Source organism: Brevibacillus sp. SKDU10 (assembly GCF_001645205.1).
In the GTDB taxonomy this organism is placed as follows: domain Bacteria; phylum Bacillota; class Bacilli; order Brevibacillales; family Brevibacillaceae; genus Brevibacillus_B; species Brevibacillus_B halotolerans.
The window spans coordinates 1-57,671 of record NZ_LSSO01000160.1 but is presented as its reverse complement, the minus strand read 5'-3'; the positions used below and the strand labels follow the sequence as shown (position 1 = coordinate 57,671).

Annotated in this window: 54 protein-coding genes (1 of these 54 running past the window's edge); 41 read left to right on the top strand and 13 right to left on the bottom strand. The window is 41.0% G+C overall.

From position 1 onward, the window contains the following. The 8 genes from AYJ08_RS13035 to AYJ08_RS13000 all read left to right on the top strand — a co-directional run. Positions 1–939: the 3' portion of a DEAD/DEAH box helicase gene (locus AYJ08_RS13035; protein ID WP_064018083.1), read on the top strand. It extends 651 nt beyond the left edge of the window; the window shows 939 of its 1,590 coding nt (coding positions 652–1,590); its start codon lies beyond the left edge, outside the window; the stop codon is at positions 937–939. A gap of 174 nt (positions 940–1,113) precedes the next feature. Then, on the top strand, positions 1,114–2,172 hold the full coding sequence (gene recA, locus AYJ08_RS13030; protein ID WP_031413767.1) for a recombinase RecA: 1,059 nt from the start codon (positions 1,114–1,116) through the stop codon (positions 2,170–2,172). Between the two features lie 81 nt (positions 2,173–2,253). Then, positions 2,254–2,913 carry a RecX family transcriptional regulator gene (locus tag AYJ08_RS13025; protein WP_064018082.1) on the top strand — a complete coding sequence of 220 codons (660 nt, stop codon included), beginning with the start codon at positions 2,254–2,256 and terminating at the stop codon, positions 2,911–2,913. A 361-nt stretch (positions 2,914–3,274) separates the two neighbouring features. Continuing rightward, positions 3,275–4,825, top strand: a complete 1,551-nt coding sequence (rny, locus tag AYJ08_RS13020; protein WP_003337009.1) for a ribonuclease Y — start codon at positions 3,275–3,277, stop codon at positions 4,823–4,825. A 148-nt stretch (positions 4,826–4,973) separates the two neighbouring features. Next, the gene (locus AYJ08_RS13015) at positions 4,974–5,768 is read left to right on the top strand and encodes a TIGR00282 family metallophosphoesterase (RefSeq protein WP_064018081.1); all 795 of its coding nucleotides are present in this window, start codon (positions 4,974–4,976) and stop codon (positions 5,766–5,768) included. Positions 5,769–5,884: 116 nt separating this feature from the next. Beyond that, positions 5,885–6,145, top strand: a complete 261-nt coding sequence (gene spoVS, locus AYJ08_RS13010) for a stage V sporulation protein SpoVS (protein WP_003337012.1) — start codon at positions 5,885–5,887, stop codon at positions 6,143–6,145. A 577-nt stretch (positions 6,146–6,722) separates the two neighbouring features. Beyond that, a complete protein-coding gene (locus AYJ08_RS13005) occupies positions 6,723–8,501 on the top strand; it encodes a 2-oxoacid:acceptor oxidoreductase subunit alpha (RefSeq protein WP_031413772.1) in 1,779 nt (592 codons plus the stop codon). Next, positions 8,473–9,339 carry a 2-oxoacid:ferredoxin oxidoreductase subunit beta gene (locus AYJ08_RS13000; RefSeq protein WP_003341270.1) on the top strand — a complete coding sequence of 289 codons (867 nt, stop codon included), beginning with the start codon at positions 8,473–8,475 and terminating at the stop codon, positions 9,337–9,339. The genes AYJ08_RS13005 and AYJ08_RS13000 overlap by 29 nt, the downstream gene beginning before the upstream one ends. 199 nt (positions 9,340–9,538) lie before the next feature. Here AYJ08_RS13000 and AYJ08_RS12995 read toward each other — a convergent pair whose 3' ends face one another. Beyond that, positions 9,539–10,597 (bottom strand): YkvI family membrane protein, encoded by a 1,059-nt coding sequence (locus tag AYJ08_RS12995; protein WP_064018080.1) that lies wholly within the window; start codon positions 10,595–10,597, stop codon positions 9,539–9,541. Between the two features lie 51 nt (positions 10,598–10,648). On the opposite strand from AYJ08_RS12995, the gene AYJ08_RS12990 reads away from it, so the two are divergent. From AYJ08_RS12990 to AYJ08_RS12980, 3 genes are all read left to right on the top strand, one after another. Next, positions 10,649–11,386 carry an MBL fold metallo-hydrolase gene (locus AYJ08_RS12990; RefSeq protein WP_064018079.1) on the top strand — a complete coding sequence of 246 codons (738 nt, stop codon included), beginning with the start codon at positions 10,649–10,651 and terminating at the stop codon, positions 11,384–11,386. 16 nt (positions 11,387–11,402) lie between these two features. Further along, on the top strand, positions 11,403–11,957 hold the full coding sequence (gene mnmM, locus AYJ08_RS12985; RefSeq protein ID WP_031413776.1) for a tRNA 5-(aminomethyl)-2-thiouridylate-methyltransferase MnmM: 555 nt from the start codon (positions 11,403–11,405) through the stop codon (positions 11,955–11,957). A 168-nt stretch (positions 11,958–12,125) separates the two neighbouring features. Further along, the gene (locus AYJ08_RS12980) at positions 12,126–13,187 is read left to right on the top strand and encodes a YheC/YheD family endospore coat-associated protein (protein ID WP_064018078.1); all 1,062 of its coding nucleotides are present in this window, start codon (positions 12,126–12,128) and stop codon (positions 13,185–13,187) included. A 164-nt stretch (positions 13,188–13,351) separates the two neighbouring features. Here the strand turns inward: AYJ08_RS12980 and cbpB are convergent, their stop codons facing one another. Then, positions 13,352–13,792 carry a cyclic-di-AMP-binding protein CbpB gene (gene cbpB, locus AYJ08_RS12975; RefSeq protein ID WP_064018077.1) on the bottom strand — a complete coding sequence of 147 codons (441 nt, stop codon included), beginning with the start codon at positions 13,790–13,792 and terminating at the stop codon, positions 13,352–13,354. Positions 13,793–14,080: 288 nt separating this feature from the next. Next, on the bottom strand, positions 14,081–14,953 hold the full coding sequence (locus AYJ08_RS12970; RefSeq protein ID WP_031413782.1) for a lipoate--protein ligase family protein: 873 nt from the start codon (positions 14,951–14,953) through the stop codon (positions 14,081–14,083). A 158-nt stretch (positions 14,954–15,111) separates the two neighbouring features. Here AYJ08_RS12970 and AYJ08_RS12965 point away from each other — a divergent pair, with 158 nt between their 5' ends. After that, positions 15,112–15,582, top strand: coding sequence for a GNAT family N-acetyltransferase (locus AYJ08_RS12965; protein ID WP_064018076.1), 471 nt, complete (start codon positions 15,112–15,114; stop codon positions 15,580–15,582). Positions 15,583–15,689: 107 nt separating this feature from the next. On the opposite strand, the gene AYJ08_RS12960 is transcribed toward AYJ08_RS12965, so the two are convergent. Then, entirely contained in the window at positions 15,690–16,940 is a 1,251-nt protein-coding gene (locus tag AYJ08_RS12960; protein WP_064018075.1) for an S-layer homology domain-containing protein, read from the bottom strand. Between the two features lie 336 nt (positions 16,941–17,276). Between AYJ08_RS12960 and AYJ08_RS12955 the strand changes: the two genes are divergently transcribed. From AYJ08_RS12955 to AYJ08_RS12920, 8 genes are all read left to right on the top strand, one after another. Beyond that, positions 17,277–19,403, top strand: coding sequence for an AMP-binding protein (locus tag AYJ08_RS12955; protein ID WP_064018074.1), 2,127 nt, complete (start codon positions 17,277–17,279; stop codon positions 19,401–19,403). Between the two features lie 19 nt (positions 19,404–19,422). Next, complete coding sequence (gene lplT, locus AYJ08_RS12950) at positions 19,423–20,625, top strand: lysophospholipid transporter LplT (protein WP_031413788.1); 1,203 nt, start codon at positions 19,423–19,425, stop codon at positions 20,623–20,625. Positions 20,626–20,734: 109 nt separating this feature from the next. After that, a complete protein-coding gene (locus AYJ08_RS12945) occupies positions 20,735–23,548 on the top strand; it encodes a sigma-54-dependent transcriptional regulator (RefSeq protein ID WP_064018073.1) in 2,814 nt (937 codons plus the stop codon). Positions 23,549–23,734: 186 nt separating this feature from the next. Further along, a complete protein-coding gene (locus tag AYJ08_RS12940; RefSeq protein WP_064018072.1) occupies positions 23,735–24,037 on the top strand; it encodes a PTS sugar transporter subunit IIB in 303 nt (100 codons plus the stop codon). 15 nt (positions 24,038–24,052) lie between these two features. After that, positions 24,053–25,402 (top strand): PTS cellobiose transporter subunit IIC, encoded by a 1,350-nt coding sequence (gene celB, locus AYJ08_RS12935; protein ID WP_064018071.1) that lies wholly within the window; start codon positions 24,053–24,055, stop codon positions 25,400–25,402. Between the two features lie 19 nt (positions 25,403–25,421). Further along, on the top strand, positions 25,422–26,195 hold the full coding sequence (gene chbG / locus AYJ08_RS12930) for a chitin disaccharide deacetylase (protein ID WP_064018070.1): 774 nt from the start codon (positions 25,422–25,424) through the stop codon (positions 26,193–26,195). Positions 26,196–26,219: 24 nt separating this feature from the next. Further along, positions 26,220–26,555: a PTS sugar transporter subunit IIA gene (locus AYJ08_RS12925; RefSeq protein ID WP_031413794.1), complete on the top strand. Its 336-nt coding sequence runs from the start codon at positions 26,220–26,222 to the stop codon at positions 26,553–26,555. Next, a complete protein-coding gene (locus AYJ08_RS12920; RefSeq protein WP_064018069.1) occupies positions 26,542–27,897 on the top strand; it encodes a 6-phospho-beta-glucosidase in 1,356 nt (451 codons plus the stop codon). Before AYJ08_RS12925 ends, AYJ08_RS12920 begins: the two co-directional genes overlap by 14 nt. Before the next feature lie 131 nt (positions 27,898–28,028). Here the strand turns inward: AYJ08_RS12920 and AYJ08_RS12915 are convergent, their stop codons facing one another. Genes AYJ08_RS12915 through AYJ08_RS12905 form a run of 3 tightly spaced genes read right to left on the bottom strand, consistent with a single transcriptional unit; the run spans position 28,029 to position 29,313 of the window. Continuing rightward, positions 28,029–28,343, bottom strand: coding sequence for a DMT family transporter (locus AYJ08_RS12915; protein WP_064018068.1), 315 nt, complete (start codon positions 28,341–28,343; stop codon positions 28,029–28,031). A 3-nt stretch (positions 28,344–28,346) separates the two neighbouring features. Continuing rightward, positions 28,347–28,703, bottom strand: coding sequence for a DMT family transporter (locus AYJ08_RS12910; protein ID WP_197490658.1), 357 nt, complete (start codon positions 28,701–28,703; stop codon positions 28,347–28,349). Between the two features lie 7 nt (positions 28,704–28,710). Then, on the bottom strand, positions 28,711–29,313 hold the full coding sequence (locus AYJ08_RS12905) for a TetR/AcrR family transcriptional regulator (protein ID WP_064018066.1): 603 nt from the start codon (positions 29,311–29,313) through the stop codon (positions 28,711–28,713). Positions 29,314–29,574: 261 nt separating this feature from the next. Here AYJ08_RS12905 and AYJ08_RS12900 point away from each other — a divergent pair, with 261 nt between their 5' ends. Then, a complete protein-coding gene (locus tag AYJ08_RS12900; protein WP_064018087.1) occupies positions 29,575–30,216 on the top strand; it encodes an FMN-dependent NADH-azoreductase in 642 nt (213 codons plus the stop codon). 122 nt (positions 30,217–30,338) lie between these two features. Here the strand turns inward: AYJ08_RS12900 and AYJ08_RS12895 are convergent, their stop codons facing one another. The 4 genes from AYJ08_RS12895 to AYJ08_RS12880 form a co-directional block, all read right to left on the bottom strand. Next, positions 30,339–31,484 (bottom strand): Ger(x)C family spore germination protein, encoded by a 1,146-nt coding sequence (locus AYJ08_RS12895; RefSeq protein ID WP_064018065.1) that lies wholly within the window; start codon positions 31,482–31,484, stop codon positions 30,339–30,341. Beyond that, positions 31,465–32,589 carry a GerAB/ArcD/ProY family transporter gene (locus AYJ08_RS12890; protein ID WP_064018064.1) on the bottom strand — a complete coding sequence of 375 codons (1,125 nt, stop codon included), beginning with the start codon at positions 32,587–32,589 and terminating at the stop codon, positions 31,465–31,467. The genes AYJ08_RS12895 and AYJ08_RS12890 overlap by 20 nt, the downstream gene beginning before the upstream one ends. Before the next feature lie 23 nt (positions 32,590–32,612). Beyond that, positions 32,613–34,121 carry a spore germination protein gene (locus tag AYJ08_RS12885; RefSeq protein WP_064018063.1) on the bottom strand — a complete coding sequence of 503 codons (1,509 nt, stop codon included), beginning with the start codon at positions 34,119–34,121 and terminating at the stop codon, positions 32,613–32,615. An 82-nt stretch (positions 34,122–34,203) separates the two neighbouring features. Continuing rightward, on the bottom strand, positions 34,204–35,412 hold the full coding sequence (locus AYJ08_RS12880) for an NAD(P)/FAD-dependent oxidoreductase (RefSeq protein ID WP_064018062.1): 1,209 nt from the start codon (positions 35,410–35,412) through the stop codon (positions 34,204–34,206). Positions 35,413–36,021: 609 nt separating this feature from the next. On the opposite strand from AYJ08_RS12880, the gene AYJ08_RS12875 reads away from it, so the two are divergent. From AYJ08_RS12875 to AYJ08_RS24005, 5 genes are all read left to right on the top strand, one after another. Beyond that, on the top strand, positions 36,022–36,693 hold the full coding sequence (locus AYJ08_RS12875) for a hypothetical protein (protein ID WP_064018061.1): 672 nt from the start codon (positions 36,022–36,024) through the stop codon (positions 36,691–36,693). Beyond that, positions 36,686–37,207 (top strand): accessory gene regulator B family protein, encoded by a 522-nt coding sequence (locus AYJ08_RS12870; protein WP_064018060.1) that lies wholly within the window; start codon positions 36,686–36,688, stop codon positions 37,205–37,207. The genes AYJ08_RS12875 and AYJ08_RS12870 overlap by 8 nt, the downstream gene beginning before the upstream one ends. Continuing rightward, positions 37,204–37,338, top strand: a complete 135-nt coding sequence (locus AYJ08_RS24760; RefSeq protein ID WP_255365465.1) for a hypothetical protein — start codon at positions 37,204–37,206, stop codon at positions 37,336–37,338. Before AYJ08_RS12870 ends, AYJ08_RS24760 begins: the two co-directional genes overlap by 4 nt. After that, positions 37,335–37,709 (top strand): LytTR family transcriptional regulator DNA-binding domain-containing protein, encoded by a 375-nt coding sequence (locus AYJ08_RS12865; RefSeq protein ID WP_064018059.1) that lies wholly within the window; start codon positions 37,335–37,337, stop codon positions 37,707–37,709. Before AYJ08_RS24760 ends, AYJ08_RS12865 begins: the two co-directional genes overlap by 4 nt. Positions 37,710–37,879: 170 nt before the next feature. Beyond that, a complete protein-coding gene (locus AYJ08_RS24005) occupies positions 37,880–38,047 on the top strand; it encodes a hypothetical protein (protein WP_022584449.1) in 168 nt (55 codons plus the stop codon). Here AYJ08_RS24005 and AYJ08_RS12860 read toward each other — a convergent pair. After that, positions 38,044–38,433, bottom strand: a complete 390-nt coding sequence (locus AYJ08_RS12860; RefSeq protein WP_064018058.1) for a helix-turn-helix domain-containing protein — start codon at positions 38,431–38,433, stop codon at positions 38,044–38,046. The genes AYJ08_RS24005 and AYJ08_RS12860 overlap by 4 nt on opposite strands. A 505-nt stretch (positions 38,434–38,938) precedes the next feature. Here AYJ08_RS12860 and AYJ08_RS12855 point away from each other — a divergent pair. From AYJ08_RS12855 to AYJ08_RS12805, 11 genes are all read left to right on the top strand, one after another. Beyond that, positions 38,939–39,754 carry a (2Fe-2S)-binding protein gene (locus AYJ08_RS12855; protein WP_064018057.1) on the top strand — a complete coding sequence of 272 codons (816 nt, stop codon included), beginning with the start codon at positions 38,939–38,941 and terminating at the stop codon, positions 39,752–39,754. Between the two features lie 379 nt (positions 39,755–40,133). Continuing rightward, entirely contained in the window at positions 40,134–41,645 is a 1,512-nt protein-coding gene (gene miaB, locus AYJ08_RS12850) for a tRNA (N6-isopentenyl adenosine(37)-C2)-methylthiotransferase MiaB (protein ID WP_064018056.1), read from the top strand. Positions 41,646–41,651: 6 nt separating this feature from the next. Further along, entirely contained in the window at positions 41,652–42,104 is a 453-nt protein-coding gene (locus AYJ08_RS12845) for a YlbF/YmcA family competence regulator (RefSeq protein WP_031413810.1), read from the top strand. Positions 42,105–42,209: 105 nt separating this feature from the next. After that, positions 42,210–42,764: an outer spore coat protein CotE gene (gene cotE, locus AYJ08_RS12840; protein WP_031413812.1), complete on the top strand. Its 555-nt coding sequence runs from the start codon at positions 42,210–42,212 to the stop codon at positions 42,762–42,764. Positions 42,765–42,925: 161 nt separating this feature from the next. Further along, entirely contained in the window at positions 42,926–44,233 is a 1,308-nt protein-coding gene (locus AYJ08_RS12835) for a putative amidoligase domain-containing protein (protein ID WP_064018055.1), read from the top strand. Between the two features lie 49 nt (positions 44,234–44,282). Further along, positions 44,283–47,027, top strand: coding sequence for a DNA mismatch repair protein MutS (gene mutS / locus AYJ08_RS12830; protein ID WP_064018054.1), 2,745 nt, complete (start codon positions 44,283–44,285; stop codon positions 47,025–47,027). A gap of 29 nt (positions 47,028–47,056) precedes the next feature. Continuing rightward, a complete protein-coding gene (mutL, locus tag AYJ08_RS12825; RefSeq protein WP_064018053.1) occupies positions 47,057–49,315 on the top strand; it encodes a DNA mismatch repair endonuclease MutL in 2,259 nt (752 codons plus the stop codon). Between the two features lie 279 nt (positions 49,316–49,594). Next, positions 49,595–50,386: a class I SAM-dependent methyltransferase gene (locus AYJ08_RS12820; protein WP_064018052.1), complete on the top strand. Its 792-nt coding sequence runs from the start codon at positions 49,595–49,597 to the stop codon at positions 50,384–50,386. After that, positions 50,383–51,336, top strand: a complete 954-nt coding sequence (gene miaA / locus AYJ08_RS12815) for a tRNA (adenosine(37)-N6)-dimethylallyltransferase MiaA (RefSeq protein WP_064018051.1) — start codon at positions 50,383–50,385, stop codon at positions 51,334–51,336. Before AYJ08_RS12820 ends, miaA begins: the two co-directional genes overlap by 4 nt. A 29-nt stretch (positions 51,337–51,365) precedes the next feature. Further along, positions 51,366–51,608 (top strand): RNA chaperone Hfq, encoded by a 243-nt coding sequence (gene hfq, locus AYJ08_RS12810; RefSeq protein ID WP_003337168.1) that lies wholly within the window; start codon positions 51,366–51,368, stop codon positions 51,606–51,608. Between the two features lie 128 nt (positions 51,609–51,736). Beyond that, positions 51,737–52,552, top strand: coding sequence for a DeoR/GlpR family DNA-binding transcription regulator (locus tag AYJ08_RS12805; protein WP_231929102.1), 816 nt, complete (start codon positions 51,737–51,739; stop codon positions 52,550–52,552). 4 nt (positions 52,553–52,556) lie between these two features. Here the strand turns inward: AYJ08_RS12805 and AYJ08_RS12800 are convergent, their stop codons facing one another. Next, entirely contained in the window at positions 52,557–53,483 is a 927-nt protein-coding gene (locus AYJ08_RS12800; RefSeq protein ID WP_064018049.1) for a GNAT family N-acetyltransferase, read from the bottom strand. Positions 53,484–53,860: 377 nt separating this feature from the next. Between AYJ08_RS12800 and AYJ08_RS24480 the strand changes: the two genes are divergently transcribed. From AYJ08_RS24480 to AYJ08_RS12780, 4 genes are all read left to right on the top strand, one after another. Beyond that, positions 53,861–54,121, top strand: a complete 261-nt coding sequence (locus AYJ08_RS24480; protein WP_064018048.1) for a hypothetical protein — start codon at positions 53,861–53,863, stop codon at positions 54,119–54,121. A gap of 112 nt (positions 54,122–54,233) precedes the next feature. Next, positions 54,234–55,055 carry an AraC family transcriptional regulator gene (locus tag AYJ08_RS12790; protein ID WP_064018047.1) on the top strand — a complete coding sequence of 274 codons (822 nt, stop codon included), beginning with the start codon at positions 54,234–54,236 and terminating at the stop codon, positions 55,053–55,055. Between the two features lie 357 nt (positions 55,056–55,412). Then, a complete protein-coding gene (locus tag AYJ08_RS25050) occupies positions 55,413–56,114 on the top strand; it encodes a sigma factor (RefSeq protein ID WP_483295073.1) in 702 nt (233 codons plus the stop codon). A gap of 20 nt (positions 56,115–56,134) precedes the next feature. Then, positions 56,135–57,616: a YcdB/YcdC domain-containing protein gene (locus tag AYJ08_RS12780; RefSeq protein ID WP_231929104.1), complete on the top strand. Its 1,482-nt coding sequence runs from the start codon at positions 56,135–56,137 to the stop codon at positions 57,614–57,616. The last annotated feature ends 55 nt before the right edge of the window (positions 57,617–57,671 follow it).

Sequence of the window (57,671 nt, the reverse complement as noted above, 5' to 3'; positions counted from 1 at the left end):
GTGTATTATAAAGTTTTCGAACGTAATAAACGGGAGAGCTTATGCCGCATTCTCGATAGCCAGGATGTAGAGCTTGGCATCATTTTCTGTAGAACGAAGCGCGGGGTAGACGAATTGAGTGAGGCCTTACAAGCACGAGGCTATTTGGCAGATGGCTTGCATGGCGACCTATCTCAAGCACAGCGCGACAAAGTAATGAAGGCCTTCCGGGAAGGGACGATTGAGTTTTTGATTGCTACAGATGTAGCAGCCCGTGGGATTGATGTAGGCAACGTCTCACATGTTATTAATTACGATATTCCACAGGACCCAGAAAGCTACGTGCATCGGATCGGCCGTACTGGACGTGCTGGGCGTAAAGGGGTAGCTATGACGCTAGTCACTCCTCGAGAGATGCGTCAGTTAATGGTGATTCAAAAACAGACGAAAGCATCTTTGGTTACTCGCACCGTGCCTACCTTGGAGGAGATTGCGGAGCGCAAACGTACTCAATTACGTGAACAGCTACGTTCGCTGATTGAAAGCGAGTCTGCGAATGGTATGTATCAAGAAATCGTGAATGAGCTAATGCAGGAGCATGACCCAGCTAAAGTTGCAGCCGCTGCTCTACATCTCGCGTTTCATACTGATCCAAGTGGAAATGATGAAGAAGAAGGGTACAATTTTGGTGAGACGGGCGCAGCAAGAGGAATGGTTCGTTTCTTCTTAAATGTAGGACGAAATGTGAACATGAAGCCTCAGGATCTTGTACGGGAGATCTCCGAATCGGTGGGCATTCCGGGCAAATCAGTAGGGCGAATTGATATTTTTGAAAACTTCACTTTTGTAGAAGTTCCAGAAGATGTTGCTCCGTTTGTTTATGAGGCGTTAAGACAGACGCGCATCAATGGTAAACGTATTAATCTAGAGCCTGCTAAACCGCGGACACGTAAATCATAATTAGGCTGTACAGAAGGTTTTTTCACATGGAGGTTAAGTGAAAATGCCTTCTTTTTTCTATATAATTCCTATACGAATATTTGTTCGCAAAAAATACTTGGCAAACCCCTCTGTCTCGATGTATGATACATACATAAGAAAAAGTTGAGTGGAACGAGAAAGGGAGTGTCACTATTGTCAGATCGTCGCGCTGCGCTAGAGAGTGCTTTAAGACAAATAGAAAAACAGTTCGGGAAAGGCTCCATCATGAAGATGGGAGAAATGGCACATTCACAGGTTTCTACTGTTTCAACAGGAGCCTTAGCTCTTGATATCGCACTTGGTGTCGGCGGTTTCCCACGTGGTCGTATTATTGAGATTTACGGGCCAGAATCCTCTGGTAAAACAACAGTTGCGCTTCATGCCATTGCAGAAGTACAGAAGCAAGGTGGACAAGCAGCCTTTATTGATGCAGAGCATGCTCTAGACCCTGTTTATGCTGCTAAATTGGGTGTTAACATAGAAGAATTACTTTTATCCCAACCAGACACAGGAGAACAAGCTTTAGAAATTGCGGAAGCTCTCGTACGCTCTGGCGCTGTAGATATTATCGTAGTAGACTCCGTAGCGGCTTTGGTTCCAAAAGCTGAGATTGAAGGAGAAATGGGTGACTCTCACGTTGGTCTACAAGCTCGTTTGATGTCTCAAGCTTTACGTAAGCTTTCTGGAGCTATCAATAAATCCAAAACAATTGCGATCTTTATTAACCAGTTGCGTGAAAAAGTGGGCGTTATGTTTGGAAACCCAGAAACTACTCCTGGTGGACGTGCTTTGAAATTCTATGCTAGTGTACGTCTTGATGTGCGTAAAGCAGAGGGAATTAAACAAGGCAATGATGTAGTAGGTACAAAGACTAAAATTAAAGTTGTAAAAAATAAAGTAGCTCCTCCGTTCAAAGTAGCCGAAGTCGATATTATGTATGGAGAAGGTATTTCTAAAGAAGGAAGTATTCTGGATATTGGAGCTGAGCTGGACATTGTTGCTAAAAGCGGCGCTTGGTATGCATTTAATGAGGAACGTTTAGGTCAAGGCCGTGAAAATGCAAAACAATTCTTGAAAGAGAACCCAGCTATTGCAGCTCAGATTGACCAAAAAATTCGAGAATATTACAGCTTGAATCCTAATTCCATCCCAGAGGGAGAAGCGGTTCTCGATCCAGAGCAGGATGAAGAGCCAACTTTTGATTTAGAGTAGAAGAGATGTAAGCCTGTCGTATTCTGTGCGGCAGGCTTTTTATGTGAAGACAAAGCAGTCTCGATTAGAGTGGGAGGAAACATGAAAACCTCAGGGGTAATCACGGCCGTTCATAGGGATTTGAAAAGAAAACAAGTGTATTTAATTGATTTGGACTATGAATTTGCATTTGAAGTGCATGAGGAAGTCTTTATTAAGTACCATTTGATGAAGGGGACAGAGATAGATAGTAATTTTTTCGCAGAGGTTTTACGAGCGGATCATGAGAATAAAGCCTATTTGGCTGCTATTAATTATCTTAGCTATCGTCCACGGAGTTCTAGAGAAGTAGAAAGATATTTAATAGGGAAAGAGTTTTCACTAGAACTGGCGGAGCGAATAGTAGAGAAGTGTACGCGAGAAGGATATATAAACGATGAGCTATTTGCTAAAAAATGGGTAGAAGAGAGATTGCGTTTGAAACCTCGGGGAGCCTATATGCTTAAGATGGAATTGAAGCAGAAGGGAATTGCCTCGAGTTTGATAGAGAAAGTATTGGGAAGAATAGAATATGAACAGGAGCTAGATGCAGCGCGTGGTTTGTTACGAGGAAAAGTAGCAAGAATAACAGCTCCCATTGATCAAAAAACAGAGCAAAAGCTCTTACAATTTTTATTACGGAAAGGATTTTCACATTCCATTGTTCAACAGCTAAGAAATGAATGGAGAACAAAAAACTGGATGGAGGAAGATGACGAGTAGTGAGGGCGCATACTGTATAATCCTTCCCTAGCGAAGCAATCCTACTCCCCACAAGGTCTACTCCTTGACAAGGCTTGTTCGCAAATAATAAAATAGGTTTGTATTACTTGGTGTTTGATAACTTTTTGCGATTAGCAATCCATAACTGAACATCCATGAGGCCTATGTCTATCATGATTGCAGTCGACCGAGTCGCATCGGTCTTGTTTTTTAGGCTATGGATGCCAAATGTTTCCTTCTTCGCTCTTACTTGTTTTTCATTTTATGTACGAGATACGAAGATGATAGGAATCACCAAGAAAAAAATGATTTGTATGAGAAATGTAAAAGTCATAGACAAAGGAGGTGTAAGAGAACACGTATGGATCTATCTAACCCACTATTGTTAGTTTTGCTATTGTTGGTAGCACTAGCAATTGGTTTTGGGGTCGGATACTTCTTACGTAAATCCATTGCAGAAGCCAAAATTTCAAGCGCAGAAGAAGCGGCGAAGCAAATCGTCGAAGAAGCGAAACGCGATGCGGAGGCAGTGAAAAAGGAAAAAGTCTTAGAAGCCAAAGACGAAGTGTTTAAGCTGCGTACAGATGCTGATCACGAAATCAAAGAGCGTCGTAACGAAATTCAGCGTCAAGAGAGACGTATCCTTCAGAAAGAGGAGTCTCTTGACCGAAAGCTGGACCAATTGGAACGTAAAGAAGTAGAACAAAGCGACCGTGAAAAATCAATTACTGAGTTGCAAGCCAAGGTTGAGCAATTATATAAAGATCAAGTTGCTGAACTCGAACGCATTTCAGGACTAACTCAAGATGAAGCAAAGACAATTATTCTAACAAACGTAGAAAACGAAGTGCGCCATGACATGGCAATTATGATCAAGGATATTGAAACGCAAGCAAAAGAGGACGCTGATAAAAAAGCTCGTGAGATTATCACAACAGCAATCCAACGCTGCGCGGCTGATCATGTGGCAGAGACGACCGTTTCAGTTGTTACTCTTCCCAATGATGAAATGAAAGGTCGAATTATCGGTCGAGAAGGTCGTAACATTCGAGCACTAGAGACACTAACTGGTATTGATCTTATTATTGATGATACTCCTGAGGCAGTTATTCTTTCAGGCTTTGACCCGATTCGACGTGAAATTGCTAAAACGGCCCTCGATAAGCTGGTGGCAGACGGACGTATTCACCCAGCTCGTATTGAGGAAATGGTAGAGAAATCAAGACGTGAAGTAGATGAACGTATTCGTGAGTACGGGGAACAAGCAACATTTGAGACAGATGTACACGGATTGCATCCTGATTTAATAAAGATTTTAGGACGTTTGCGCTACCGTACAAGTTACGGACAAAATGTCTTGAAACACTCAATGGAAGTAGCTCATCTTGCCGGTCTAATGGCTGCGGAATTAAAAGAAGACGTGAAACTGGCAAAAAGATCAGGTTTGCTGCATGATATCGGTAAAGCAATTGATCATGAGGTAGAAGGCTCTCACGTAGAGATTGGTGTGGAACTAGCGAAGAAGTACAATGAACACCCTGTTGTTATCAACAGTATTGCTTCTCACCATGGTGATACAGAACCTACTTCTGTCATTGCGATGTTAGTAGCTGCAGCTGACGCCCTTTCTGCTGCACGTCCGGGTGCTCGCCGTGAAACCTTGGAAACATATATTAAACGCTTGGAGAAACTCGAGGAAATCTCTGAGTCCTTCGATGGCGTAGAAAAATCATATGCAATCCAAGCAGGCCGAGAAGTACGCGTGATGGTACAGCCAGAAAAAATTGATGATGCTGAGTCAATGAGGCTAGCTCGAGAAATTACGAAACGTATTGAAAATGAGCTGGATTATCCAGGACATATACGCGTAACGGTGATTCGGGAAACCCGCGCTGTTGAATACGCGAAGTAAAAATAAAGTGGCGAGATGCCACTTTATTTTTTTGACGGATAGAAATGTATCTACATTCTCATCTCTATACGTACAACCAAGTCCTGCTGGGGGCAGTGGATTGGTCATCGCCCATTTTTAGAATGAATGAATAGTAGAGGTGATTAGAATGAAATTATTGTTCATTGGAGATATTGTAGGGTCTCCCGGAAGAGAAATTGTAAAAGAGTATGTACCACGTCTGAAACGAAAATATGCACCTGATCTGATTGTAGTTAATGGTGAAAATTCGGCACATGGCCGTGGAATTACACGAAAAATTGCTAATGAACTTTTTCAGGTGGGTGTTCAGGCGATTACGATGGGGAATCATACGTGGGATAACCGAGAAGTTTTTGATTTTATAGATGAGGATTCACGTATTGTTCGCCCAGCGAACTTTCCGGAGGGGACCCCAGGCAGAGGTCTTACCTATGTCCAAACACATGTGGGAGAGGTAGCCATCATTAACGTGCAAGGAAGAACATTTTTACCACCATTGATGTGTCCATTTGAAACGGCAGAGCGGCTAGTAGAAGAAGCAAGAAAACGCACCAAATTTATTTTTGTAGATGTGCATGCTGAGGCTACTTCAGAAAAACAGGCACTAGGCTGGTATCTGGATGGGAAAATTAGTGCCATGGTTGGAACACATACACATGTACAAACAGGAGACGAACGAATCTTACCAAATGGGACCGGCTATATTACCGATGCAGGAATGTGCGGTCCAACAGATGGGATTCTGGGTATGGAGCGGAGCGTAGTTATAAAGAAATTCTTAACTCAATTACCTGTTAGATTTGAAGTGGCAGAAGGGCCGACACAATTAAACGGTGTTCTCTTTACCCTCGATAATTCCACGGGAAAAACGAAAAAGATAGATCGAATTCGAATTGACGCCGCTTGTCCTTTTATGGAATAATACAAGGTAGATTCGAATTTTGCGAATATTAATCGTAAAAGGCAGGAATTTTTAGGGGTTATGCGAATATCATTCTAGAGATAAGAGTTATTTCTATCTGACGGGAGGTACAAAGGATGGACGTATTAAAAGTTTCAGCAAAGTCTAACCCCAACTCTGTTGCTGGTGCTCTTGCAGGCGTACTCCGTGAGCGCGGGGCCGCTGAGATTCAAGCCATTGGAGCGGGGGCGCTCAATCAAGCTGTGAAGGCAGTAGCTATCGCACGTGGGTTCGTAGCGCCTAGTGGTGTCGATTTGATTTGTATCCCAGCCTTTACAGACATAATAATTGATGGAGAAGAACGTACAGCCATAAAATTAATTGTAGAACCCAGATGATAGAGAACTAAACTACCTATTCACCTGTTTGTCCTCTTGGAATAAACAGGTTTTTTATTTGCCGAATAGCAAACAAGCCTGCTAAAGCATAGAGAGTTAGATGCCAAGCCTCTCAGTCGATTGGCTTGGCTTTCTTATCGTTTTTACATATAATGATTTCAAAAATACATCGTAAAAAAGCTGGACAAGCAGTCAAAAAAACAAATAAATAATCATGACTTGCTTTCAGCACGAAAATCAACGAAGATATAAAGAATAGCTAATGAATCAACTTCAACAGAAGGACAAAACCTTCTAAATTTTTAGTAAAAATAGTTGCGACTTTATGGGAACATGTTACAATTACTTCAGAAGATCATTAATATACTGAGTACATTTATTAACACAATGCAACCATCTTTAGTAAAAGCACTTGCAATTTGAATAAGCTAGGTCTAAAATTGGTCTTGCTTATACACAAATTCTTCACAATTTGTCTACTATATTACATAGACAAATACTGATTGAACAGATGTGTGCAGTTCGGATTGAATGATGATTGTAGATTTTCTCACAGTCGCTGAAGGGGTGGAATTTCATGATTAGTCAACTTTCTTGGAAAGTTGGAGGACAACAAGGGGAAGGTATTGAAAGTACAGGTGAAATCTTCTCTATTGCCATGAACCGCATGGGTTATTATCTGTATGGTTACCGTCATTTCTCCTCGCGTATTAAAGGAGGACACACCAATAACAAGATTCGTGTAAGCACGAAGCCTGTTCAGGCCATTTCGGATGTCCTAGATATGTTGGTAGCGTTTGATCAGGAAACCATTGATGTAAATGCTCCAGAGTTACGTGAAGGCGGAGTCATTATAGCAGATGCTAAATTCAACCCAGTGTTGCCAGAAGGAATACAGTCTGTCCGCCTATTAGCTGTTCCACTAACTCAAATTGCTGATGAATTGGGTACTTCCTTAATGAAGAACATGGTATCCATTGGGGCAACCAGCGCAATTTTGGGTATTCCAGTTGAGGGATACCGAAACATTGTAGAGGACATGTTCTTGCGTAAAGGTGAAAAAGTAGTCGAATTAAACATGCAAGCGATTACTCGTGGAGCACAATTTGTAAATGAATTAACAGGTGGACAACTTCCAGAGTTCCAACTAGAACCGGCAGATGGAAATAAACGTCTTTTCATGATCGGCAATGATGCGATAGCTCTAGGCTGTTTGACGGCTGGAGTCCGCTTTATGCCAGCATACCCAATCACACCAGCGTCTGAGATCATGGAATATCTTATTAAAAAACTACCGAAATTTGGCGGTACAGTTATACAAACAGAGGATGAGATTGCCGCTATTACGATGGCAATTGGAGCTAGCTACGGTGGTGTGCGTGCCTTGACAGCATCAGCCGGTCCAGGGCTGTCTCTGATGATGGAGGCAATCGGTTTAGCAGGAATGACCGAGATGCCTGTCGTGATTGTAGATACGCAACGTGGCGGCCCTTCTACAGGTTTACCTACAAAACAAGAGCAATCAGATGTTAATGCCATGATCAATGGTACACATGGTGAAATTCCTAAGGTAGTAATGGCGCCTACATCGGTCGAAGAGTGCTTCTATGATGCAGTAGAGGCTTTTAATATTGCGGAAGAATATCAAGTCCCTGTTATTTTGATTACGGATTTGGCATTGTCACTTGGGAAGCAAACTGTTGAACCGCTTGATTATAAACGTGTTGAAATTCGTCGAGGAAAGCTGCTTGCGGGTCAGGAGCTTCCAGAAACAGAAGCTGGAGCGATGTTCCAGCGTTATCAAGTAACAGAGGATGGTGTATCTCCACGCGTCATTCCAGGACAAAAGTATGGTCTTCACCACGTTACAGGGGTAGAGCATGACCAAACAGGTAAACCATCGGAAAGCCCAACTAACCGTAAGGCGCAAATGGATAAACGTTTACGAAAATTAGACGTGCTTCCTTCTAAGTTCCCTACACCGGTTCGCATTAATGGTGAGGGCGTAGAATCTGATGTACTGTTGGTGTCGATCAACTCTGTCGGAGGTACAGTGGAAGAAGCGCGTACACGCTTGGAAGCGGACGGGTTAAAGGTAAATCATGCTCAAATTCGATTGCTTCATCCGTTCCCAGTAGAAGCAATTAAGCCATACGTAGATCAAGCTAAAAAAATTATTGTGGTTGAAAATAACGCGACTGGTCAAATCGCCAACCTAGTGAAATTGAATGTGGGCTGTGCTGACAGACTGGAGAACATGGTAAAATACGATGGGAATCCGTTCTTGCCGAACGAAATTTATACACAAGTCAAGGGGCTGATAAAAGATGGCGACGTTCAAAGAGTTTCGCAATAGTACCAAGCCAAACTGGTGTCCAGGGTGTGGTGACTTCTCCGTACAGGCTGCGATTCAGCGGGCAGCAGCAAACGTGGGATTAGAACCAGAAAACTTGGCCGTCGTGTCTGGTATTGGTTGTTCAGGACGTATTTCAGGCTATATTAATTGCTACGGCTTCCACGGTGTGCATGGCCGAGCTTTACCAATCGCCCAAGGTTTAAAAATGGCAAACCGTGAATTAACAGTCATTGCTTCTGGTGGAGACGGAGATGGTTTCGCTATTGGTATGGGGCATACTGTACATGCGATTCGTCGCAATATGGATATTACGTATATTGTGATGGATAACCAGATTTATGGACTTACTAAAGGTCAAACATCGCCACGCTCTGCGGCAGGTTTTGTGACTAAATCTACCCCTGCTGGCGCGATTGAACAAGCTATTTCTCCTATCGAATTAGCTCTGTCAGCGGGAGCTACTTTTGTGGCTCAGTCCGTATCCAGTGATTTAAAAGGTTTGACAGATGTTATTGAAAAGGGAATACAGCATAAGGGCTTCTCGTTAATTAACGTATTTAGCCCCTGTGTAACCTTTAATAAAGTAAACACATATGACTGGTTCAAGCAAAATATTGTTCCAGTTGATAGCATTGAAGGCTATGACAAGCATAATAAAATTATGGCAATGTCCCATTCGATGGCGAACAATGGCTTACTAACAGGTATTATATATCAGAATACAGAGCAACAGCGCTACGAGGACTTGGTTAAAGGATTTGATCAAGAAGCCCTTGTGAAAAAGGATTTGCATCTTGGTGAAGAGCTCTTTAATCAATTACAAGCGGAATTTGCGTAAGGTAAATGCAAGTATAACTATGCTTATCTTATAAAAACATCCCTTCATCTACACTTGGCAGCAAAACGGATTTCTTTTGCTACAATAGTGTTTATGAGGGGATGATTTTTTTTTGGAGAATGGGCGGGGAACTTTGACAAGATAACACAAACAAGCTGATTCTAGTAACATTCAGAATCAGCTTATGCGCCTGCAAATATCAATTCAATTGCTTTGATCGATCCATCATTTGGCGATAAAATAGCATCACCAAAAAGAACACGACAATCTGTCCAAAAAGCGGGTACAATATAGTAAGCAAAGAACTAAATCCTACGAAACTAACCCCATAGCAGATTAGCAGTATGATCAATAGGATTAGTGAAAAATGAACGTTAATATAGCTTTTCACTTGTTCAACTAATCCAAACAGATTGGCAACGAGCGAGGAGAAAACCTCCGCATAGACCAATAATGCAAAAAGAAAGGTAATCGTTTTGCCTAGGCCAGACAAAATGAAAATAGTAGGCGTATCTACAAATTGAACGTGGGGCATATTGTCCAATAATGACGCATATGCAAGAAAAAGAAGGAAGCCAATGCCCAGACCGCCAACTAAACCTCCGTAAATGATAGGACGCCTAGAGGGGCACTCTCGTCCAATAGGGATGAGGACTGCTTGTGCTAATGCAACATTAAGCGATACATAATAGATGGGAGATTGGAGCCATCCGTCAGCTTCTAGTTCATCAAGAGGCAAGCCGGCTACGGAGGCAGTGCTATCCCATGGCTTCGTGTAGAAGAAGACAAGCAGCGTAAATCCAATAAGGATTGGAACAAAAATACTATTTACCATATGAATAGCACCCATACCTCTAGCTGTTACCAGGAAAATAAATATCATACTTGCCCAAATTCCAAGCTGAGCTGGTAAATGGAACGATTCTTTAAAAAGTGAACCAGTAAAAGCAAGCATGACGGAAGTTGTCCCGATGAGAACTAGGAGTAACGTTGTATTAAAAAAAGTGCCGATCGTTTTTCCAAATAGGTAGAAGCTAACTTCCTGATAGGATTTGGCCTGTATACGCTGTGCTACCAGCATTACCTGTATAGCAGACCAGACAAATAATAGACTAGCAATGCCAATGCCAACTAAGCCATAGGGTCCAAACCGTACAAAAAATTCGAGAATCTCTCGACCTGAAGCAAATCCAGCGCCTACAACCGTTCCGATATAAGTAAAGGCGATCTGCAAAATAGTTTTCCATGAATTTTGCATTGAGTACCTCCTGTCCACCATACTACATCCTATGAAATGGAGAGTGAAAACATGCGTATCACTGTGTTAGGCTTTCAATCACCGTATCCAGGACCTGGAGGAGCTACCCCTGGTTATTTATTACAAACAGAATCAAAGAATATATTAATTGATTGTGGGAGCGGGGTAATCAGTCAGGTAACAAAATACATACCAATTCATAAGCTAGATGCGGTTTTCTTATCACATTATCATCAAGATCATATTGCTGATGTTGGAGTTTTGCAGTATGGTTTGAATGTGCATCAAAGAGTAGAAGGGATTCGTGCCAATCAACCTGTACCCATTTATGCTCCGATAGAGCCAGTCGAATTTAGCAGTCAAATGGCCTATAAAGAAGCAACAGTTTTTAAGCCTATAATTGAGCAGACAGAAGTAATTGTAGGAGACATCACTGTTGGTTTTGTCAAAACAGATCACCCCATTTTATGTTATGCCATGATGTTTACGTATAATGGAAAAACAATCCTCTATGGTGCAGATACAGGGATGCAAACGGACTGGGAGAGGGTTATGGAGCCTGATTTATTTATATGTGAAGGAACGTATCTTGACGGCTTTGAACCTAATAAGCCGACTGGCCATTTATCAGTGCGGCAAGCTGCTCAGATTGCCAATGATATAAAAGCAAAAGCATTATTAATTACACATCTATTTCATAATACAAAAGACGAGGATGTATACGAGCAAGCAAGCTCATATGGGGAATCATGCTATGTTGCAAGGATAGGATTACAGATAGAGATATAAAAAGGAGAGAGCTAACGTGTTTCCAAATGTTTTAGAAGTTGTACGTCAATATATTAGAGAACGAGTAGAAGAGGGAGAGACGGTAGTGGACGCCACTATGGGCAATGGAAATGACACATTATTTCTTGCTCAGCTAGTTGGGGAAAGAGGAAAAGTGTACGCTTATGATGTTCAATCAGAAGCGATTGAGAAAACCCGAGCACGTTTAGAACGCGAACAGGTAGTAGAGCGGGTGAATTTATTATTAACCAGCCACGAGCAAATTAAAGAGATTCCGGTAGCAATCGGAGCTGTTATGTTTAATTTAGGGTATTTACCAGGTGGAAATAAGGATATTACGACACAGGCTAATACCACCATTCGTGCTATTGAAGCCGGATTGGATAAGCTTCGGACTGGCGGAATCATGACGATCATTATTTATTGGGGACACGAAGCAGGGGCTATTGAAAAGGAGGCAGTTGTTGAATATTGTGAAAAACTGCCGCAGACAGAATACCTTGTGCTTCGTTATCAATATATGAATCAACAAAACCAAGCTCCTTTTATCATTGCAATTGAAAAAAGATAAGAACAAAACAGATATCGTCAGCCCTAGCCGAGTAATGGACCTATTCATTACTCGGTTTTTTCAGTTGAAATCGAGCAGATAAAAAATAGGCAACCCATCTGTCTGCGCCCTACATAGAGTAATAAAAAAGAAAAATGTACTGAAGAAATGATGTAGGAAGGGATGAATGTGGAAAAAATCGGAATCATGCTTGATAAGAAAGTTATTTCCTCGAACAGACGGCGACGACACACCTATGAGCGGCTGGCTTTTTATGTAGAGATTGGGGCTAGACTTGGACTAGAGACTGTGTTTTTTCATGCTGATCAAATTAACTTTGCCACGAATAAAATTAAAGGCTATGTATGGAGAGATAAGAAGCTGGTACCATCCACTTTTATAATCCCAAAAGTCATTCACAATCGATTACTTTCTGGTAAGAAAGCTACGATTTTTCGGATAAAAAAATTAGAAAAAATAAGCCAAGTGTATAACGGGATTGTCACACGCAATAAATGGAGGGTGCACAAGAGACTGTGGGGACAGGATAATTTACGTCATTACATTCCAGAAACCAAGCTATTTCGAAAACAAGCCTTTACCGACATGCTGAATAAATATTCTTTTATATACATCAAACCGGTAGTCGGATCAGTAGGGATCGGAGTTGCTCGAATAGAACGTAAGGCAGAGGGATATTTTTTCTACTCGTCACGAACAAAGGAAAGCTTTCAGCATGTAGAAGAGCTTGTACAGTTTGTAGAAAACTGGATCAAGAACAAAACCTACATTATTCAACAAGGTATTCCGCTTTGCAAGTATCAGGATCGAACTTTTGATGTGCGTGTTTCTATTCAAAAAAATCAATTGCATGAATGGAAGATATCAGGGATGGTAGCGAAATTGGCAAATCCTACCAATAAATTAAGTAACTTAGCACAAGGTGGCAGGGCAGTACAATTGGAAACAGTTCTGGGCTCGCTGTTTGCTACTCAAAGTATTCCCATCATTGTGAGTCGTTTAAAGGCTGCATGCTTTGCCATTGTAGAGGAACTGGAACAACATGAGCCGTCACTAGCTGATCTGGGCTTAGATATGGGGATTGACCGGTCTGGATTACCATATTTTATTGAGGCGAACGTTAGGGATCAAAGATACTCATTTTTCAAAGCAGGTGAGAAAGCCATGTTTTATCAATCTTATAAAACCCCACTTGAATATGGAGCTACTCTGTACAAAAAGAAAAAATGATGATTAGTAGAAGACTGCTAGACAGCCAGACATCATGCTATTAGTTACGGGAAAATAGAAAACAAAAAGGAAAAGCGCATGTGTAATAAAAGGCCTGCTCCAAGTTGGATGCGGGCCTTTCCTTCAGTTCTACCATCACCATGGGGCGTGGGTCTGAGACTGTATTATTCGACGTTGCGGAAATGGTGGTACACGAGGGCAAGAACTGCTTTGCGAGTCAAAATTCCTTCAAAAACACCTTGCTCATCCTCGACACACACAAAGGGATGATTAATGGATAATTCTAGAGCGCGTTGAAAAGAGTCAGTAGGGCGTAAACGAGGGATGTTACGTTCCATGACCTCTTCTACATGATGCTCGTGTAATGTTTCATACTCCACACGCTCTAAACCTAGAATGGATTCCAGTATCATTGTTTTACTAATTTGTCCCATCACTTTATAGGAAGAGTCCAATACAGGAATGGCCGAATATCTGCTTTTCACCAATACTAATAAAGCGTGTTCCAAAGAATTGCCCAATTGAACATGAGCTACTTTTGAGGCGGGTAGTATTAAATCCATAATCGGGTAATTGAAAATATGCTTAGCTTGAGGATTAATCAATGCAAGATCCTCCTTACCTTTCATTGTTAATGGACATTCTTCTTGTATTGTATAAAAAATTAAGCAAAAATGCATTTTTTTCTCTATTTGAAATGAGTTGAAAAACAGCGTAGAAGTAACTTGAGCAAATTTTTACTAGTCCTGACTATCCTAAATCTTTTATGTATGCTGCTCATTTAGTCTCAAAATAGATGAAAAAGAAAAAACCTGAGCGGATCAATCCTCAGGTTTTTTAAATGAGAAGATGTCTTTTTTATAGATATGCAAAAGACCCCATTGATTATGAATTTATTTTAGTAACCGCCAATCAGATTGTTGAATCTCTGCTGCGGTATAAGAGAAGAGGCCAAGGCGTCCCGTTAAATGCTGGATTGCGACTTCTTTATCTGCTTCTGTCAAAGGCAATTCTCCCTTGGGAGCTGTCCATTTGTTTGAAATAGCAGAATAAAGCTGTTCTTTTACTTCATCTACGGAGATGGCACGTCCCATATGCTCGGAGATACTGCCGATAGTCTCCTTTCGGACGGCAGGAACAGGGCGCTGGGCTACTTCCATTTCATAAAGTCCAGCTTGATGATAGAAGTCTTCCATCAGGGCTCCGCGTTCTATTCCACTACCCTCAATATTGATACAGAGCTGCAAAATGGAACCATAGCGGGTACGGCGTTGAGCCATTCCACCAATTTTTTTACCAGCAAGCGCAAAATCATAGTCACCTACACAATAGGAATCTACGACTTCTCCTAGTTCAATCTTCCCGTAGTCAGCAAGCCCGACTGATAGAATTTCAGCAGCTAGCTTATAAAAATCATCAATTGCCAGATTGCATTGTGGGAATAAAATAGCCATATTTAAAACACCGCTGTCCAGTGGAACACATGCGCCGCCCGAGGAACGGAGGAGAGCCGAGTACCCTTCATAACTGTATGCCTTCAAGGCTTGCTCTAAGTGCGGAAGCTTGGCGTCACGTCGTCCCAACCAAAAAGCTTTATCATAAATCCATAAATGGATAATTGGTTTCGCATTAGGCTCTTTCATAGCAGTAGCTAATGCTTCATCCAATGCGATCGGTTCTACCGGAGATTGTCGGTAGATGCCCGAGTCAATCCAGGTAAATGGAGAGTGCAGTAGTTCAGAATACACAGTAAAACCCCTTCCCAAATACCCTCCTGTAAGAGAGGTGTCTTTCTCCATTATACACATGTCATGAAAATCTCTGCTAGGAAAAAGGAGTATTCAGAAAAGATGGATTTTTCGGTGTGATTTGTTTAATATATGAGGAGAAAGTCAAGAAGTCCATGTAAGAGAGGAAGAGCGATTTGTCAGAGGAGGTAACTGTAGTCCTTGTACCCATGGAAGAGCGGGATAAGGGTGAATATGATCGATTGCTGTTAGAGGCTGATGAATCAGAAGAGATGATTGCACGCTATAAGCATCGTGGAGATATGTACGCTGCTTATACGGAGGAGCGTTTGCTTGGTATCGCCATTTTGCTTCCGTGTACCGAGGAAATGGTCGAAATTAAAAATATTGCGGTATGTAGAGGAGAGCAGGGAAAGGGCTACGGCAAACAATTCATTTCGTGTTTGGAAGAGAAGGCTAAAGAAGCCAACTATAAGGTGATGGTTGTAGGAACAGCGAATTCTAGCTTGGATCATCTAGCGTTTTATCAAAAGGTAGGGTTTCGAATTACAGGAATCAAAGTTGATTTCTTTTTGCAATACCCCTATCCAATTTGGGAAAATGGAATTCGTGCTTTAGATATGGTGATTTTAAAAAAAAATCTGTAAAACAGCAAAACAAAAGCTGGCTTCCTAGAACATTTCGCTTAAAGGTACCAAACAATAAAAAATTGTACCTTTATCATATAACGAAATGTTCAGGAGACCAGCTTTTTTTATTTTTTCGTAGCGGTAAATGTGAAATTGTCAAACCAGGTAGTCTTTGATGGAATTTGCTTAAAAGCATCCTTACTCATATATAATCCTATTTCGGAATGATCCCATTTCACATTTTGGAGCGTATAGATGTTGGTGCCGTTTAGGTAAACGGATAATGTATCATCGTTAGCTTTTATTTTTAGGCTATTGTTTGTTGTTAGCTTGGTGGCAATGCTTGCGATAGCTTTTGTCTCTTTCTTTTCAGGATCAGGAAGGTGGCGAATCTGTAGAGAATCCTTTGTTAGATAAACGATATCAGCTTCTCCATCGTTACCATTAATAAATATACCGGCTTCCGCATCGGTTTTGACAGGAATAATATCTACTGATATTTCCCATTCTGTATCATCCCTATTTACCTTATCTTTTAGGGGCAGGAGGTAATGCTTTAGAGCTCTGTCATTGCTATAAGCTGTTACACGTTTATCGTAAACCACCCACGATCCAGTTCCTCGTGCACTGTTCCATTTTTTCAATTGATTATCCGAAAAATCATCAACCACTTCTCTTGTTTTTTGATCAGGCTTTGGTTGCGGGACGGGAGAAGCAGGATCAGTTGGGAAAACCACTTTTTGCTCATCTAGTTTAGCACGATACAATAGAGAGGCGGCTTCCGCGCGCGTAATGGCATCTTGTGGTCGGAAGGTACCATCGTTGAAGCCTTTAATCAGATCATTATCTAAGGCGATTGCGATAAAGGTGCGAAGATTGTAGGAAATTCTTTCTTTATCTCTGAATTGATTTAATAAAGATACTTTTGCTGATTTTGATTGATCATAGCCTAGCAGGCGCACCAAAGCTACGGCAATGTCTTCACGTACGGCATTCTGATCAGGCTTGTAGCTGTAGGTTGAGCCTGACTTGTAGCCAGTCAGGTAAGGCTTTGCATACTCGACATACGTAAATGCCCAGTGGCTGCGCGGTACATCTTTAAAGGTCTGAGAAATCCCCCATTTATCCCCCAATTGGACTCCTGCTGCTGCAATCATAATTTTAGCAAACTCGGCACGGGTAACTTTTGAGTTTGGACGAAACGAACCGTCACTGTAACCATCAATAATTCCCTTGGTGGCCATGTCAGTGATTGCCTCATAAGCCCAATGATCTCGCGAGACATCCCAGAAATTTGTGTTTTTAGCTTGTGCTAGCAGGGGCATCATGGAAAACAGCAATAGGAACGACAGCAATAAAGCAGATATCTTTTTCATGGTTTCCTCCTCATGTTCTTTTTCACAAATATGTGATGTTTTGTCAAAATCCTTGACGCGGAAAACGACGAGTTAGTTTCGTGTTTTATCAGAAAAAATAAAAAATAGGGCTGATTGAGTAGGGCTAATCTCCTGAGGGGGTATTATTAACTGGCTAAATAGACTTGTTTTGAGCAACGGGAAGCAGAATATGCTAAGAAAAAAGATAGAAAAAGCAAAACCTACATAAGATGTATGGTTGGGATTAGAGAGAGGAAAGTATATATTAGTTGACAAGTCTGTTATGATTTTTTGAGAATACAAGTTAAAGAGATAAAGGGAGAAAGGTGGAATGGTGTGGGTATTGTAGATAGTTTGTTAAAAACGGTGGTTAATACGAGTTATCGAGTTGAGATTGAGGGACTCTCAAAACTCGATTTTTCCAAGCCGGTTATTTTAGCGCCAAATCACGTTTCAATTTTAGATGCCGTATTACTGGCCTGCAATCTTCCGAAAGAAGTATGCTATGTGGTGAATACGGATATTGCCAAAAAATATGCCAGCTTTTTATCACAACGAAAATTTATAACGGTTGATCCTTTTAATTCTTATTCCATCCGCAAAATAGTGCGTGAGGTTAAGGCTGGAGTACCTTTGGTGTTGTTTCCTGAAGGTAGAATTACAACGACTGGCGGAATCATGAAAATATATAGTGGGCTCGGTTATATTGCTCTTCGCACAGGGGCCACTATTTATCCCGTTACATTGGTGGGTCCTGAACGAACACCATTTTCTTACATTACTGATAAGTGGAAAACGCATTTATTCCCCAAGGTGCGTATCCGTATTGGTGAGGCCTATACGATTCCAGCAAAAGAGGGAGTATCTAAACGAATTCAAAAGGAAAAGGCTGGAAGTAAAGTCTTGAGAACGATGCAAGCAGAATTATTTTATGCGAAAGAGAAGCATCATGTGCAATTATTTAATGAAATGCTAGATGCCTGTCGTCTTAATGGACCAAACCGGATGATTGGGGAAGAATTAATGCAGTCCATAACTTATAAAAAGCTGGTCATAAGCGCATACGCGTTAGGGAATAAATTACAGGCTCTTGTTCACCAAGAGCAACGCATCGGCACATTATTACCTACATCACTTGGGCATACCGCAGCTTTATTTTCGTTATTTTATTTAGACAAAACGGTCGCTCTCCTCAACTTTAGTATGGGGGTTCAGACGGTATTGGATGCTTGTGAAACAGCGAGTATTTCCACCATTTTAACCTCCAGAGAGTTTATTCAGAAGGCTAATTTACAGGCGATGGCTGATGCGCTTGCCAAACATATTCGGGTTATTTACCTAGAAGACGTAAAAGCATCGATTAGCACAACTGATAAAGGAAAAGCGATGTTTGCTTATTTGGGCAAACAGCGTGCTTTAAAGGTGAATCCATTCCAGGAAAGTGAACTTATTTTATTTACATCGGGAAGCGAGAGCAAACCAAAAGGAGTGGTGCTTACACACAGTAATATCTATAACAATATTCAGCAGGTCTTGGCCATGATGGATATGACATCGAAAGACAAGTTTTTAAATACCTTACCCATGTTTCACAGCTTTGGGTTAACAGTAGGTACGATTTTACCGATTGTGACAGGAATCCCTGTGTTTTTTTACCCCTCGCCGCTTCATTACAAGGTGATTCCTGAGATAGCTTATGATCGCAATTGTACCGTGTTATTTGGAACCTCTACATTCCTTGCAGGATATGCTCGGACTGCCAAACCATACGATTTTTACGCTATGCGTCATGTAGTGGCGGGAGCAGAAAAATTAAAGGATGAGGTTCGGCAGCTTTGGATGGATAAATTCGGCATTAGGGTAATGGAGGGATATGGTACTACAGAGGCTTCTCCAATCCTGTCACTGAACACTCCGCTCCAGCATAAAAAGGGAACAGTCGGTCAATTTTTGCCAGGTATTCGTTATGAATTAGAGAAGATTGAAGGCATAGCTGAAGGCGGCAACCTTTGGGTGGATGGAGCAAATGTCATGAAGGGCTATTTATTTCATGGAAAAGGCTTCGAGCCAAGAGAAGGGTGCTACGATTGTGGAGATATCGTAACAGTGGATGACGAAGGGTATATTTCCATTGTAGCTCGGAAAAAACGTTTTGCAAAAATTGCAGGTGAAATGGTCTCACTAAATTTAGTTGAGCAACTGGTTACGGAGGTAGTGCAAGATACGAGGCTCGCTGCTGTTACCACAGGTGATCCGCGAAAAGGAGAGCGCATTTATCTATTTACCTCTATTCCCATTACAATGCGTGAGATTAAGGAATACGTGCTAGCTAAAGGCTTCTCAGCACTATTGGTTCCTTCTAAAATTGTGGAGATCGAGGAACTCCCTTTATTAGGAAGCGGTAAGGTGGACTATGTAACATTAAAACAATGGGCGGAACAAGAGACCCCATCTAATCGATAGGGAGAGGAGAGCGGCATTCGTGAAAAATAAAGCCTTGAAGTATTTATATATCACTCAGTTTTTATCTGCGTTTGCTGATAACATGGCATTATTTGTGATTGCCAATCTGTTAAGACAAAATGGCTTTTCTCCTGTCGCGCTTGCCTTAGTTTCCATGGCATTTTTCGTGCCGTTTATTGTAATGGCACCTGTGGTGGGGCCCATAGCAGATAAGTATTCGAAAACAGCAGTTTTACTTGTAGGTAATTTTTTGAAGCTGCTAGGCATCGTATTATTAATGTCGGTAGACCACCAAAGCATTATAGCGTTGATGGCTAGTTACTTTACTGTAGGAATAGGAGCGGTTGTCTACTCACCTGCCAAGTACGGCATATTAGTAGAGCTTACTGAAAATGAAATGGAGTTATTTGAAGCTAATTCGCGGATTGAGGCCTATACGATACTGGCCATTTTGCTAGGAATCGGAGGAGGAGGGGCAATTGCGGCCGTTACTAGTGTCATGGTTTCTTCGAGCATCTGCTTGCTTCTCTTTGCGGCTTCGATTGCGATGACCTTTTACATACCAATGCAGCGAGGCAATCGCCATATTAAAATCAGGAAAGAAATCCGCTTATTTTTTGAAAATTTTCGATTGCTGTACCATCATCCGACTACACACTACGCACTGATAGGAACAGGAGCATTCTGGATGAGTTCGGCGGTGCTCCGGATTGCTGTGCTTGCTTGGATTCCGCTTGCCTTGGGTTTTGCAGAGAATGACTTTCGTGTATCACTTATACTCGCGACTACCTCCATTGGCATTATTGGAGGAGCCTTCTTTGCTCCGAAGGTGATTCCTTTATCTAGATTTACGAAAGCCATTCTCTATGGATTTCTTATGACTGGCTGTATTATGCTGTTTCCTTGGATACATTCAACATTCATTGCTATCCTGATGTTGCTTGCTGTTGGCTTTATGGGCGGGGTATTTATCGTTCCGATGAACACTGTCATTCAGGAGCAAGGACTTCAAATCATCGGATCAGGTAAAACGATTGCGGTCCAAAATTTTGTAGAGAATAGCTTAATGCTAGGTGGAACGGTTATTTACTATGCCGTATCCTATATGGGTGGCTCTGTTTCCTTTGCTATTTTATTTCAGGGTATTCTTCTTGTCGTCTTTCTTGGTTATCTAGTAATCAAAATTCCAGAGGTAGATCGAGCTCGAACCAAGCGAATCTAACTTTCACAAAAATGATGCATGGATGAATGAATATAAATATGAGATGATGGATCATGAAAGAGTTTTCATAGTGAAGGCTGTCAGTTAAAAATCGGCACAAGGTGATGAAATGAAACGCATAGAGCTGATTATGCAACAGATTGTATCCAGATCGCGTGAAGGACAAGCAAGCAGTGCCCAAGAGCTGGCTGAGCTTCTCTCGTTAAGTCGAGCCAATGTCAGCTCTGATTTAAACCAGCTTTGGAGAGAAGGTCGTATAGAGAAAAGTACAACTAGGCCTGTACGCTTCTCCTTGCCTGGGACTCAACCTAAAGCTCTGATGAATGCAGGTTTGTCTGAACAAAGGAAAACGGAAGGGAAGCAGACTTGGGAACGTAAGAGAGCGGGTTCTTTTCCGCCGGAGCTTAAGAGGAATATACATCATAGCGAAAATCAGCTACAAGCTAGTGTAATGGACCAGTTGGCTAGAGATTGCCAGAGCTTAACAGCACTTATTGAACAAGCTAAGGCTGCGTTGCTCTATCCGCCCCATGGCATGCATACGCTACTTTTTGGTGAAACGGGTGTTGGGAAAACCATGTTTGCTGGGCTTATGTACGAATATGCTTTGGAAAAAGGAATCTTAGCAGCTACTGCTCCGTTTATCACATTTAACTGTGCAGACTATGCTCACAATGCTCAATTATTGGTAGGTCAATTATTTGGTGTGAAAAAGGGTGCCTATACTGGCGCTGATCATGATCGACCAGGATTGATGGAAGCTGCTGACACCGGCATTCTGTTCTTAGATGAGGTTCACCGCTTACCGTCTGAAGGGCAGGAAATGTTATTTACTTTCATCGATAAAGGCTTCTTCAGACGTGTAGGTGAAACAGATGGAGTGCGTCAGGCAAATGTAAGATTAATTGCGGCGACAACAGAGAATCCTACCTCTGCATTGCTCGCGACTTTTACCAGACGAATTCCTATGATGATTTCTCTGCCTTCCTTAAAAGAAAGAGGACTCGAGGAGCGGCTACAGCTAATCAAACAATTTTTTCAAGAAGAGTCTTATCGTTTAGGGAAGGATATTCATGTCTCAGGTAATTCTATCCGTGCTCTTCTCCTGTACGACTGTCCAAACAACATTGGTCAATTGAAAACGGATATTCGCCTATCCTGCGCAAAGGCATATGCCGATTTTATTTCTTTGCGGAAAACAGAAATGCAAATTACTACCGCTGATCTTCCCCCTCATGTAAAAGAGGGCGTGCTGCATGTGGAGCAGAATAGACAAAATATCGAGAAGCTTATTGGGGAAAAGAAGTATTTTTTGTTTCATCCAGATCAAGAACCATATATTTTAGAAGATTCATCGGTAATGGATAATAATATCTACGAACGAATGGAACAAAAGATTGTACAGCTACGAGCTGCGGGAGTATCTGATACAGACCTGTACACAGTCTTGACTAGTGAGATTGAAAAGTATTTCACTAATTATCTGACTAATGTACGAAAAAGCTTCAATCAGGAAGATGTCTTGAAAATTGTTCACCCCGATATTGTCAATCTGGTCGAAGATATCGTCAAGTATGCCCAGACCATTTTGAATAGAGCATTAACACGCAATGTTCTATTGGGAATGTCCTTGCATATTCAGACACTCATTGATCGGATTGGAAGGGGAAAAACAATCTCGAATCCGCAATTGAATCAAATTAGCAAGCTACATAAAGCTGAGTTCATGGTAGCTCTTGAATGTGTGAGTAAGATAGAAGAGGCTTTTGATCTCGACATACCGCTAGATGAGGCAGGTTTTCTCTGCATGTTCTTTGTACTTGACGAAGCACAGCCTGAGGAGATTAAAAATTATGTGGGTATTCTCGTTATAATGCACGGTAATTCCAGTGCGACCTCCATGGTAGAGGTGACAAATCGCCTTTTAGGAACGAATCATGCTGTTCCATTAGATATGCCCTTAGAAAAGCCTCCCCATGAATTATTGGAAAAAGCCAAAGAAATTGCCAAAACGATTGGGAATGAAGAGGGACTGCTGTTTTTAGTAGATATGGGCTCTTTGCTTACCTTTGGAGAAATCGTCCAAAAAGAATTGGGAATACCGGTAAAAGTGATCCCTTTGGTTAGTACCACGCATGTTTTAGAAGCCACCCGCAAAGCGATATCCGGCTCTACATTAGACGAGATTTATCAAAGCGTGTTAGCGGTATCAAGTCATGAAATACAAGAACAGTCTGTTAAACGGGAACGTAATAAGCTACCAAAGCAGGTGATCGTAACGGCGTGCTTGACAGGTGAAGGAAGCGCACTTGTGATTAAAAATCTATTGAAAAATTATCTTCGCTTTCATAACGAATCATTACAAATTATACCGATTACCTGTGTGGATCAAAACAAAGCGAAACAGGAGCTGGAGGCACTAAAGACAAAACGCCAGATTTTGTGTATTGTCAGCAATTTTCGATTGGATATAGATGCACCTCAATACAATATTGAGCAGGTCTTAAGCTTACAGGCTATTCCTGAAATTCAGCAAATTATCAACCAGGAAGAAATTTATATAAAAATGGGTGAAACACTAGAAGCTCATTTAAAATATCTCTCAGGCGAACAAGTCCTAGCGGATGTGCGTGCTACCATTAAACGCTTGGAGCGAAAACTACAGCAGAAGCTATATCAGGACGAATTGATGGGGATTACATTGCATATGTGCTGTATGATTGATCGGTTGAAAGGCGGAGGAGAAGTAGCAGAATTTAAAGAAAAGGAAGCGTACAAAGAGCATTTTAAGGAGATGCTTACTGTTATACAAGGACAAATGCAGCCTATTGAGCTGACGTATGGAATCATGGTGGAAGAAAATGAAATTTGTTATCTCGCGAAATTTTTCCTTATGAGTGAAGCAAATCAGTCTCACGTATAAGTAAACACTCACTGTACTTAGAACGAAACACTATAGATTAGTGTTTCGTTTTTCTTATGGACAAGCGAAACACTAAAGGGAGAATGAAAGGATGACAGCCTACATATACATAATTAGTGTTTTGGCATCATATTTGCAATATAAATAAAATGTAAGCACTTACATGATCAGAGGGGGTATATAAAGATGAATATCGTACTATGTTGTTCAGCAGGAATGTCAACTAGCCTACTTGTAACTCGAATGGAGGAGGCAGCAAAGGAGCTAGGAATCGAGGCAAAGATATGGGCTATATCCGCAGATGATATGCGTGATAACTGGGATAAAGCAGAGGTTGTGCTACTCGGACCGCAAATCCGTTATAAATTAGCAGAATTTAAAAAGGAAGGCGAAGCGAGAAATATACCCGTTGATGTCATAAACCCTGTTGACTATGGAATGGTCAATGGCCAAAAGGTACTAGAAGCTGCCTTACACATGAAGAAATAGATAGGAGTGGTATCAATGGACAGACTCGTTCAATTATTCGAGAGAGCGCTGATGCCCATTGCAGGGAAAGTCGCTGGGCAGAAGCACTTACAAGCCATTCGTGACGGTATCGTTTTAACAACTCCCCTGCTAATTGTCGGGTCCTTATGTTTGGTTATTGGGTTTATTCCAATCGAGGGTTATGATGACTTTATGAAGGGGATTTTTGGAGAGCTATGGCGTACAAAGCTCTTATATCCGGTAGGCGTTACCTTTGACATTATGGCACTCATTGCTAGTTTTGGTGTAGCGTATCGGTTAGCGGAAAAGTATAAGGTGGACCCTTTATCGGCAGCTTCCATATCTGTTGCCTCCTTTTTGCTAGTAACGCCATACAACACGATGTTTACCCCGGCTGGCACAGAAACAGCCATACAGGTTAGCGGTGTCATACCGGTAACGTTAATGGGAAGTCAAGGCTTGTTTGTTGCCATGATTATGGCTCTTTTATCCACAGAAATTTTCCGTATTGTTATACAAAAGGACATTGTTTTAAAAATGCCGCCAGGTGTACCACCAGCGGTTGCGAAATCCTTCGTTGCACTGATTCCAGCCTTTATTGTACTTGGAACCTGCTGGATTATTCGTTTGATTATGGAAGCTACTACTTTTGAAAGCGTACACAATGTTGTTAAAACACTGTTAGGAGTTCCTCTACAAGCACTGGGTTCCAGCTTCGCAGGTGCTTTAATCGCTGTTATTCTTATTCACCTTTTATGGGCTTGCGGTTTGCATGGAGCCAATTTGGTTGGCAGTGTAATGAGCCCTATCTGGTTAACGCTGATGGATGCAAACCGCGCTGTTTACATGAGCAATCCTAATGCAGAATTACCGAATGTTATCACTACTCAATTCTTTGATTTATGGCTCTATATTGGCGGATCAGGTACAACGCTTGCAATGGTTGTTGCCATGGCCTTTCTGGCAAGGAGCCAGCAGATGAAAAGCTTAGGAAGACTATCTCTTGCACCAGGGTTATTTAACATTAACGAACCGGTGATCTTCGGGGTACCGATCGTCATGAACCCGCTCTTAATCATTCCATTTATCATAACGCCCGTTGTTCTTTTATGCATCTCTTATTTTGCAATGTCTACGGGACTTGTAGCGAGACCAAGCGGTATATCCGTGCCATGGACCACTCCATTGTTAGTTAGTGGTTATCTAGCGACTGGCGCTAAAGCATCCGGGTTAGTCCTACAATTAATCAATTTTATAGTCGCTTTTGCGATTTACTATCCATTCATACGTCTGTGGGATCGTCAAAAATGCAAGGAAGAGCAGGAGGCAACAAAAAATCAAGCTGTCAACACATTACAAGCATAAGAACAATTGTGTTAGATAGATGCACGGGACGGGAGGAATCGTTACGAAACTGATTATAAACGCCGATGATTTTGGTTACTCAAGAGGAGTCAACTATGGAATTATTACTTCTCATGCATGCGGGGTTGTTACATCGACCACGATGATGATGAATATGCCCGAGGTAGATCATGCCTTTTTACTGGCCAAACAGCATTCAACGTTAGGAGTAGGAATTCATTTTGTTTTGACCTGTGGCAAACCACTTGGTGACGACGTACCTTCCTTAGTAAATGAATCAGGTCATTTTCACGCACTGCGGGATGTATTTCATCACATAAATACAGAAGATGTAGAGAAAGAATTTACACGTCAAGTAGAAGCATTTCTCTCATACGGAAAGAAACCAACCCATATTGATAGTCATCATCATGTACATGCGCATGAAAAAATATTGCCTATTGTGTTGAAATTGGCGGAGCGGTATCATCTGCCGCTTCGTCTGCTCCACACACATGATGAGACAAATCGGTTGCCAGCAGGCATAAGAAGCACTGCTGCTTTCGATCAGAGTTTTTATGGAGATCAGCTTTCTCTTGAGTCCCTGGAACAAATTCTCGATAAGCATGCTGGAGTTGAATCACTGGAGATTATGACACATCCAGCTTTTATCGACCAACCACTTTACCAAGGGAGCAGCTATGCGCTTCAGCGTATGAACGAATTGGCGATTTTGACTGACCCGCATGTTAAAAAACGGTTGAACTGTCGGGATATACAATTGATTACATTTGAACAACTAGGCAGACAGTGAGTGCATGGGATAGGAGGCAACCATATGGAAAATACAGATGTAGCATTTCACATAATATTACATGGTGGCAACGCAAAAAGCTTCGCCATGGAGGCAATTGCGGCGGCAAAGCGAGGAGAAATAGAGGAAGCACGCAAGCTAATGGACGAAGCGACTGCAGAGCTACGTGAAGCGCACCATATTCAAACTTCTTTAATTCAGGAAGAAGCGGGCGGGAACAAGACAGAGGTAACCCTATTAATGATCCACGCGCAGGATCATTTAATGAATGCAATCACAGTGAAAGACTTAGCAAACGAGTTCATTGACCTTTATGCAAAAATAAACATCGAAGGGGGACTTACAGTTGAGCGGAATTAAAATCGTAACCATTGGCGGTGGTTCCAGCTACACACCAGAGTTAGTTGAAGGCTTTATCAAGCGGTATGAGAAATTACCTGTGCGTGAGCTTTGGCTGGTCGATATTTTAGAAGGCAAAGAAAAGTTAGAAATCGTAGGCAATTTAGCAAAACGCATGGTGGAGAAGGCTGGTGTTCCCATGCAAATTCATTTGTCATTGGATCGCAGAGAAGCCCTGTCAGGAGCAGATTTTGTTACGACTCAATTACGTGTAGGTCTACTAAAGGCTCGTGGATTAGACGAAAGTATACCATTAAAGCATGGATGCATTGGTCAGGAAACAAACGGTGCAGGTGGTCTGTTTAAGGCATTGCGCACAATCCCAGTAATTTTAGACATTAGCAGGGATATGGAAGAACTATGTCCAGAAGCATGGCTGATTAATTTTACCAATCCAGCAGGAATGGTGACCGAGGCGGTTCTGCGTCACAGCAATATTAAAAAAGTCGTAGGTCTTTGCAATGTTCCAGTAGGTATGAAAATGGCTGTCGCCAAGATGCTAGATGTAGATAGTAGTCGCGTGCATATTGATTTTGCAGGGTTAAATCATATGGTTTTCGGTACGAACGTCTATCTGGATGGCAAGAAGGTAACCCAGCAAGTAATTGACAAGCTAACAAGTGATGAGGAAACCGGTCCTTCCGTGAAAAATATTGTAGATATGGGATGGGAAAAAGAATTCATCCGGGCGCTAGGCTTATTGCCATGTCCCTATCATCGCTATTATTATCAGACTGGACCGATGCTTGAACATGAAAGAGAAGCGGCGAAAAAAGAAGGAACGAGAGCTGAGGTAGTTCAGAAGGTAGAAGCGGAACTGTTTGAGCTGTATAAAGACCCTGAGTTGGCCATCAAGCCACCGCAGCTTGAGAAACGAGGCGGCGCATACTATAGTGATGCGGCATGTAATCTTATTTACTCGATTTATAATGATGTGCGGGATATTCAACCGGTTAATGTTCGTAACAACGGTGCAATTGCAGGGATTTCCCCAGATTCGGCTGTCGAGGTGAACTGCGTTATCACAAAAGAAGGACCTGTGCCAATCTCGGTGGGAGAGTTGCCAATCGCCGTAAACGGTTTAGTTCAACAAATTAAATCCTTTGAACGCGAGACGATCGAAGCAGCAGTGACAGGCGATTATCATAAAGCATTGCTAGCGATGAGCATTAATCCGTTAATTCCATCAGACTCCATCGCTAAAACGATTTTAGATGAAATGCTGGAAGCACATAAGCCCTATCTGCCTCAGTTTTTCAAAGAGGAGACAAGTAAAGTGACCGCAGAGGTTGGGAACGCTTAGATGAAACAAAAAGAAACCAGATAGTCGTTATTTCACCTACACAAAAAAGCACAGAGGTGTCATTGCGAAATGATGTATATTCTCGCAACTCAATCTTCTGTGCTTTTCCGCTCGTTTTTGCTGTGCAGTACCTATGCGATTATTTTCAAGCCAATAGCAGCGGATACAATCATCATAATAAATAAAATCCGCCTCCATTCTTTCGGTTCCTTATAAACAAGCATACCCAGTAAGGCGCTCCCAACTGTACCGATGCCAGTCCAGATTGCGTAAGCTGTACCCATGGAGATACTTTGCATGGACAGGTTCAAAAAGGTAAAACTAAGAGCGAATCCCCCCATTAAAATCAGATAAGAGGCGAAGCTCTGCTTCAATGAGACCTTTTTTAAGCCAAGCACGCCAACAATTTCAAAGCATCCTGCAAAAAATAAGAAAACCCAGCCCATGCTTTAGCTCGCTCCTTTCATCTTTGTTTCATTCGTATTGGAATCATCAGACGTAATTAATTTCAGTCCGATAACACCAATCAGCAATAAAGCAACAAGGCTTATTTTCGCTAAATGGAACGGTTCACCAAATAACAACATTTCTGTCAAAACAGTACCTGTAGTACCGATTCCTGTAAAGACCGCATAGACCGTGCCAATAGGAAGAGATGTCGTTGCACGGATAAGCACGATAAAACTAAGAGCAATCGTGATTATGGTTCCAGCCCATTCATACCAGGTAGAGGAGTGTTTAACCCCCGAGACCCAAATAATTTCTAATAAGCCTGCGATAAGGACGTATGTCCAATTCCGGTTCATCATAGGTTTACTCCCAATCCCTTTCCATGTGTATTCGAAGGTGTATTCCCTTGGCAAAAATTTTCCATGAGGAAGACCAACGTTTATCATATCGATCTGATCCACCAAACAATAATTCCGCAAATAGCCCATCCATTAAACAAAGAAAGGCAATGACGGCATCTTGGGGATCATCCACCTGAATTTCTCTTAATTCTTTTGCACGCTTGAACAAAGGGACTAGCATAGCCTCCAGTTCGTCTAAAAATTGATTGGTCACATCACTAACCGGCTTGACCAAACTAGATGGGGGAAAGAAAGCCATCCGAAGCCAAAAGGTAAACGTGCTATCGTGAGTAAAATTTGTTTTGTAATGGTTTAACAATTCGGGTAACAAGGTAGCTAGGGGCTGATCCTGATTGATCATTAAAAATTGTTGCAACTTGGCCTTCTCAATCGTGAATACATCATGGATCAAGTGTAAAAAAAGATCTTCCTTTGCCTTAAAGTGGGCATAAATGGAAGGTTTTTTAATTCCAACCTCGTCTGCAATTTGAGCAAGCGACGTTCCCTCGTAGCCGTGTTGAGCAAAGCACTGCAAAGCAGCCTCTTTTATCTTGTTTGCAGTCATAAGACAAAACCTCCTACCTAACGTTCGTTAGGCAAAGCATCTCACAGGTCGTTCACTCTTGTCAAATGAAGAATACGATAAAGGATCTAAAAAAATACAGAAAAATATGGAAAGATACTTTCTAAATAAATGTGTTGACAAATTTTCTACCGAAAAGTACTATACTTATATAAGGTAAGTAAATAAATTTTAATGTATTACATGCCGCAGGCTCATCAAGCAAATAATAAGGTACATACATCAGAAGGGATGATTACAAAAATGGCAAAAGTATTGTATATTACAGCAAATCCGAACTCTGTAGAGGATTCCTTTGGACTAAGTGTGGGCGCAACTTTCTTAGATGCATACCGTCAAGCAAATCCTCAGGACGAGGTAGTACGCGTCGATCTATTCAAGGAAGATATTCCAATGATTGATGGGACTGTGTTAGATGCATGGAACAAATTGCGTCAAGGAACTGCGTTTGGTGATTTATCTCCAGAAGCTCAAGCTAAAGTTGGCCGCATGGGTGAAGTATTGGATCAGTTCTTAGAAGCAGATCGCTATGTATTCGTAACACCAATGTGGAACTTGAGCTTCCCTCCTGTAGTGAAAGCGTACATTGACAACGTATTAATCGCTGGAAAAACCTTCAAATATACAGAAGCTGGTCCAGCAGGCTTACTAAGCGGTAAAAAAGTTCTCCATATTCAAGCTCGCGGTGGTATGTACTCAGAGGGTCCTGCTGTTGACTTTGAATTTGGTGATAAATATTTAAAAGCAGTAATGAACTTCATCGGTATCACTGACTACGAAACATTGGCAGTAGAAGGCATGAACGCACTTCCTGCTGAGGCAGAAAATATCAAGGCAAAAGCAAAAGAGCGTGCTATTGAAATCGCGAAAACGTTTGCTAAATAAAAATAAACATACGATAAACGACCAGTTGATTAAGTCAGAGAATAGATAAAAACAAAATCCATTCAGCAAAAAAACGCCAGGCTTACATATAAGCTGTGGCGTTTTTCTTTTGTTCCCCCATACTAATCAATAATACCAGTGCGTGACAGGGTATTATGGACGATGATTGAAAATTCTGCTTTGGGATATAGCTCTCTCCAGTTATCCCGAGTTAAGTTACTGTTACGGACAGCACTACGATATTGCTCGCCAAAACCAATAGGATCTGTGTTTAGCTTTTGGGTTCGAGCAATTAGCTTGTTAATATTCTTTTTCATTTCCCGATTGAGAGATCGTTCAAGCTTTCTAATCACATCCTTTGTTCCTAGGCTAATTTCCTCGGAAATTTCATGTATTTGAGACACGGCATGTAAGGTTATTTGGAAAGTAGGGGGATTTTGACGTATCACTTTTATCTTCGCTTTACTTTCCAAATTACTGATTACTACATATACGGTATCCTTTTGAGAATACCTAGACTTTTTTGGGATAAGCTCCTCCAATTCTTCTCGTTTCAAAGCAATTTCATTTGTTCCCGCTTTGTACTTATCTCGAATCAATTTTAAATAAAAACTTTCCTGTGCATTAAAGTGACCTACCATCTTATCATCACAAAATAATGCGATATCAGACATGTGAACCTCGTTATTTTTGTAATGAAAGAGGGGCATTACAGGGTCTTTTCCTACTGAATAGAAATCATGTAAAAACTGGTGGAGTGTGGTTGAAATTAATTCCTCATGCCGTGAATTTTGTTGGATTTGTTCATATAAAAACGTCCCGATGTTACTGATTTCTGGAAAGCGATTTTTTAATAGGTCACTGCTATTATCCTGACTAACGGCTAAATACACGCCAGTACCAATCTCAGCATCACGAGCTAGTGTATCTATTAGGTTGATAATCCCGTGCTGAGCTAGTGGTGAGCCAAATAAGACAACACGTAGCTGACCGGATACGAGTCGGTTAGAAAATTCCTGATTTTGTTTGGTTCGGATACCTTTTAAGGTGTTGGCTGTATTGGTAAGCACCGCTACTTTATCTTTAGCATTGGGATCTATGCCGTATAGTGCAGCGGTCCCCATGATTCGATCATTAGGTAACAAATCTACTCCCATTGCCACAATTAATCCCATTTTTTCGAGCGGCCGTCCTGTTGCGCAACCGGCTGCTACCGCCATCATGGCCACGAAACAGACAAAAAGGGTTTTACGAATTGTTCGCTTCATGTTGATTCCCGCCTTTTTTTAACCATTTTTCACGAATGAAGACCCAGGTAAACAGGAATAGGGGATATGCGAAAGCAATAATTATTCCAATGGTAGCTATGATATTGCTGATCGATTCAATCTGGATTCGTGTCCTAAAAAGCAAGCAAAGGCTAAAGATAAGCACTAGACAAATCGAAAGTGACTGATTTTCTGTGAAGGTAAATACACATTTCATCCCCCGAATAGCTGCCCAAAAATACAGCATAATGTTTGGCAGGACAATCAATAGCCACAAACAAACAGCAATGTACTCAAAGCGTTCTAAAAAGGGAAGCTGAACTATTTTAAACATAGCGAAGGTCGCCCAGTTATTTCGCATTAGCTGAGGGCCTGAAAAAAAAGCGAGTGTCACTACCATCACTAATAAATACATACAGGTGATGGAAAGAGAAGCCCATTGGACATAACGGCTTACTTTTTTCTTTCCTTTGATAAAGGGATACATAAAGTATAGTAATTCAAAGCCTAACAAACTAAATGACATCGATTTGGTTCCAAGCAATATTTCGTTTAGGCTATGCTCCCCGATTGGAAGTAAATGATTCCAAAATAAATAAGGGGAGGCAAAAAAGACTAGTGGGATGAGCCAGAGTGTTAGAATGACGGCTAAATAAGCAAAACCGACTACCGTACGAATACCACCTGTCACACCATAGGCGACCAATAATAAGATGAGCAAACTTAAGACCCAATTGGGCATATCAAGAAAGATCCAGGTTTGGACCATGTCGATGTAATTCATGATAATGATGAAGGGGGCAAGGAGCAGGTAGCCAACATAGAGAGCATTTAGAAGCCTACCTATCCATCTGCCAAATACTGTGTAATGAATCAGAAACAGATCATAGTAATCAAATATGCGCAGTGTCTTTACCATGATCCATAAAATGAACGATAGCAGGCATCCAGCTAATATGACGGATATCCATGAATCATGACCTGCATGCTGATAGACATAGCGCTGAAAGCCTAGGATACCTATCCCGATCTGTACGCTATGCAGGGCGTAGATTAATAAAACAGTGTTAAACATGAAATAGGGTCGAGGTTTTTCTGGAGGCATAGTGAACCTTCCTTCCATCATCCTTACTTATCAAATTTGTTTTTATTTTTGTCTGCAGATGGATTAAATTTGTGAGAATCATTCCTTCGATTAAAATTAACTCTTTTAGCAAACCAGGAGAAAGGAAGACGAACTAGAGAGTTTCTCATACCTATAATACGGGGAGGGAAAACGGGATATAGATAGGGAGCTCCAAGACTACGTTGTTTTAGGAGATGCAATAACAGAAAACAGATACCAGCCATAATACCTATTCCTCCCCAAAGACCGGCCAAAATGATGATGGGAAAACGAATGAGACGAAGTGCATTTCCCATCATATAACTTGGAGTAGTAAAAGAGGCAATAGCTCCTAGCGCAACAATCATAATGAGAATGTTACTCGTAAATCCCGCCTGCACAGCAGCTTGTCCGATGACAATCCCGCCTACAATACTCATCGTTTGGCCGACTTTTGTTGGAAGTCTTGCCCCAGCTTCTTTTAATAATTCCAAAATCAATTCCAGCATCAGAGCTTCAAATATTGGTGGAAAGGGGACCTTGGAACGAGACTGGGCGATGGATACTAGGAGAGCTGCTGGAATAACGGCGTAATGAAAAGTGAGGGCAGCAACATAAGCAGGAGTGAAAAGAGTAGAGATCAGCAGGGAAAAAATCCGAAGAATCCGTATAAAGGAAGCCATATTCCATCGCAGATATTGATCTTCTGTGGAACGGAAAAAATCAAAAAAATTACAGGGTCCGATGATAACAAATGGACTGCCGCTAACTAACAGAACCAGTTTTCCTTCTAAGAGAGAAGATACAGTCCGATCAGGACGTTCTGTTAACAGCAATGGAGGAAAGACAGAATAAGAATTATCATCAATCAATTGAGCAAGGGTAGCACTGTCAATGATCGTGTCAACTTGTAAATCCTCTATACGTTGACGGACAGTATTCACATTCTGCTGCGAGCATAAATCTTTGAGGCGAAGGATATGCACCTGACAAGGAGAGCGTTCTCCAAGCATGAGTGTCTCCACTTGTAAATCCGGAGTCGGTAGCATATGGCGGAGTAAAGATAAATTTTTATCGCTATCTTCAATAAAACCTACTTGCGATCCAAAAATTTGGCCTTCCGTCTCTGCGCGTGACAGACTTCGAGATTCCGTTTTAGCTAAGCGGATTAATAGTCCACAAGCTTGGTCGTGAATATGAATGTATGTCCAGCCTTGGGTAAGGGATGAAGCAATCATTGATAGGTCTGAGTTAGGTTTCACAGCGGTTACGGGTAGGTGATCCATAAGCGTTTCTGCGTCCATTGTCTCATTGAGATGGGACTGCAGGATAGGCAAAATTTTTTTCTGCAAAAGATCAGTGTCCGTTATGCTAGGGAGATAAAACAGTGCTAGGAGTTCATTGTTTTGTGGAACATAACGGATCATTAAATCATCGCTTTTCAGCTTTGCCTTTATTTGTTTTTCTGCTTGGTAAACAGAAAGGGAGATGTGTTCTTTTTTGCCTAAGGAAGCAAAATATTGTTCAAACATAAGCGCCCCTCTCTCTAACAAATTTCCTACACTCATTGTGTGTAGCCTGTTGAGAAATATTCCTTTTGCAAAAAGGACTACATTACGTGCGGGCAAAATCTACTAAATGGGCGTCAGTATGAAATCCTTTAATAATAAGATCATGAATAATTTGTGCTCCAACCATGGTGGAGACTGTTCCGTTTCCGCCATAGCCAAGCAAAAAATAGCATTGAGGAAAATCAGGCTGTGTCCCGATTAAGGGTAGACCATCATGTGTTTCAGCAAAAGTTGCAGCCCAGGAGTATTCGATGTGCATATCAGGTATGCCGGGAAACAAGCTTTGAACCTGCTCAAGCAATAGCTTGGCTTTATGCTGTAAATGAGAATCACGTTCTTGCTCGTCAAAGCTATCAATATCTAAACCACCTGCTACAATTCGATTGTCCACAGTAGTACGCAGATAAAGATAGGGACGAGCTGTTTCCCAAATAAGTGAACGCTCATACCACCCCGTAAATGTTGGGAGAGGTTTAGTTACTAATGCATAAGAACTAGAGAGCATTACAGTTTTATTCCGTTTGATTTGTTGGGTTTCATATCCAGTAGCAAAGATAGCTTTTTTGCAGCGGATGCAGTTGCCTTCTGCTGTGTAAAAAACAAGGGTACTCCCTTCTAAGGCATGATGTATGATTTCAGTTTCAGCATAAATCGACATTCCTTTTTTATGAACATGCTGAAGAAGCGAGTGAACGAGCTTAAACGGATTAAATTCCCCATCGCCTTCCGAATACAGGGCAGCAGGTTTGCTAAAAGAGTAACGCTCTTTTATTTCATCGGATTGAAGGAGAGTTACAGGGAACCCGTATTTAGATAGCCAGTTATATTCGGTTTGCAGGCTCGGTACATCTTCTGGTTGCGAAGCGTAGTAAAGGCTTGACCTTTGTATGTAATCGGGTGATAGTTCTAGCTGTGTGGTGATATGCTGTAATTCCTCTACAGCTTGTTTACACATCCAATAGAAGCGTGCTCCTCTATCTTCGCCAAAGGTATTAATCATGGATGTCAGTGATTTATCATTGGCAAATTGCAAAAGACCTGTGTTAGCAGAGGAACTACCATGGGCTACCTGTCGTTTGTCTACCAATACGGTATCTACGCCACTATTTACTAAATAAAAACTACAGAGGGAACCAGCTTCTCCACCGCCAATAATGAGAACATCGCATTGAACGTCCTTCGTAAGCTTTGGATAACTAGAAGGAGATGGCAGTGTATTCACCCAAAATAATGAGCCCGTTTTTACATTCATAAGTACCTACCTTTGCATTAAGATAACTGTCATATTAGTATGTCCTATCAACTAACATTTATGGTGATTCATTCGTTGGTAAGATGTCATGTGGGCATTGCTTGTTGTTGGATTGGACAAAAGTAGTAACAGAGGGAGGACAAGGTTTAGCATTCAGATTTTAGGGCTTTTTTTATGTTATTTTTTACGTGTTTTTACAAGAAAATACTCGATTTGATAAGGATTCACATGCTTTTCATTGATATTTTATGAAAGTAGAGAATACGTAAAAAATCCATGCTATAATAGCGAGGTACAATAGAATGCGGCCACTTAAGAGATGATCAGCACACTCTCTTTTATCCCAATTGGGAAGGAGGTGAGTACATAAAGGTACTACACATTGGATATCAGGGTTTGTTCTTGATTTCCATGTTTGGCATGTTCTTTTTAGCCTTGATGGTTACTTACTTAAAAATAAAAAACCTCCCTTGAGCTGATTAGGCGAGGAGATCATTTTTCACCAAGAAGTTATGAGCGAGCTACACTCTCTAAGAGATAGTCTATTGTATGGTCGTGAGTACAAAAACACCTACATCGTTTTGATCTTGGCTAAATAGGGGATATAATATGAAAAGTTTTTTGTATTTATTGTTTGGATTTGTTGATTCATTTACCATTCTGTTCTTAACCTTCAAAGCATTTAGGCTACCAGTAACGATGTATTTGAGGGACTTCTCAATCATGGCTACAGCATTGTCTATAACATCGTTTGTAAACCGAGTTGTACTAGAAGTAGACCAGATTGATGTTGGGGCGCAATTTTTTCTGATTGTAGTGTTTTTCAGACTTTTGTTCAAAATAAGAGTATATGAATCAGCCTTGATTACCGCAATTGGTTATCTAAGTTATTTAGGAATTCAATTTGTGATTTATCCTGTTCTTCTATCCTTTGGATTGGTGACATTAAGTGATGGTAAAAGTCTTGTAGAGTGGGGAACTTTTTTGATTCAACTTATCACCGATGTGACCGTTTTATTGATAGGCTGGCTCATTGGTATGTTTAATTTTGGGTTTTCTTTCATTATGCAACCACCCCATGATTTATATCAAAAAGGAAAATTGGACGCATTAAAGATAAGAATCATTTGTGGGTTGGTGTTGGGGATATTGACTCTTTCATCAACTACATATTGGATTTTTATTTTTAAAGGTGACATATGGGTGTTAATCCTCCCTATTTTGGCCCCTCTATTACTTTTACTTCGTTGGTTATATAGGAGGGACAAAATTATTGATTGAAAAACTATCAGAAGTTATGTCTATTAAAATAAAAAACGCAAGTCCAGAGCGTACGAACAGTGTAGCAATATTATCCTACGCTCTTTCTATTTTACTTAACTTATTTTTCATCTGTTTCTTTTTGTTTCTTATTGGGTTTTGGACAAATAAGTTACTGGGGACCTTTATCGCGTTGATATCTTTTGTGATTCTACGCTTTTTTTCGGGGGGCTATCATCTAAAATCCTTAGATCAATGTTTTCTTGTTACAACAGCAATTATTGCGGTCATCCCGCATGTTCCTGTAAACAGTTTTTTTGTATATTTACTAACAGCTATCAGTGTCATTCTAGTATTTGGTTTTGCTCCTAATAGTACATATGAAAATCTGACCGTACCTCGAAAAGTGCTTCTGTTAAAATTAAGCTCTGTTTTAATTGTAAGCACGAATTTCGTTTTCGGTTCTCCCATAGTAGCATTATCATTCTTTGTACAATCGTTGCTATTAATTCCAAAGGGGGGTGAGTATCAATGAAAAAACTTATAGCAGAAATTACTTCGGTTATGCTTACCGCCGTGGCCAGAGCTTTTGCTGTTTCGTTCAAAGCTGGCATCGGTAGTCCAGTCGTGCCAGAAGAACTAAAAAAGCAAAGTGAAGCAAAATGAAACCTAGGCTAACAGGGATTAGAATCGAAAGAAAGTACGATGAGTCAGATTTTGTGGAATTTGGAGTAGAAGAGGTTAATTATGTAGATCTCTTTAGACCAAAAAAGAACTCAGATAGCATTTTACGCTTCCATACTAGCAAAGGTGTGTTTCTTGGAGTGACTACCTTAGAAGGGATTCGCGCTTCTTGGGGAAAATACGGCTTTGTTTCATTAGATGCTGTAAATGTTGTTAATCTCGAAAACATTACTTATGTAGTGGAGAATCCGTTGTTCATCAGAGCTTACTTCGACGATGGTTCTTATACAACAGTTTCTAGGTCTAAATATGAATTAGTAAAACATTTGAAAAGAAAGAATCATCCGGAATAAATGGATGATTCTTTCTTTTTTGGCATACTATTATACAGATGTTATGGATAAATGTAAAGAAAAATTGAAGGGGGTAGAACAGACAGGCTTTATCTTCATTTTTCGACAAAAAATTCTATAATTTAATGATAAATTTTTATATGCAAAGAATTTTAAAGTAGGTGAAAAAAATGGAGATAAAAGCGGTACAACTCACAGATTATACCAAAATGAAAGCCGTTGAATTAGCCGAACTCTACTTAATCGAAAATAAAGACTATAGTATAAATTCCATTATTTGCTTTATAGAGAAAATCATTGAAGATGCGAAAAAACGCCATAATCAGTTCGATTACTAATCAGGACGATTTTTGTTTTTTACGATTTCGACAGCGGCTTCAATCATTGTACCGATATTCATCTGAATGTCTTCAGGTAAAGACAAAAAATCATTAATCTTTTCCATTTGTTTTGGAGTTAATTTTTCTAATTTTTCCTTAGGCAGGTATGCATCCACTAAAGAGAGATCGTGATCAGATTGTTCGACTGTTCGACCGAGTAGATAATCTACAGTAACCAAATACAAATCTGCTAGCGTAATAAGAGTATCATTATCGGGTTGCGAGTGATCATTCTCATATTTGGAGATAGTGGAGTAGTCAAGTCCGAGCTTATTGGCCACTTGTTCCTGCGTTAATTTTGCTTTTTTTCTAGATTTTTGTAATCGTTGACCAAATGTCGACATATTCTCACCCCATTTTTTTCTAACAATTATACGATAGTTGAAGTATCTTCAAAAGAAATATGAAGAAAATTCAAGATATCTACATAAATGATTTGAACTTATTTCAAGTTTTTTCGTGTTTTTTGCAGAATATCAACCATGGATTTCTGTCAAAAGAAGCTAGTTACTACATACTTTTGTACATAAAAATATAATTTCCTTATAAGATAAAAAATAGATTTTGAGATTCCTTGAGTTGAACTACCTTCAAGTTTTGTCCTAAAAAATTAGGAAGCTAGATAAATTTTGAAAAAAATAAAAGCACACAGGAGAACAGAGGCTGATGAAGACTACATGGGAATGTCAAATAAAAAGTGGCTACAAAACGTCATGAGAGAACGTTTGGTAGCCTTTTTGAGTTGAATGCTTAAGCCCTGTGCTTTACAATTACAAATAATGAAAATCATTCTCGCACGTTAGAGCCGTTTTCTGCTACATAACGAAAAGTAAGAAAAGGAGAAATATAATGAAAAACGAATATATCCAACGACTTGATGAGCTGTTTAATATTCATTTGCTAGAACCTAATGGGGCTTTTTATTCAATGGCTGCCACTGACCTACTTCATGAGAGCAATATGCGAAATTTTATTGATCAATACGCTCTAGTGATCAAGGCATTAGATGATACGGCTACGGCTGCTTACCTTGCTAGCTGGTTTCTGGCGATGGCTACAGGACTTCAATACATGGTGTCGGTCCAAAATAAGGCGTTGGATTTCTCCTTAGAGAATGTAATTGTACATATGAGTCCAAAATCAGAGGGATCGTATACCCGAATCTCTTTTCAACTACGCTCCTGGACAGAAACAAAAGCACCAGTGAGTGATGAGAAGAGACAGGGGTGGAGAACGGATGTTCTTTCCAGACTGTATGGTGAAACATTGCGTCCTCTCTTGGAATGCATATCTGCTGTTACTGGATTTAACGTAGGCCAAATGTGGGGACAACTGCCAACGAAATTCCATCATTTTATAACAAATCTTTTGGAACAAACAACAAGCTTCGAAGAGAAGCAGCGTGTGATTGATGACTTTCATTTTTTACAGCATGAGTTAAGTCCAAGTGTTTTTGGACGTAGCAAGAATCCGTTTGATGTGAAGGTGCGATTAATCGAACATATAGAGGATCCAACAAAGCAAATGAGAATGAAAAATGTTTGCTGTAGATATTTTAGAACCGAGGGTGCCCAGTATTGCTATACCTGTCCTCTCATGAAAGAAGAGGATAGGGCGGCTAGAAGAACGAAACATCGGGCTGAAATCATCCAAGCAAATGCATAATAGCGAAGTACATGCTTCGATTGGACATTCTCCCCAAAAAAGCATTAGTTTAAAAACAAGTCTGAACAGGCATGATATTGTCCATGTCAGGTAAAACCATCGTTTGCTTGTATAACGTAAGAGCTTTTCTTGAATCAACCAAGAAAGGCTCTTTTTCACGTATCCATTTTTTACCCTCGCATTAGACTTGTTTTACAATTTTAAACAACACACTTTAAGAATAGTGGTAAGCGTTTTTGCTCTTTACTTGTACGACAAGGATAACCACCCTAACCCTATTCCCAGAGAACTTTTTTCCTTTTATTCTCAAAGTCCAAATATGCTATAATATCTGGATGATAGCAGAAAAAAACAGCATATTATGAGGTGAAAATAGAAAATGATCGATAAAAAAGAGGCGACAACGGACTTAAAATCCGGAAAGTCTAATAAGTCCACAGCAGATTATGCAAAATATTTTCAGGCACCAAGCTTAAAGGACGCTAAGAAACGTGGAAAAGAAGACATTACCGTGCATTACGATTTCACTATACCGGAAGAGATGAAACAAATCGGAAAAGGTCTTCACTATTTGATTCGTACGTATGGCTGTCAAATGAACGAGCATGATACGGAGACCATGGCTGGAATTTTTGAAGCAATGGGTTATACAGCGACAGAAGATACAATGGAAGCTGATGTAATTCTGTTTAATACCTGTGCGATCCGAGAAGGAGCAGAGGATAAGGTGTTTGGTGAGCTTGGTCACATGAAGCATCTGAAACGTAACAATCCTAATCTCATTCTCGGGTTATGTGGCTGTATGTCACAGGAAGAAAAGGTAGTCAATAAAGTATTACGCTCTTATTCAGAAGTAGATATGATTTTTGGAACGCATAATATACACCGTCTGCCAGTATTATTGCGAGATGCAATGTTTAGTAAAGAAATGGTGATTGAGGTATGGTCTAAAGAGGGCGATATCATCGAGAACATGCCGAAAACACGCACGGGTGATATCAAAGCGTGGGTCAATATTATGTATGGCTGTGATAAGTTCTGTACGTACTGTATCGTGCCTTACACACGTGGAAAAGAACGCAGTCGCCGCCCAGAGGATGTCATTGCTGAAGTGCGTGAATTGGCGCGTCAAGGCTTTAAAGAGATCATGGTACTGGGACAAAACGTAAACGCATACGGTAAAGACTTTGAAGATCGGAAATATGGACTTGGGGATTTGTTGGACGAACTTCGTAAGATTGATATTCCACGTATTCGCTTTACAACAAGTCATCCACGGGATTTTGATGACCACCTCATTGAAGTCTTAGCAAAAGGCGGAAATTTGGTAGAGCAAATTCATCTGCCTGCACAGTCTGGCAGCTCAGAAGTATTGAAAAAAATGGCACGTAAATATACACGCGAGCATTATATGGAGTTGGTTCGTAAAATTAAGGCTGCTATTCCTGATGTTTCGTTAACTACAGATATAATTGTAGGATTCCCAGGTGAAACTGAGGAACAATTCCAAGAAACACTGTCCTTGATGAAAGAAGTGGAATACGATTCAGCGTTTACGTTCATCTACTCTCCACGCGAGGGTACACCGGCTGCTTCTATGGTGGATAATGTCCCAGAAGAAGTGAAAAAGGATCGTTTACAACGATTGATGGCCGTGCAGAATGAGATTTCCTTGCGTAAAAATCAAGAGATGATTGGCAAAACCTATGAATTGTTGATTGAAGGAGAAAGTCGAAAAAATCCAGAGGTATTAGCTGGACGCACTCGAACTGGAAAATTAGTGCATGTAAAAGCTGATAAATCTTTAATTGGTACACTGGTACATGTTACAATTACAGAGGCAAAAACATTTACCACATATGGGGAATTAGTGACTAAAGTTGAGGTGTAATTGGAGATGGCAGAAACACCGGTTTACACAGATCAAGAAATTTTAGCGAAAGCGCGTGAATTAGCTAACATGATTTCTCGGACGAAGGAAGTAGATTTTTTCAAACGAGCAGAATCACAGGTGAAGCAAAACAAACGCGTTCAGGATTTGGTTTCCAGTCTGAAAGCAAAACAAAAGCAACTAGTCATGTATGAAAGCATGAACAATACGAAACTTGTAGAAAAAGTACAAGCGGAGTTCGATGCTCTTCAGGAAGAATTAGATGAGATTCCGCTAGTTACAGAATTCAAGCAATCTCAAACAGATGTAAACGATCTTTTGCAAATGGTGACCCATGTTATTACCAATACTGTGTCCGATAGAATTATTTTAGATACGGGTGGTAATCCTCTTACCGGTAAAACAGGTGGCCCTGAAGCCGGTCATCATGATGATGAAGGCTGTGGCTGTGGTCACTAAAGTATGAAAGATTAATTCTTGCCGCAACAGTTCTCTCGATCTTGCACTCTGAGCGAATCACCTGCATACAAATGTACAGAAACGATGTATGGAGGAGGTTACAATATGTCTGGTCCTGATAAAGATTTGCAGTGTCGAGAATTGATTGCCAAGGCTGTATGCGGTAGAGGACATAGATTCTCGCAAACGACACATACGATCACACCTACTCAGACACCGACTACTATCTTAGGATGCTGGATTATAAACAATAACTTTTCAGCAGAGAAAGTGTTAGAATCGGTCGTTATCAGTGGAACGTATGATGTCAATCTCTGGTATTCTTATGAGGATAATACTCAAACAGAAGTCAAAAAAGAAGAAGTACAGTATACTTTAGATGTTCCTCTTTCTTATTTTGACAAAAATTGCCGCGGTGATTTAGAAATCATTTGCCAGTGCATTGAACAACCAAAATGCGTCAGAGCAGAAATTTGCGGTAATGCAGTTAATGTAAGAGTTGAACAGGAGTATTCTGTGGAAGTTGTTGGAGAAACGAAGGTGTGTGTTGTAATTTGTCACAACTGTGAGGATAAAGACTCCTTCTCGCATGACTTTGATGACTCAACCGAAGAGTACGATCAATTCGACTCATCGAGTTTACTAGATGATTTAGATTAAGTGGTAGAAAAAGGCTGTCGGTCTGTCCGGCGGCCTTTTTTCGTCTATTTTTTATCAACGAAAAATATTATATTCTAATTAAAAATGGTACCATACTGGGCCATGCACCTTACTTTTTTATCATGCATAGCGTGTAGGAAGGAAGTAAGGGAGGTAAGCGTATGTCTAACATGGTAATGAGTAAAGTCGCCGCTTCTACGTTTGAGAAGTGGAATAGGGAGAGTGCCATAAAACATACGCATCATCGAGAGAAAATGTTGGCTATTCTGAAATTACACGGAATGCCAATTCAGACGTACGATGGAGTAATCCCTATGCAAACGTTTGAGGTTTATCTATTTCAGCACCAGGTTGCTGCCATTTATCGAATAGAAGAACGGAATGTTTGGATTTTACAAGCAGCACGAACAACTGGCAAAACGAAAAAAGAAGAGGTAAGTCAAAAGCTGGATGAGATTGAGAAAAATCGGATCATTACCTTGGCGATTCGTACCATTTACGCTCTTGGATTAGATTACGGGAAAGTGGTGGTTGGAGTTCATTCCCCAACAAGGATGCGGGTACTGGACTGTCAAGCCGAGCTACCAGCAGATGTTTCGCTACGAGAACGTTTACAGGTGTTTATGAAGCAACGTGAACAGCAAATTCTTTTAGATCAAGTAGCAGCTCCACAAGTAATGCTAGGAGCCGATCCGGAATTTGCTTTACGAGATCAGTCTGGAAATATGGCAATTGCTTCAGAATATTTACCGAAAAATGGTGTTATCGGATATGATGGAGTCCGATTAAAAACAGAACTTCTATCGCATCAGCATCCATTGGTTGAAGTTCGGCCAGAGCCATCAACTGAACCAGAAACTGTCTTTAAAAATATTTATAGAGCTCTCCATCTGGCTCAACGCCGGATTTCAGATGATTCGATTATTTGGTTGGCAGGGGGGATGCCCTTTGATGGTTATCCAATCGGCGGTCATGTTCATGTTAGCGGGACTTCTCTCCATTTTGATTTAGTGCGTAAATTAGATACGTATTTGGCATTACCTTTATGTTTACTAGAAGATCAAGGATGTATGAAAAGAAGACCGCGCTACGGTTTTTTAGGAGATGTACGTGCACAGGCGCATGGAGGATTTGAATACAGGACTCTTCCTAGTTGGCTGGTTTCGCCAAGAATCACCAAAGGAGTATTGGCTCTTACAAAAGTAATTGCAGAATCCCAATATCTTCTCAAGCAAGATGTCAGTACAGACATATCCATGCAGCTTGCCTACTATCGCGGGGAAAAAGAAAAACTTGCTTCATTGGTCAAGGACTTGTATTTGGAGCTAAATGATCTACCTTTATATCAAACGTATCGAAAATATATAACCCCCTTTTTTCATAGTATTTTTATGGATGGGGAGTGGCCTTGCAATCAGGATATGAAGCTTGCTTGGAAGTTACCTCCATTTCAACTCAACAACCACTAGGAACCATGCTATAATAGATGAATGATTATGGGTATTAGGAGTAGAAATAATGGCACAATACACCCCGATGATTCAACAATATTTAGAGATAAAGCGTCAATATACCGATGCTTTTTTGTTTTTCCGTTTAGGTGATTTTTATGAGCTATTTTTTGAAGATGCAATTTTAGCTTCACGCGAACTAGAGATTACGTTGACAGGTCGTGGTGGAGGAGCTGAAGAGCGCATTCCCATGTGTGGAGTTCCTCATCATGCAGCGGAGACCTACATCGCTGAATTGTTGAAAAAAGGATATAAAGTAGCGATTTGTGAGCAGGTAGAAGATCCGAAAGCATCAAAAGGTGTTGTAAAGCGTGAAGTAACGCGAATGATTACACCTGGAACCATGATTGAGGGAAAATGGTTACACGATAAAGAGAACAATTATCTAGTTGCTATTGCCGCTTTGTCAGGAAAAGCGGCGGTAGCAGCGTGTGATTTAAGTACTGGTGAAATGTATACCACCTCATTGTCAACCATGTATGCAGCAGTAGAGGAAGCGATGCAATATCGCCCGAGTGAGCTATTGCTATGTGATATCGCTGAGGATGAGCTTCGCGGAAAAGGATTACCACCCCATATGTCCATTACCTGCCTAGCTACCAATGCAATGTCGCAAACAGCCGTAGATGAGCTATATCCAGAGGAAGCTACACAGCTAGAGGATGCAGTCCGCCTAGCTATGAATGGACTTTTGCACTATGTAGGGACTACGCAAAAGAGAGCGTTAACACATATGCGTTCCCTACAGCATTACGTGGCAGATGAATTTCTGCAAATGGACCATTTCTCACGAAGAAATTTAGAACTGACCGAAACGATTCGGGACAAGTCCAAAAAGGGTTCTTTATTGTGGCTTCTGGATAAAACAGAGACGGCCATGGGAGGACGATTGTTACGTCGCTGGATTGAACGGCCCCTTTTGAATCCTGAGGAAATTGGTAATCGTTATGATACAGTAGAGGCATTTCGCCACGATTTATTATTGCGTTCTGACGTACGTGAGGGGCTGGATCGCGTATATGATTTGGAGCGTTTAGCGGGCCGGATTTCTTATGGAAATGCAAATGCCAAGGATTTGGTGCAGCTACGCCATTCTCTTGAAGCTATCCCGAGTGTAATCCATCTATTGGTTAACAGCGGAGAGCAAGCCCTGCAATCGATTGCTTCAGATATGGATGATTGTGGTGATATTGCCCGATTTTTGGCAGAAACTCTTGTAGAAGATCCTCCTGTAAGTGTACGTGAGGGTAATTTAATTCAGGACGGTTATGACGAATATCTAGACAAACTTAGATTAGCTAGTCGCCAAGGAAAGGGCTGGATCGCACAACTCGAAAAAAGCGAGCGGGAGCTAACAGGAATCCGCTCCTTGAAGGTAGGCTTCAATAAAGTCTTTGGTTACTATATTGAAGTTTCGAAGGCTAATCTCGCCCACATACCACCGGGACGTTATGAGCGTAAGCAAACCCTAACGAATGCGGAGCGTTATGTCACCCCAGAGTTAAAAGAGAAGGAAGCTTTGATTCTGGAGGCTGAAGAGAAACTAGTGGAATTAGAATATCAGTTGTTTACCCAAATTCGCTTGGAAGTAGCCAAGCATATCCCACGAATTCAAAATTTAGCAGAACGAATTGCCCGCATTGATGTGCTGCAGGCTTTTGCTACCGTGAGTGAAGAACGTGGCTTTATCCGTCCTACCTTGACCACAGATGGCGAGGTTTATGTAAAAGACGGTCGCCATGCTGTTGTGGAAGCTGTATTAAATCAAGAGAAGTATGTGGCAAATGACGTGACGATGAATCAAAAGGATCGTAATATTTTACTCATTACAGGCCCTAATATGGCGGGTAAGAGTACATATATGCGTCAAATGGCTTTAATTACGGTTATGGCTCAGATCGGCTGCTTTGTTCCTGCCAGTGAAGCTCGTATTAGCCTAGTGGATCAGATTTTTACTCGAATCGGAGCGGCCGATGATTTGGTGGGGGGATTCTCTACGTTTATGGTGGAGATGCTAGAAACTCGTAACGCGCTGGTAAAGGCAACCCCGCGTAGCTTGATATTACTGGACGAAATTGGGCGGGGAACGTCCACCTATGATGGTATGGCATTAGCTCAAGCTGTCATTGAATATATCCACGAGCATATCGGGGCAAAGACCTTATTCTCTACACATTATCATGAACTAACTGATCTTGAGGAGAAGATTCCAGGAGTGGTGAATGTTCATGCACGTTGTGAGGAACGTGACGGCAAACTCTTATTCCTGCATAAAATCGAAGAGGGACGAGCTGATAAAAGCTACGGTATTCATGTCGCAGAATTAGCAGAAATGCCGCTAGAGGTAATCAGTCGTGCACGTGAAATTTTACAGGGCTTAGAAGGCAAGGATCGAGAAGCGCCATTAGAGCAGCTTTCGCTTGATATGCTTTGGGGACAAGCCCCAGCTGCTTCCCAGCAGGTTTTATCAGGTCAAACGGAAACAACGACTCATCAGAGAAAGAATAGGGCTGACGATGCTTCTACACCAAAGGCAGAAACAAAAGGAAAAACGGATAAAACCGAAGCAGTAGTAGAAGTTACAGAGGTAGCCAAATCCCCAGCTACATCTAGCCAAAATGAACCTTTACCAAATCCAGCAGAGGCTGATGTCCTATCAGAATTACGTGATATCGATTTAAATCAAATGACGCCTCTACAGGCACTCATTCAGTTATCTGACTGGAATGCACGTTTACGCAAACATAAATAAGCTTGCTTCACACAGAAAGGAGGAGGAACATGGGGAAAATTCAAGTGCTTACGGAGCAGGTAAGCAATATGATTGCTGCTGGTGAAGTGGTGGAACGCCCAGCCTCCGTGGTGAAGGAGCTGGTGGAAAACGCCATTGATGCAGGCACCTCTCAAGTAGAGATTCACATTGAGGAGGGCGGATTACAGCTAATCCGCATTGTTGATAATGGCGTGGGAATGGATCGAGATGATTGCTTGCGAGCTTTTGAACGGCACGCTACGAGCAAGATTCGTTCGGCACGTGATTTATTTCATATTCGTTCTCTTGGTTTTCGCGGGGAAGCCTTGGCATCTATCGCCTCGGTATCTCGAATTGAATTGATGAGTGCTGAAGATAGCGGACAAGTAGGAACTAAGGTCGTTATCGACGGTGGAGACATGAAAAGCGTTGAGGATTTCGCCAGGGTAAAAGGAACGGAAATTGTTGTACGTGACTTATTTTTTAATACACCAGCTCGTTTAAAATATATGCGCTCCATTTCAACTGAAGTAGGACATGTATCAGATTATGTAAACCGTTTAGCGATTACCTATCCAAAAATTGCTTTTACATTGACTCATAATGGAAAAAATCTTCTCCAAACATCAGGCGATGGTAAACTGTTACATGTGATGGCGGCCATTTATGGGGTTCAGGTAGCAAAGCAATTATTGCCATTTGAAGGGGAGACGTTAGATTTTCGCTGGAGCGGACTTTTATCTAAGACAGAGGTAACGAGAGCGAATCGTACCTACATCTCTACGCTGGTAAATGGTCGTTATGTACGCAATTATCCATTATCACAAGCGATTATGCGAGGGTATCATACCTTTTTACCGATTGGGCGTTTTCCGATAGTCGCTATGCATATTGAAATGGACCCGATCTTGGTTGATGTAAATGTTCACCCTGCTAAATTAGAGGTACGTTTTAGTAAGGAACAAGAATTGTGTGCAGCGGTTGAACAATCAGTAAAAGAGGCACTGCGCGCAGGCTTACGAATTGTGCAGCCGATGCAAACGAACAGCAAGCCCAAAATTAAGCTGGAAAAACCGTATCAGCCCCAGTTTAATCTAGGTGAACATCATTCAAACGAGCAGCAACAGCAGATGAATCGATTACTGACCGCTTTTGACGTACCGATTAGAGAAAAACGGTCAGCCTACGTAGAACAATCAACAGATCCTGCATCTTCTGAATTGACGGCGAAAAAAGGATCTGGACAGCAAGGAAACCAGGAGTCGAAAGCAGAGGCTCACATACAGTCAGATCAGCAACGCGAGAGCAACTGGATGTACCCAGGTAACAGCAAACCCAGCTATCCTGTTCACAATTCCAGTCAGTCTGTCACAGAAGGCTCTCGTAGCCATTTTGCTCAAAATGAGTCTGGAAATACTATTGATGCTAACGCGCTTGAAAAGTCGTCAACTAAAGATGATATGACCGATTCGAGGAGGAGTATCGAAACAGAGGAAGACTTTTGGAGCGATGCTATCGAGGACGACAATAGCACAGGACACGAGGAAGCTTCTCACATGCTGAGTTCAAATGGAGAAGAACACCAAGAGCATATAGGTGAAATGAGTAGCGCAGCAGTTGAGGAAGATACCGAGAATACATCCATACAAAAAGCAAGCAACCATGATGATGCAGCGTACGTAGATGAGTCTGGAAATGCTGTCCCAGTCTTATACCCAGTAGGTCAGGTTCATGGTACTTACATCATTGCTCAGAATGACACCGGTATGTATTTAATCGATCAGCATGCTGCTCAGGAACGAATTTTTTACGAGTACTTCATGCAAAAACTGCAAGAGGAAAAGGTTTCAAGTCAGATGCTTTTATATCCGCATACAGTCGAATGTACAATGCAGGAGGAAGCGAAACTGTTGGAGCGACTTGAGTTGCTGCAATCCTTTGGGCTAGATATAGAATGGTTTGGCAACCGGACGTTTATTGTACGAGCTCATCCTCAGTGGTTCCCTCAGGGGAGTGAAGTGGAGGTCATTAACGAACTGATTCAGTTCGTACAGGAAGCGAGCGAAAATGAACGGGTTGACGTGAGTAAAATGCGGGAAAAGGCTGCGATTATGATGTCATGCAAAGCTTCTATAAAAGCGAATCGTTATTTGACCCACGCTGAGATGGAGGCACTTTTAAACAAACTTCGCCAAACTACGAGTCCATTCACTTGTCCGCATGGCAGACCCATCGCTATTCATTTTTCAACCTATGATTTAGAGAAAATGTTTAAACGAGTGATGTAGAGAGAATTTGATAAATCCATTGGCATGAGTATAGAGGAACATCTCGAACGTATGCTTACGAGACGACGGGATGTTCTTCTTTTATGGATAATGAAGCTGATTAGAGGAAAAGAGGCAACATCGTGAATAACCTTGATTTTAAACTGATTGCTACTTAAAATTCGTTGCTGTTGTCAGCTTTCTTTTGTTAGTATAATAGGATAGCAACCTAGGCAGACATACATAGAGATAGAAATCAAAATTGATCGGATTTAGTATGAGTAGGAAACGAGTGATGAAATGATTGTAACAACAGGAAATGAGCCAAAGGCGTCTGTTTTGGCTCATGCGCAGGAACTGGCTACTATCTTTTCCGCTCCACTAGTTTCACGTGGAGAGCTTTCGGTTGAAAAGCTCAGAGATAAATACCAGACGAATGATATTTTAATTGTAACTGCTAAGGGAGCTAGGTTGGAACGGAGGGGTCAACAGGCTTTCTTTTTTCATCCAAATACAGCGTCATTCCGTATAAAGAGGCTAGAACGCGGCGATAATGATACTATGCTTTCTGTTTGCCAAATTTCACCAGGTGATAAGGTGCTTGATGCTACGATGGGATTGGCGGCAGATGCGATCGTATTTGCCTATGCCACAGGTGAAACAGGGCAAGTGGTTGGAATTGAATCGGAGCCTATGATTGCGAGACTTGTCCGAGACGGTCTTACTCATTGGGATACGGGATCACCAGCTTTAATCGAAGCGATGCGGCGTGTACAGGTGGAACAGGCTGATCACCTTGACAAGCTTCAAGCATTGCCTGATAACTCGTTTGATGTAGTTTATTTTGATCCTATGTTCCAACAAGCTGTCTTCGAGTCACATGGTATTTCTACCTTGCGTCAATTGGCTAATGATAAGGTGTTGACGGAGGAAACGATTGCTCAAGCTCGCCGGGTAGCTACACGACGAGTCGTTTTAAAAGAGGGTACAACAGGTGCCTTGCACGAGCAATTAGGCTTTACACCTTATCGAAAACGTGAACATCAAGTGATTTATAGTTATATGGAAGCATTGGAGGGGAGTGAGAGATGAGGCAAAAAGAGAATTTAGTGGTAATTGCAGGCCCTACGGCAGTAGGCAAGACTGCTCTTAGCCTTCGATTAGCACAACAGTTTAATGGAGAGATCATCTCTGGTGATTCTATGCAGGTTTATCGTGGTATGGATATAGGTACGGCTAAAGCTACCGAGGAAGAGCGGTCCATGGTCCCCCATCATCTGATTGATATCATGAATCCAGATGAGGAATACTCTGTGGCTATCTTTCAGCAGCAGGCCCAACAGCTAATCGCCCAAATTAATCAGCGTAATCATCTGCCTATTATCGTGGGTGGAACGGGACTTTACATACAATCGGTTACTCATGCGTATCAATTCTCTGAGGCGGATCAGGACGAGGAATTGCGAGAGAGATTGCAACGATTTGCCGATGTGGAAGGAGTAGAAGCTCTTCACAGACGCCTACGCGAGCATGACCCTATTACAGCAGACCGCTTACATCCAAATGATGTCCGTCGGGTGATACGTGCAATAGAAATATACGAATTGACTGGAAAACGTATGTCTGATTTTCAAAATCAGGCGGCTTATTCGCCTTACAACTTGAAAATTATAGGCTTAACAATGGATCGGGCGAAGCTCTATGAAAGAGTAAATCAACGAGTCGATTTAATGATTGAGGCTGGATTGGTAGAAGAAGTCCGCAGGTTGCTAGATCAAGGGTATTCTGCTGATCTTGTAGCCATGCAGGGTTTGGGCTACAAGGAGCTCATTCCTTATCTATATGGAGAGATCACGTTAGATAAGGCAATAGCTGACATTAAGCAAAGAACAAGACATTTTGCTAAGCGTCAGTTAACTTGGTTTAAACGGATGCCTCAGTTGGAATGGTATGATATGACTGATTCCAATTCATATGAACAAGTGGTTGAAACAATTACCAATGCGTTGGAAGGAAAGTTCCATTCCACGCCGAATATATAACTTACAAGTCCTTTTAGGGGGTATTGTCCATGAAACAGACGATCAATATTCAAGATACGTTCTTAAACCATTTACGAAAAGAAAATATCGCAGTTACCATATATTTGGTAAACGGATTCCAATTGAGAGGCTATATCAAGGCGTTTGACAACTTCACAATCGTTATTGATACAGAAGGCAAGCAACAATTGGTCTATAAGCATGCGATCTCTACATTTACACCACAACGTCCGGTATCCTTGATGTCGGAAAGCCAATCACAACAAATGTAATTGCAGACAAGAAAATCAGGGTTTCTTCGGGAATCCTGATTTTTTTGCTCAAAAAAGCATAAACAAGAAGATTTTTGCAGGTAAATATTGACTTTTTTGCGGATAACGGAATAAAATGGAAGTATTACATGATGAAGGCAGGCGATGAGATGTTTGCTGAAGAGAGAAGAGGAAAGATTCTGGAGATACTCCATGAAGCACAGCGAGTGCTGGTGAAGGAGTTAGCGGAGCAATTTCATGTTTCTATTGATTCCATCAGGAGAGATTTATCCATTATGGAAGAACAGGGATTATTGAAAAAAACTCATGGAGGAGCTATCCCTGTATCAGCTGTGCGAAAGCCTGTTGTGCCATCAGCGGTACGTATTAAAGATGGACCTAGTCATATCACTGCTATATCCAAAACAGCCGTATCCTACATACAAGAGCACGATACAATATTTTTAAGTGGAACGAATCTTCATTTTCATATGATAAAATATTTACCTCAACATATGCCGATAACAGTGGTGACTAACTCGGTTAAAATCGCAGAACAGTTACGTGAATCTGAAAATACTGACGTTTATCTTATCGGAGGACAAGTTAAAAAAACAGGTATGATTTCCGATATTATTGCCAATGAAATGGTAAAACAATTTACAATTGATCTGTGTTTTATGACAGCAGAAGCCATTAGCTTGCAAGGTGTTAGTACTGCAACACCAGAGGAAGCTAGTTTTAGTCGCGCTGTTTTGGAGGTTTCTCGACGTCGCTTTATTTTAGCGTCTCATGAGAATATGGAACATGATGCCTTTTCTAAAATAGGTCCCCTCAACAGCTTTCATTTACTCATCACTGATGAGGGAACACCAAAAGAGTTACGAGATCAAATCGAGAAGCAAGGACTAGAGGTAACGGTAGCAAAAGGAAGCTATCCTGTTGCTGTTCCTGATTATTCGTAGAACTTTACATTTCCTGGTCACCTAACTCTCTATCCGAAAGACGAAATAGGCTCCCAAGCTGTGAAGTGGCCAGGATATAATAATCATTGGCAGTTACTTCTTTAAAACCACAACGGTTATACAGTGTGAGCGCGCTTTTGTTCTTCGTTTCCACCTCCAAGACGATGGAAGATGATTGTTTTTGAAGTAAGTCGTTCACCAATCTTGTCAAAATTTCTCTCCCATAACCTTTTCCTTGTTGAGCTGGCATGACTGCAAAGCCGTAAATAAAATCCATATTCTCAATTCTTTGATAATTGATTTTTCCTATAAATTCGCTGTTATGAAAGGCCATGATAAGATGCCGATCAGGTTCTTCAACTCCTGTTGAGGCATATCTTGTTGCATCCTCTTTCGTTGCTCCAAAGGCTTCCATATCAATTTGGACAAGCAGGGGAAGATCTTTTTTCGTTGCTTCTCTTAGTGAAAGAGAAGGTGTAATTAATACTGTAGGCGGTGCTTCTAATTCCATCCAGTATTCTGAGAAGGAATAAGTGCTACCGAGTGATTCTAAAAATGCTTTGCCAGAATCTGATTTTTCCTGAGACATAAATATTAGCTTGGGTAATTGACGACGTTTAATTTCAGGATAGGCTAGCCGAAGCAAAGACGAAAATATGCCATTACGTCTATACGCTGGATCTACCATCCCGCTGATTTCTACCTCTTTCGTATTAAAAATGTACAAGGCAAGATACCCAATGATTCGGTTATCTATAGCAAAGTAAAAGTCTTGAACTTGGTCAGTAGGTCTACAGTTAAGCATATCCAGATTTAATTTTATTTGAATGTTATCGTGAGTATTGCATATCTGTAGAAGCTCTTTTATTTGAATGAGCTCGGCTTCCGTGAGCCCTGCAGCGGCATAAGCACCGTTTGTTTGTCTAAGCACATTTATTCACTCCTTTCGAGGACTGCTAGCTACATCTAAATTTCTTGCGCTAACGTATCATAATTAAGTATAAAAAGAATACGGAAATTACGCACATTAAAAATTGCGCGTTATGTAGTATAAATTGCGATGCTTCATTTTACTGTTTATTTTTCATTGGTCCGGGGGTTAAATCAACATGATTTATACTCGTAGAACCAAACGCATTTGCTCCAGTTCTTTGATCAGTAATACTAAAAATGACCGTAGTTCCTCGGAGAACTTGGAATTCGACTACTGGATTACTTGATACACTTTGCCAACCGATTATTCCAGTTAACCAGATACGGCTTGTAGCCGTACTTCCTGTTACTGTGATAGTTTTTAATATGGTTTGAGTGGTACTTATTACTATAGCGGAACTGCCGCTGGTAGTAGGTGCGTTTTCGGAAACTTGGAAATTTAAAAAGCTTCCAGACGAACCGGTAGATCCGGTAGCCCCCGTGTTTCCTGTGGAACCGGTAGGTCCGGTGATTCCAGTGGACCCAGTATCTCCCGTAGCGCCGGTGACACCTGTAGCGCCAGTAATGCCGGTAGGTCCGGGGGCTACGCTTTTTTATTCTTCTGATTATGTTAGACTAATGTGTAAAAGTGTTTGACTTTCCCATTGATGATATCATATTCCTGCTTATATAAAGGCGCTTTGAAATCAGAAAATTGGGCACGTTAGAAATTGCGTATTAGCTCTTGTGATGGAGGAAATATGAACAAATGGACATGCTTCTAGAATGGAAAAACAGTGGTTTTCGATTGTTTACCTTACAACAGGGGGAAAACGATGAATTACATGATCATGGCGATTACCTGCAAGTCAGCATGCCGCTGGACAATGAGGTAGAGATTCAATGGAATCAACGATATCAAAGAGTGGCCGCTAAGCAAAGACTGTTAGTACAACCGGATGAACAACATCGTCATCTTGCTACATATGGCCCTGCTACTATTTTGCTAGTTGGCCTACAACGTGATTTTCTACAACAGGTATGGGAGCATGAACAGCCCGTAAGAGCAAGACATGCACTTGAATATACAAGCTTATCTACGAAGGTTGTCCCCTTATTTCAACAAACCGTACAACGTGCCTTTCAGCGATCGGTGTTTGAGCCGATGGATGAATTGCTTCAAACGGAACTGGAGTGGGAGATAGCTAGACTCTTTCTTACCCTTCATTCAAAAAACAATACATACACGGAGCTTGAGGTAACCACCTTGCATGAATATCCGGGAATCAAAAGAGCGATTGACTATATGCATGAAGCATTTAAACATCCCGTAACACTTGAAGAAATAGCAAGCATCGCTGGCAGTAGCAAATATCATTTTATTCATCAGTTTAAAAAGAATAAAAAAATGACACCCGGACAATACCTGCAACATTTACGAATAAAAGAGGCAGCCTATTTACTACGTTCAACGGATTGGGATATCACTCGAATTGCATATGAAGCAGGATTTGGTAGCCTCAGCTCGTTTCAACGTGTTTGGAAGCAACAATATGGTGTTTCAGCAAGCGAGTTTAGAAAAAATGGATAAGCCATGTATAGAAAGGTTCATTGTGGCTACAATATAATTATCGAGCTCGGTGGTCACAAATTAGAAACGCGCAACAGTCTTTATAGGAGGTTGATGTGCCGTGGACAATGAAATGATTACCCAGGTTGTGGTATCCGGTTCGCTTTGATGATCTAACTCTATATTGGAGGTAGATGAGTTAAAGAACAGTACCGCTAGTACCCCAAAATGACTGAGCTCGATGGGAACCGCTCTCTATGAGGGCGGTTTTTCGCGTTTGTTCTTTAGGGGAATTCCGATAAAATCATTGTCACAAAAATCGTTTAGCAGAATCTAATTTAATAGAAGAAAAAAGAATACATAAAGCAGGTGAATTCATTGGAAAAAGCGGAAATCGCTTTAACAATGTCTAAAGAGACTATCTTTGAGTCTCTCATGCATGAATATGGTCCAAAGATTTTAAATATGGTGTATCTCATGATAAAAGACCAAAAGATTGCAGAAGACATTACACAAGAAACCTTTATGAAGGCGTATATGAATTGGGATTTTTTTAGAGGGGAGTCAGAGCCTAAAACATGGTTGTATCGGATTGCTATCAATGAAACGAAAAAGTATGTCCGTTCCTGGTCATTTCGGACGATTTTTTCAAAGCTTACCCTGCAAAGTCAACAGCAGGCCCAAAATAAGGTAACGGATGATACGGAAAGCATATTTTTTAAGCAAAATCGAGCGGTTGAATTAAGAAAGGCTAGTGATGTCTCTGTCTCCAGATTATCGGCAAGTCATTATTTTACGTTATTACCAAGAATTAGAAATGGAAGAAATAGCATTTATTCTACAGATAAAAGAAGAGGCAGTACGGAAAAGGCTTTCGCGAGCCCGTCAACAAATCAAGCAAATGTTAGAAAGCAGGGAAGAGACATGGGTGTAGATTCATTCGATAAAAAATTAGCACAAGAGTTTAGGGCAACTAACTTAGATGTCCTTCCCTTCACTCCTCAGTTGGAAGCAAAAATTTGGGAAGGTATTCGTAAAAAAAAGCAGAAAACCGCCGACTATTTGCTTCCCTATCATTAGCGTGTGGCTTTACTTTGATTGTGCTAGGTTCACGATCACTGTGGCTCGAGGATATACAACTTAGCTCAAAACAACCGATTATTAAACTTGAAACAGAATTAAAAGGATTGTCTCTAGAAGCCCAAAAAACGATGCAGTCCCTTTATAAATTTGCCCCATATCTAAAAAATGGTAAAGTAATGGAGCTCAAAGATGATCGTGATAGTTATTTTGTTGATATGGAAGAAAAGAAAGCAGAAAAAGAAGAAGAAGAAGGATGGTCAGCAAGAATACGACTCGATCGGACTAACGGTAAGTTAGAAGAACTCGACGTATTGAATGCAGGAAGGGATAAGGGGAATAAAGCGATTGATTCACAAAGTGCCACAGTTATTTTACAGGAATTTCTAGGCGAAAAAAGTAAAGAGTATAAACAAACCAATCTATCTAAAAGCTCAGCTAACTTCATGCGATATGTTAACGGGATTCCAGTAAACGGGGATAATGTTTACATAAGTGTGAATGGAAAAGGGGAACTAGAAGGGTTTGGTGTACGGAGCGACGAATGGATAGATAAATCAGCCTTTCCACATCCGTCACAGGCAATACCTGTACATGAATTGGAAAATCAGTTACAAAAGCATATAAAATTAAGGTATATAGAACACTTTGATCCAAAAAATGACCGCCCAATACTAGAATATACACCAGGTATCCTGAACGCTTATAGTTTCGATGCGATTACGGGCAAAACGATCTATCATACTTACTACGATTATGATCAACCGACTCTAATTAAAATGAATCCACCAAATAAACCTGTGCTCGTACGCAACCAACAAGAAGCAGAGCTGCTCATTAAACAAGAGTATGGAATTAAGGGGCCGTTGAAAGTTTACTCCAATAATGGGGATGATCATAAACAACGGAAAGAAGAAAATGAGGCTGTTTACCAATTTGGAGAAAAGGGTGAATATACGGTTTTCACGGAATTAAGCTCGGGGCGCGTCCTGCAAATTGCCAAGGATACTCTTAAAGAGAAATGGAGAGTCTCTAAAGAGCAAGCTAGAGAGAAGGCCATTCGATTTCTGGAGAAATACCTTGATCCCTGGGACAAGGAAGTACAGCTCACATACAGTAACGAGAATGAATACACGCATATATTCCGTTTCTTTAAAAGCCATCAAGGCATTCCGGTTTTACAGACGGATAATTCCTATCTCAGTTATTCGGTTCATGTAGATTCAGCTACAGGAGAAGTCATTTTATTTATCAAAGATTCAATTGAAAAGCCTTTTGTATCTCCTTCTACTAAGCAAGTCAAACTCCCGGATCGATATGCCGTAATGTCACCAAAAGTGGGAGCTAGCCAGTGGCTACGCTATAATCCGGTTGAGCTGGTGTATGAATATGTGGATGGGGGCAAAAAGACTAAGTTAGTGTATCAAGTTAAGGAAAGTAAGATAGACAAAAACGTATTTATTGATGCGACTACAGGTAAAGCTGTATTTGTTGACAGATAAGAAGCATCCCGGATCACTGCAACAGGTGAGACGGGATTTTTTATAAATCAAGCTA

Bases quoted from the DNA above. Each gene is read 5' to 3' on its own strand.
- cotE (WP_031413812.1), top strand. From the start codon at position 42,210: ATGTCTGGTCCTGATAAAGATTTGCAGTGTCGAGAATTGATTGCCAAG.
- AYJ08_RS13005 (WP_031413772.1), top strand. From the start codon at position 6,723: ATGATTAGTCAACTTTCTTGGAAAGTTGGAGGACAACAAGGGGAAGGT.
- AYJ08_RS12860 (WP_064018058.1), bottom strand. From the start codon at position 38,433: ATGTCGACATTTGGTCAACGATTACAAAAATCTAGAAAAAAAGCAAAA.
- celB (WP_064018071.1), top strand. From the start codon at position 24,053: ATGGACAGACTCGTTCAATTATTCGAGAGAGCGCTGATGCCCATTGCA.
- AYJ08_RS24005 (WP_022584449.1), top strand. From the start codon at position 37,880: ATGGAGATAAAAGCGGTACAACTCACAGATTATACCAAAATGAAAGCC.
- AYJ08_RS12845 (WP_031413810.1), top strand. From the start codon at position 41,652: ATGGCAGAAACACCGGTTTACACAGATCAAGAAATTTTAGCGAAAGCG.
- AYJ08_RS13000 (WP_003341270.1), top strand. From the start codon at position 8,473: ATGGCGACGTTCAAAGAGTTTCGCAATAGTACCAAGCCAAACTGGTGT.
- AYJ08_RS12885 (WP_064018063.1), bottom strand. From the start codon at position 34,121: ATGTTTGAACAATATTTTGCTTCCTTAGGCAAAAAAGAACACATCTCC.
- hfq (WP_003337168.1), top strand. From the start codon at position 51,366: ATGAAACAGACGATCAATATTCAAGATACGTTCTTAAACCATTTACGA.
- AYJ08_RS12960 (WP_064018075.1), bottom strand. From the start codon at position 16,940: ATGAAAAAGATATCTGCTTTATTGCTGTCGTTCCTATTGCTGTTTTCC.
- AYJ08_RS12995 (WP_064018080.1), bottom strand. From the start codon at position 10,597: ATGCAAAATTCATGGAAAACTATTTTGCAGATCGCCTTTACTTATATC.
- spoVS (WP_003337012.1), top strand. From the start codon at position 5,885: ATGGACGTATTAAAAGTTTCAGCAAAGTCTAACCCCAACTCTGTTGCT.
- AYJ08_RS12915 (WP_064018068.1), bottom strand. From the start codon at position 28,343: ATGGGCTGGGTTTTCTTATTTTTTGCAGGATGCTTTGAAATTGTTGGC.
- AYJ08_RS12805 (WP_231929102.1), top strand. From the start codon at position 51,737: ATGATGAAGGCAGGCGATGAGATGTTTGCTGAAGAGAGAAGAGGAAAG.
- miaA (WP_064018051.1), top strand. From the start codon at position 50,383: ATGAGGCAAAAAGAGAATTTAGTGGTAATTGCAGGCCCTACGGCAGTA.
- AYJ08_RS12855 (WP_064018057.1), top strand. From the start codon at position 38,939: ATGAAAAACGAATATATCCAACGACTTGATGAGCTGTTTAATATTCAT.
- AYJ08_RS12890 (WP_064018064.1), bottom strand. From the start codon at position 32,589: ATGCCTCCAGAAAAACCTCGACCCTATTTCATGTTTAACACTGTTTTA.
- miaB (WP_064018056.1), top strand. From the start codon at position 40,134: ATGATCGATAAAAAAGAGGCGACAACGGACTTAAAATCCGGAAAGTCT.
- AYJ08_RS12900 (WP_064018087.1), top strand. From the start codon at position 29,575: ATGGCAAAAGTATTGTATATTACAGCAAATCCGAACTCTGTAGAGGAT.
- AYJ08_RS12875 (WP_064018061.1), top strand. From the start codon at position 36,022: ATGAAAAGTTTTTTGTATTTATTGTTTGGATTTGTTGATTCATTTACC.
- AYJ08_RS13015 (WP_064018081.1), top strand. From the start codon at position 4,974: ATGAAATTATTGTTCATTGGAGATATTGTAGGGTCTCCCGGAAGAGAA.
- AYJ08_RS12790 (WP_064018047.1), top strand. From the start codon at position 54,234: ATGGACATGCTTCTAGAATGGAAAAACAGTGGTTTTCGATTGTTTACC.
- rny (WP_003337009.1), top strand. From the start codon at position 3,275: ATGGATCTATCTAACCCACTATTGTTAGTTTTGCTATTGTTGGTAGCA.
- chbG (WP_064018070.1), top strand. From the start codon at position 25,422: ATGCACGGGACGGGAGGAATCGTTACGAAACTGATTATAAACGCCGAT.
- AYJ08_RS13025 (WP_064018082.1), top strand. From the start codon at position 2,254: ATGAAAACCTCAGGGGTAATCACGGCCGTTCATAGGGATTTGAAAAGA.
- mutS (WP_064018054.1), top strand. From the start codon at position 44,283: ATGGCACAATACACCCCGATGATTCAACAATATTTAGAGATAAAGCGT.
- AYJ08_RS12990 (WP_064018079.1), top strand. From the start codon at position 10,649: ATGCGTATCACTGTGTTAGGCTTTCAATCACCGTATCCAGGACCTGGA.
- AYJ08_RS12865 (WP_064018059.1), top strand. From the start codon at position 37,335: ATGAAACCTAGGCTAACAGGGATTAGAATCGAAAGAAAGTACGATGAG.
- AYJ08_RS24760 (WP_255365465.1), top strand. From the start codon at position 37,204: ATGAAAAAACTTATAGCAGAAATTACTTCGGTTATGCTTACCGCCGTG.
- AYJ08_RS12895 (WP_064018065.1), bottom strand. From the start codon at position 31,484: ATGAAGCGAACAATTCGTAAAACCCTTTTTGTCTGTTTCGTGGCCATG.
- AYJ08_RS12910 (WP_197490658.1), bottom strand. From the start codon at position 28,703: ATGAACCGGAATTGGACATACGTCCTTATCGCAGGCTTATTAGAAATT.
- AYJ08_RS12940 (WP_064018072.1), top strand. From the start codon at position 23,735: ATGAATATCGTACTATGTTGTTCAGCAGGAATGTCAACTAGCCTACTT.
- AYJ08_RS12905 (WP_064018066.1), bottom strand. From the start codon at position 29,313: ATGACTGCAAACAAGATAAAAGAGGCTGCTTTGCAGTGCTTTGCTCAA.
- AYJ08_RS12925 (WP_031413794.1), top strand. From the start codon at position 26,220: ATGGAAAATACAGATGTAGCATTTCACATAATATTACATGGTGGCAAC.
- AYJ08_RS12945 (WP_064018073.1), top strand. From the start codon at position 20,735: ATGAAACGCATAGAGCTGATTATGCAACAGATTGTATCCAGATCGCGT.
- AYJ08_RS12820 (WP_064018052.1), top strand. From the start codon at position 49,595: ATGATTGTAACAACAGGAAATGAGCCAAAGGCGTCTGTTTTGGCTCAT.
- mutL (WP_064018053.1), top strand. From the start codon at position 47,057: ATGGGGAAAATTCAAGTGCTTACGGAGCAGGTAAGCAATATGATTGCT.
- AYJ08_RS12880 (WP_064018062.1), bottom strand. From the start codon at position 35,412: ATGAATGTAAAAACGGGCTCATTATTTTGGGTGAATACACTGCCATCT.
- AYJ08_RS12835 (WP_064018055.1), top strand. From the start codon at position 42,926: ATGTCTAACATGGTAATGAGTAAAGTCGCCGCTTCTACGTTTGAGAAG.